Annotated in this window: 59 protein-coding genes (1 of these 59 running past the window's edge); 10 read left to right on the top strand and 49 right to left on the bottom strand. The window is 47.4% G+C overall.

What is annotated here, in order from left to right:
* From CVV54_03875 to CVV54_03715, 33 genes are all read right to left on the bottom strand, one after another.
* Positions 1-598, bottom strand: the 5' portion of a protein-coding gene (locus CVV54_03875) for a rod shape-determining protein (GenBank protein ID PKL04633.1). Its footprint begins 458 nt before the window's first position; 598 of the gene's 1,056 nt are visible here — the first part of the coding sequence; the start codon lies at positions 596-598; the stop codon falls past the left edge of the window.
* A 77-nt stretch (positions 599-675) separates the two neighbouring features.
* Positions 676-1,326: a hypothetical protein gene (locus CVV54_03870; protein PKL04632.1), complete on the bottom strand. Its 651-nt coding sequence runs from the start codon at positions 1,324-1,326 to the stop codon at positions 676-678.
* Between the two features lie 6 nt (positions 1,327-1,332).
* Entirely contained in the window at positions 1,333-1,962 is a 630-nt protein-coding gene (locus CVV54_03865; GenBank protein PKL04631.1) for an MBL fold metallo-hydrolase, read from the bottom strand.
* A 7-nt stretch (positions 1,963-1,969) separates the two neighbouring features.
* Positions 1,970-2,413 carry a D-tyrosyl-tRNA(Tyr) deacylase gene (locus CVV54_03860; GenBank protein PKL04630.1) on the bottom strand — a complete coding sequence of 148 codons (444 nt, stop codon included), beginning with the start codon at positions 2,411-2,413 and terminating at the stop codon, positions 1,970-1,972.
* Positions 2,414-2,419: 6 nt separating this feature from the next.
* Complete coding sequence (locus tag CVV54_03855; protein PKL04629.1) at positions 2,420-4,732, bottom strand: (p)ppGpp synthetase; 2,313 nt, start codon at positions 4,730-4,732, stop codon at positions 2,420-2,422.
* A gap of 32 nt (positions 4,733-4,764) precedes the next feature.
* Positions 4,765-6,423: a recombinase RecJ gene (locus CVV54_03850; protein PKL04628.1), complete on the bottom strand. Its 1,659-nt coding sequence runs from the start codon at positions 6,421-6,423 to the stop codon at positions 4,765-4,767.
* Between the two features lie 2 nt (positions 6,424-6,425).
* A complete protein-coding gene (locus CVV54_03845; protein ID PKL04627.1) occupies positions 6,426-6,797 on the bottom strand; it encodes a DUF1049 domain-containing protein in 372 nt (123 codons plus the stop codon).
* Between the two features lie 129 nt (positions 6,798-6,926).
* Positions 6,927-7,808 (bottom strand): protein translocase subunit SecF, encoded by an 882-nt coding sequence (gene secF / locus CVV54_03840; GenBank protein PKL04626.1) that lies wholly within the window; start codon positions 7,806-7,808, stop codon positions 6,927-6,929.
* A gap of 15 nt (positions 7,809-7,823) precedes the next feature.
* Positions 7,824-9,206 carry a protein translocase subunit SecD gene (gene secD / locus CVV54_03835; protein ID PKL04625.1) on the bottom strand — a complete coding sequence of 461 codons (1,383 nt, stop codon included), beginning with the start codon at positions 9,204-9,206 and terminating at the stop codon, positions 7,824-7,826.
* Between the two features lie 92 nt (positions 9,207-9,298).
* Positions 9,299-9,715 carry a preprotein translocase subunit YajC gene (gene yajC, locus CVV54_03830; protein ID PKL04624.1) on the bottom strand — a complete coding sequence of 139 codons (417 nt, stop codon included), beginning with the start codon at positions 9,713-9,715 and terminating at the stop codon, positions 9,299-9,301.
* 118 nt (positions 9,716-9,833) lie between these two features.
* Positions 9,834-10,466 (bottom strand): redox-sensing transcriptional repressor Rex, encoded by a 633-nt coding sequence (locus CVV54_03825; GenBank protein ID PKL04623.1) that lies wholly within the window; start codon positions 10,464-10,466, stop codon positions 9,834-9,836.
* Positions 10,467-10,565: 99 nt separating this feature from the next.
* Complete coding sequence (locus tag CVV54_03820) at positions 10,566-11,849, bottom strand: phosphopyruvate hydratase (protein ID PKL04622.1); 1,284 nt, start codon at positions 11,847-11,849, stop codon at positions 10,566-10,568.
* 26 nt (positions 11,850-11,875) lie between these two features.
* Positions 11,876-12,148, bottom strand: coding sequence for an RNA-binding protein (locus tag CVV54_03815; GenBank protein ID PKL04621.1), 273 nt, complete (start codon positions 12,146-12,148; stop codon positions 11,876-11,878).
* A gap of 207 nt (positions 12,149-12,355) precedes the next feature.
* Complete coding sequence (locus CVV54_03810) at positions 12,356-13,429, bottom strand: RNA polymerase sigma factor RpoD (GenBank protein ID PKL04869.1); 1,074 nt, start codon at positions 13,427-13,429, stop codon at positions 12,356-12,358.
* A gap of 317 nt (positions 13,430-13,746) precedes the next feature.
* Entirely contained in the window at positions 13,747-15,501 is a 1,755-nt protein-coding gene (locus CVV54_03805) for a DNA primase (protein ID PKL04620.1), read from the bottom strand.
* Positions 15,502-15,597: 96 nt separating this feature from the next.
* Positions 15,598-17,556, bottom strand: coding sequence for a sodium-translocating pyrophosphatase (locus CVV54_03800; protein ID PKL04619.1), 1,959 nt, complete (start codon positions 17,554-17,556; stop codon positions 15,598-15,600).
* Between the two features lie 199 nt (positions 17,557-17,755).
* On the bottom strand, positions 17,756-18,403 hold the full coding sequence (locus CVV54_03795) for a molybdopterin-guanine dinucleotide biosynthesis protein MobB (GenBank protein ID PKL04618.1): 648 nt from the start codon (positions 18,401-18,403) through the stop codon (positions 17,756-17,758).
* 27 nt (positions 18,404-18,430) lie between these two features.
* A complete protein-coding gene (locus tag CVV54_03790) occupies positions 18,431-19,561 on the bottom strand; it encodes an AI-2E family transporter (protein ID PKL04617.1) in 1,131 nt (376 codons plus the stop codon).
* Between the two features lie 73 nt (positions 19,562-19,634).
* Positions 19,635-20,315, bottom strand: coding sequence for a 1-(5-phosphoribosyl)-5-amino-4-imidazole-carboxylate carboxylase (locus tag CVV54_03785; GenBank protein PKL04616.1), 681 nt, complete (start codon positions 20,313-20,315; stop codon positions 19,635-19,637).
* Between the two features lie 21 nt (positions 20,316-20,336).
* Positions 20,337-21,881: a GMP synthase (glutamine-hydrolyzing) gene (gene guaA, locus CVV54_03780; GenBank protein PKL04615.1), complete on the bottom strand. Its 1,545-nt coding sequence runs from the start codon at positions 21,879-21,881 to the stop codon at positions 20,337-20,339.
* A gap of 157 nt (positions 21,882-22,038) precedes the next feature.
* A complete protein-coding gene (groL, locus tag CVV54_03775; protein ID PKL04614.1) occupies positions 22,039-23,682 on the bottom strand; it encodes a chaperonin GroEL in 1,644 nt (547 codons plus the stop codon).
* Positions 23,683-23,721: 39 nt separating this feature from the next.
* The gene (locus CVV54_03770; protein PKL04613.1) at positions 23,722-24,012 is read right to left on the bottom strand and encodes a co-chaperone GroES; all 291 of its coding nucleotides are present in this window, start codon (positions 24,010-24,012) and stop codon (positions 23,722-23,724) included.
* Between the two features lie 347 nt (positions 24,013-24,359).
* Positions 24,360-25,388, bottom strand: a complete 1,029-nt coding sequence (tsaD, locus tag CVV54_03765; GenBank protein ID PKL04612.1) for a tRNA (adenosine(37)-N6)-threonylcarbamoyltransferase complex transferase subunit TsaD — start codon at positions 25,386-25,388, stop codon at positions 24,360-24,362.
* A gap of 176 nt (positions 25,389-25,564) precedes the next feature.
* The gene (locus CVV54_03760; GenBank protein ID PKL04611.1) at positions 25,565-26,113 is read right to left on the bottom strand and encodes a hypothetical protein; all 549 of its coding nucleotides are present in this window, start codon (positions 26,111-26,113) and stop codon (positions 25,565-25,567) included.
* A gap of 81 nt (positions 26,114-26,194) precedes the next feature.
* Entirely contained in the window at positions 26,195-27,712 is a 1,518-nt protein-coding gene (mviN, locus tag CVV54_03755) for a murein biosynthesis integral membrane protein MurJ (GenBank protein ID PKL04868.1), read from the bottom strand.
* A gap of 58 nt (positions 27,713-27,770) precedes the next feature.
* Positions 27,771-28,517 (bottom strand): LPS export ABC transporter ATP-binding protein, encoded by a 747-nt coding sequence (lptB, locus tag CVV54_03750; protein PKL04610.1) that lies wholly within the window; start codon positions 28,515-28,517, stop codon positions 27,771-27,773.
* A gap of 3 nt (positions 28,518-28,520) precedes the next feature.
* A complete protein-coding gene (locus CVV54_03745) occupies positions 28,521-29,411 on the bottom strand; it encodes a hypothetical protein (protein ID PKL04609.1) in 891 nt (296 codons plus the stop codon).
* A gap of 82 nt (positions 29,412-29,493) precedes the next feature.
* A complete protein-coding gene (locus CVV54_03740) occupies positions 29,494-30,327 on the bottom strand; it encodes a hypothetical protein (protein PKL04608.1) in 834 nt (277 codons plus the stop codon).
* Positions 30,327-30,929 carry an orotate phosphoribosyltransferase gene (locus CVV54_03735; protein ID PKL04607.1) on the bottom strand — a complete coding sequence of 201 codons (603 nt, stop codon included), beginning with the start codon at positions 30,927-30,929 and terminating at the stop codon, positions 30,327-30,329. Before CVV54_03735 ends, CVV54_03740 begins: the two co-directional genes overlap by 1 nt.
* On the bottom strand, positions 30,929-31,633 hold the full coding sequence (locus tag CVV54_03730; protein ID PKL04606.1) for an orotidine-5'-phosphate decarboxylase: 705 nt from the start codon (positions 31,631-31,633) through the stop codon (positions 30,929-30,931). Before CVV54_03730 ends, CVV54_03735 begins: the two co-directional genes overlap by 1 nt.
* Positions 31,634-31,826: 193 nt before the next feature.
* Positions 31,827-33,131 (bottom strand): dihydroorotase, encoded by a 1,305-nt coding sequence (locus CVV54_03725; GenBank protein PKL04605.1) that lies wholly within the window; start codon positions 33,129-33,131, stop codon positions 31,827-31,829.
* The gene (gene pyrB / locus CVV54_03720; protein ID PKL04866.1) at positions 33,131-34,078 is read right to left on the bottom strand and encodes an aspartate carbamoyltransferase catalytic subunit; all 948 of its coding nucleotides are present in this window, start codon (positions 34,076-34,078) and stop codon (positions 33,131-33,133) included. The genes CVV54_03725 and pyrB overlap by 1 nt, the downstream gene beginning before the upstream one ends.
* Positions 34,068-34,592, bottom strand: a complete 525-nt coding sequence (locus CVV54_03715; protein PKL04867.1) for a bifunctional pyr operon transcriptional regulator/uracil phosphoribosyltransferase PyrR — start codon at positions 34,590-34,592, stop codon at positions 34,068-34,070. The genes pyrB and CVV54_03715 overlap by 11 nt, the downstream gene beginning before the upstream one ends.
* Positions 34,593-34,839: 247 nt before the next feature.
* Here CVV54_03715 and CVV54_03710 point away from each other — a divergent pair, with 247 nt between their 5' ends.
* Entirely contained in the window at positions 34,840-35,058 is a 219-nt protein-coding gene (locus CVV54_03710; protein ID PKL04604.1) for a hypothetical protein, read from the top strand.
* Positions 35,059-35,135: 77 nt separating this feature from the next.
* On the opposite strand, the gene rnc is transcribed toward CVV54_03710, so the two are convergent.
* From rnc to CVV54_03650, 12 genes are all read right to left on the bottom strand, one after another.
* Positions 35,136-35,852: a ribonuclease III gene (gene rnc, locus CVV54_03705; protein ID PKL04603.1), complete on the bottom strand. Its 717-nt coding sequence runs from the start codon at positions 35,850-35,852 to the stop codon at positions 35,136-35,138.
* A 1-nt stretch (position 35,853) separates the two neighbouring features.
* Entirely contained in the window at positions 35,854-37,092 is a 1,239-nt protein-coding gene (fabF, locus tag CVV54_03700; protein PKL04602.1) for a beta-ketoacyl-[acyl-carrier-protein] synthase II, read from the bottom strand.
* Positions 37,093-37,162: 70 nt separating this feature from the next.
* Positions 37,163-37,414, bottom strand: coding sequence for an acyl carrier protein (locus tag CVV54_03695; GenBank protein PKL04601.1), 252 nt, complete (start codon positions 37,412-37,414; stop codon positions 37,163-37,165).
* Positions 37,415-37,480: 66 nt separating this feature from the next.
* Entirely contained in the window at positions 37,481-38,221 is a 741-nt protein-coding gene (fabG, locus tag CVV54_03690; protein PKL04600.1) for a 3-oxoacyl-[acyl-carrier-protein] reductase, read from the bottom strand.
* Positions 38,221-39,168, bottom strand: a complete 948-nt coding sequence (gene fabD / locus CVV54_03685) for a [acyl-carrier-protein] S-malonyltransferase (protein PKL04599.1) — start codon at positions 39,166-39,168, stop codon at positions 38,221-38,223. Before fabD ends, fabG begins: the two co-directional genes overlap by 1 nt.
* Positions 39,168-40,115, bottom strand: coding sequence for an enoyl-[acyl-carrier-protein] reductase FabK (locus CVV54_03680; protein ID PKL04598.1), 948 nt, complete (start codon positions 40,113-40,115; stop codon positions 39,168-39,170). The genes fabD and CVV54_03680 overlap by 1 nt, the downstream gene beginning before the upstream one ends.
* A gap of 13 nt (positions 40,116-40,128) precedes the next feature.
* On the bottom strand, positions 40,129-41,094 hold the full coding sequence (locus CVV54_03675) for a 3-oxoacyl-ACP synthase (protein PKL04597.1): 966 nt from the start codon (positions 41,092-41,094) through the stop codon (positions 40,129-40,131).
* Positions 41,091-42,095: a phosphate acyltransferase PlsX gene (locus CVV54_03670; protein PKL04596.1), complete on the bottom strand. Its 1,005-nt coding sequence runs from the start codon at positions 42,093-42,095 to the stop codon at positions 41,091-41,093. Before CVV54_03670 ends, CVV54_03675 begins: the two co-directional genes overlap by 4 nt.
* 14 nt (positions 42,096-42,109) lie before the next feature.
* A complete protein-coding gene (locus CVV54_03665) occupies positions 42,110-42,679 on the bottom strand; it encodes a transcription factor FapR (protein ID PKL04595.1) in 570 nt (189 codons plus the stop codon).
* A 224-nt stretch (positions 42,680-42,903) separates the two neighbouring features.
* A complete protein-coding gene (locus CVV54_03660; protein PKL04594.1) occupies positions 42,904-43,110 on the bottom strand; it encodes a 50S ribosomal protein L32 in 207 nt (68 codons plus the stop codon).
* Positions 43,111-43,184: 74 nt separating this feature from the next.
* A complete protein-coding gene (locus CVV54_03655; protein PKL04593.1) occupies positions 43,185-43,838 on the bottom strand; it encodes a hypothetical protein in 654 nt (217 codons plus the stop codon).
* Positions 43,783-44,982 (bottom strand): acetate kinase, encoded by a 1,200-nt coding sequence (locus tag CVV54_03650; protein ID PKL04592.1) that lies wholly within the window; start codon positions 44,980-44,982, stop codon positions 43,783-43,785. Before CVV54_03650 ends, CVV54_03655 begins: the two co-directional genes overlap by 56 nt.
* A gap of 81 nt (positions 44,983-45,063) precedes the next feature.
* Between CVV54_03650 and CVV54_03645 the strand changes: the two genes are divergently transcribed.
* Together CVV54_03645 and CVV54_03640 are read left to right on the top strand one after the other, a co-directional pair.
* Complete coding sequence (locus CVV54_03645; protein PKL04591.1) at positions 45,064-46,281, top strand: nucleotidyltransferase; 1,218 nt, start codon at positions 45,064-45,066, stop codon at positions 46,279-46,281.
* A 3-nt stretch (positions 46,282-46,284) separates the two neighbouring features.
* Positions 46,285-46,710: a GNAT family N-acetyltransferase gene (locus tag CVV54_03640; GenBank protein ID PKL04590.1), complete on the top strand. Its 426-nt coding sequence runs from the start codon at positions 46,285-46,287 to the stop codon at positions 46,708-46,710.
* A 67-nt stretch (positions 46,711-46,777) separates the two neighbouring features.
* On the opposite strand, the gene CVV54_03635 is transcribed toward CVV54_03640, so the two are convergent.
* On the bottom strand, positions 46,778-47,266 hold the full coding sequence (locus CVV54_03635) for a pantetheine-phosphate adenylyltransferase (GenBank protein ID PKL04589.1): 489 nt from the start codon (positions 47,264-47,266) through the stop codon (positions 46,778-46,780).
* Entirely contained in the window at positions 47,263-47,751 is a 489-nt protein-coding gene (locus CVV54_03630; protein PKL04588.1) for a hypothetical protein, read from the bottom strand. The genes CVV54_03635 and CVV54_03630 overlap by 4 nt, the downstream gene beginning before the upstream one ends.
* A gap of 87 nt (positions 47,752-47,838) precedes the next feature.
* Between CVV54_03630 and CVV54_03625 the strand changes: the two genes are divergently transcribed.
* Entirely contained in the window at positions 47,839-49,047 is a 1,209-nt protein-coding gene (locus tag CVV54_03625; GenBank protein ID PKL04587.1) for a hypothetical protein, read from the top strand.
* 10 nt (positions 49,048-49,057) lie between these two features.
* On the opposite strand, the gene trmB is transcribed toward CVV54_03625, so the two are convergent.
* Both trmB and rsmA read right to left on the bottom strand, forming a co-directional pair.
* Positions 49,058-50,011 carry a tRNA (guanosine(46)-N7)-methyltransferase TrmB gene (trmB, locus tag CVV54_03620; GenBank protein PKL04586.1) on the bottom strand — a complete coding sequence of 318 codons (954 nt, stop codon included), beginning with the start codon at positions 50,009-50,011 and terminating at the stop codon, positions 49,058-49,060.
* Entirely contained in the window at positions 50,008-50,856 is an 849-nt protein-coding gene (gene rsmA, locus CVV54_03615; GenBank protein PKL04585.1) for a ribosomal RNA small subunit methyltransferase A, read from the bottom strand. The genes trmB and rsmA overlap by 4 nt, the downstream gene beginning before the upstream one ends.
* A gap of 783 nt (positions 50,857-51,639) precedes the next feature.
* Between rsmA and CVV54_03610 the strand changes: the two genes are divergently transcribed.
* The 6 genes from CVV54_03610 to CVV54_03585 all read left to right on the top strand — a co-directional run.
* Positions 51,640-52,947, top strand: a complete 1,308-nt coding sequence (locus CVV54_03610; GenBank protein PKL04584.1) for a betaine reductase — start codon at positions 51,640-51,642, stop codon at positions 52,945-52,947.
* A 19-nt stretch (positions 52,948-52,966) separates the two neighbouring features.
* Positions 52,967-54,277, top strand: coding sequence for a glycine/betaine/sarcosine/D-proline family reductase selenoprotein B (locus CVV54_03605; GenBank protein PKL04583.1), 1,311 nt, complete (start codon positions 52,967-52,969; stop codon positions 54,275-54,277).
* Between the two features lie 83 nt (positions 54,278-54,360).
* Complete coding sequence (locus CVV54_03600; GenBank protein ID PKL04582.1) at positions 54,361-55,878, top strand: BCCT family transporter; 1,518 nt, start codon at positions 54,361-54,363, stop codon at positions 55,876-55,878.
* A 4-nt stretch (positions 55,879-55,882) separates the two neighbouring features.
* Positions 55,883-56,875 (top strand): hypothetical protein, encoded by a 993-nt coding sequence (locus CVV54_03595; protein ID PKL04581.1) that lies wholly within the window; start codon positions 55,883-55,885, stop codon positions 56,873-56,875.
* Positions 56,876-56,918: 43 nt separating this feature from the next.
* Complete coding sequence (locus CVV54_03590) at positions 56,919-57,242, top strand: thiol reductase thioredoxin (GenBank protein ID PKL04580.1); 324 nt, start codon at positions 56,919-56,921, stop codon at positions 57,240-57,242.
* Positions 57,243-57,302: 60 nt separating this feature from the next.
* Positions 57,303-57,671 (top strand): glycine/sarcosine/betaine reductase complex selenoprotein A (locus tag CVV54_03585; GenBank protein ID PKL04579.1); only part of this gene is annotated, 369 nt, incomplete at its 3' end.

The following is a 57,671-nucleotide window of genomic DNA, read 5'->3' as shown; positions in this document are numbered from 1 at the left end:
ATATTATCGCTTCATCCAGCGAATTCCCTGCGACCCTCACAGCATGGTTCACAACTATCCCGCCAAGTGATATGACCGCCACTTCGCAAGTTCCGCCGCCCATGTTGACCACAACATTACCCTGAGGCTCGTTTATAGCTATACCTATCCCCACTGCGGCTGCAAGAGGTTCTTCAACAACTATGGCTTCCTTCGCCCCTGCAGCAAGAGTCACTTCAACAACAGCCCTCTTTTCGACTTCGGTGACACATGCCGGCACACACACCGCGACCTTGGGATAGGAGAAAAAATTACCCGCCCCTGTAAGGTTCTTCATATAATGCCTTATCATGTGCTCCGTCATCTCGAAGTCAGCTATAACTCCGTTAGCAAGTGGTCTTATAGTTTTGATGCCTATGGGGGTACGTCCGATCATTTTTTTTGCATCTGTACCGAAGGCTATTATCTCTTTCTGGCCTTTCCTGTCCAGATTCCTTACCGCAACAACTGACGGTTCGTTGACTACGATCCCTTTGGATTTCAAAAAAATGACCGTATTGACTGTACCTATGTCTATCCCAATTTCATAATTAAACAAGTTCGGTCTGAACTTAAACACCTTGCCACCCGCTTTCAAAAATTTCCCCGAAACCAATATGTACCTTTATATTATCTCATTTTTGGGCTGAGTATGCATCATTGAACTTGTGTAAGCTGTCCTCCTGCGGCAATATAGTGTCCCAGAAGCTCCACACCCAGAAAATCAAGTCCTTTTTTAACATGATCCGTTATCGCAACATCTTCCCTGCTTGCCGAGCAACTCCCATCCGGATGGTTATGAACAAGCACAACACCGTATGCGTTCATACGCACGGCCTTTCTGTAAAAGACCGGTATATCAAGATAGGCTCCGCTCTGCCCTCCGTATGAGATCTTCTCTTCCTCAATAACTTTTCCGCCTGCGTCCAGGAATAACGCATATATCAACTCCCTGTCGCAAAAACGGGTATCTTTCGCTATCTTTTCCAGTCTGACCTGCCATTGGTCACGATCCTTGACTCCAAGGGCGGCTATCCGGCTTCCCAGTTCTATAACAGCGGCAAGCGTCGCCACCTTGGCGGAGTTGAGCCCCTTTTCTCCCATCAGTTCCTGCGTGTCTGCACGACAAAGACCTTCGAGACCTCCCCAATCATTCAGAAGAGAGGCCGAAAACTCCAGGACGTCCTCTCCCCTTCTTCCTGTCCTCAGAAGTATAGCAAGCAATTCTACAACTGAAAGAGAATGAGCTCCATGGGTCAGAAGTTTTTCTCGCGGTCTCTCTTCTGCAGGAAGGTCCTTTATCTTCATACCGGACTATCTCGGCCAATAGGGGTTGTAAATTTTTTCAGCGCCTATCGTTGTCTCAGGTCCATGTCCGGGAAGTACCCTCAGTTTATCCGGAAGGTCAGTCAATTTTTTCAGGGATCTGACCAGAACATCTTCATCTCCGCCCGGAAGATCGCTTCTTCCTATGGAGCGGGCAAAAAGAGTGTCTCCTGATACCAGCACTTCCTCATCGCCCTCAGTGATATGGAGACATATGCCTCCCAATGTGTGTCCGGGCGTATGGATAACGTTTATGTTCATACTCCCGACTTTGAGCGTGTCACCTTCGTTAAGTTTTTTATCCGCAGAAGGAAGCTCTACCGAGGTCCCCATGAAGGCAGAAAGGTTTCTGTTCGCATCTAAAAGACAGTCCGCATCCTCTGTGTGTATTGCAATGCCGTTTTCAGAGAGGTTCCTCAGTTCCGGGACACCTCCTATGTGATCGCCGTGTCCGTGCGTGAGGATTATCCAGTGCAGCCTGATATCATTGTCCCGTATGTACTCCTCGACCTCTGCTGCAGGACCTCCCGGATCAATGACGATCCCTTCGCTGCCGGAATCGCTGATCACATAACAGTTCGTCCACAGTGCGCCAAGCGCAAATCTTTTGATCTTCATGCTTTACTCACTCCCTGGTGTCTATCATAAGAGTCACGGGGCCGTCATTGCATATTTCAACCTTCATATAAGCCTGAAAAACTCCCGTTGCTGTTCTGACTCCCCTTACTTCAATCTCTTTGACGAATTTTTCATACATGCTGTTTGCAAAAGATGGTTCAGCTGCATTTGTCCATGAGGGTCTTCGCCCTTTTTTGCAGTCGCCGCACAATGTAAACTGCGAAACAACAAGTATCTCTCCCTTTTCGTCTATGACAGATCTGTTCATTTTACCTGATCCGTCTTCAAATATTCTGAGATTAACTATTTTATCTGCAAGCCATGTAATATCCTTTTCTGTATCTTCGTGGACTACACCAAGAAAAACGCAAAGGCCTTTCCCTATCTCACCTGTGAGCTTTCCTTCCACCGAGACACCGGCCTTATCGACCCGCTGCAGAAGTGCCTTCATTGTACATCACCCCCTGGTTATCTCAATGACCCCGGAAATGGTATTGAGCCTTGCTATTATTCTGTAAAGATGTTCTATATCCTTTATCTGGACATCGGCAGCTACCCTTGTCCGTGAGTTGTTTACAACGTTTGCCCTTACTCCGACAAGGACCCCGTCCATCGCAGTAATTGCCTGGACTATTTCTCCGAAGAGAGTAGGCTTGTCGACCCCCTCAACTTTGATCCTCGCAGTATATCGATGATCCTTCAGCCTCCCCCAGGAAACATTTATCATCTTGCCCGGGTCGGCCTTGTCTATGTTAGCACAATCTTTGCGATGTACTGTAATACCCCTGCTCTGTGTGACACAGCCTACTATCTGATCTCCGGGGACCGGACGGCAGCACTGGGCAAGGGATACAAGCACACCCGAGGCTCCTTCTACCACTATTTCGGAGTCAGCTTCGCTTCTTTGCGGAGGAGCCTGCGCCGGTATCGGTTCCGGTGCCTGCTTCGTATCCGATGCCATCCTTCCAAAGATGCTTGCTGCAGTATGATTGCCGGTCCCAACCGACACTATCAGCTCTTCAGTGTTCAGATATCCCATTTCCCTTGCTACATGGCTAAGTTTAGGAGAGATCGCTTCAAGCGGATTTTCTGTTCCCGGGTTTCTTCTCAGGGCCTCTTTTTCAAGAAGCTCTCTGCCCCTGTTTATCTTTTCTTCCCGCTCCTGCCTGTCCTGTTGACGGAACCAGCTCTTTATCTTGCTTCTTGTGCGGGTGGATCTTGCTATCTTTAGCCAGTCCCTGGAGGGTTTTCCCTGAGGCGATGTCAGTATGCGGACTATATCTCCGTTCTGCAGCTCCTGGTCCATCGGGGCAATTCGGCCGTTGACCATTGCTCCGACACACTTATGTCCTATTTCTGTATGAATGGCGTATGCAAAATCTATGGGTGTCGATCCATTTGGAACAGAGATCACATTACCTTTAGGTGTGAAAACAAAGACCTCCGAAGAAAGGACGTCGGTCTTCAGGTTATCCATAAATTGTGAGCTGACTCCTTCATCTTCCTGTCCTTCGGGCACTACTTCAAGGGCTTTTCGTATCCAGGTGAGGCCCTCGTCAAGATGATTGACCCTCTTCCCGCCCTCTTTATAGTTCCAGTGGGCAGCTATTCCGTATTCGGCAAGAGAATGCATTTCCCGGGTCCTTATCTGGACCTCAAGCGGTTCTCCTGCAGGGCCTACTACCGTAGTGTGCAGGGATTGATAGAGGTTGCTTTTGGGATTTGCAATATAGTCATCAAACTGCCCGGGTATAGGCTTCCATATCGTATGTACTATTCCAAGGACCTGATAGCAGTCAGCAAGATTTTTCACTATCACCCTGAGAGCCAGGAGATCGTAGAGCTGATCCAAAGATAGGTTTTTCCTTCTCATTTTTTCGTAGATGCTGTAAAAATGCTTGGGGCGGCCTTTTATTGAAGCTTCTAGTCCGTCTTCCTCGATTTTCTGAGAGAGGATGTCCATAGCATCTTTTATTATCATTTCGCGTTCGGGCAGCTTTTTCCTGACTCTGCGCTTTATGTCATAGTACATTTCGGGATCGAGCATACGGAAAGAAAGGTCTTCAAGCTCTCTTTTTACCTGATATATACCGAGACGATGTGCCAGGGGAGCGTATATCTCAAGGGTTTCACGAGCTATGGTCAACTGTTTTTCCCTTTTGTGGGATGATATGGTCCTCATGTTGTGAAGACGGTCTGCGAGCTTGATGAGGACGACTCTGATATCCTTGGCCATGACCACGAACATCTTCCTGAGGTTCTCAGCCTGATAGTCCTCAAAAGTCTTAAATGGAAGTTTCCCCAGTTTGGTAACTCCGTCAACCAGGGTAACGACTCCTGCTCCAAATTTTTCTGAAAGATCCTCAGCTGTTATCTGTGTATCTTCAAGAACATCATGCAGAAGTGAGGCTATAATAGTTTCGCGGTCTATTTCCATACCGGCCAGAATGGCTGCAACAGAGACCGTATGTACAACATACGGGTCGCCGCTGTACCTCATCTGCCCTCCATGTGATTCGGCAGCGAATACAAATGCCTCTCCTATACTTGTCATATCGTCTTTTGAAAGATATTTTGAGATCTTTGACCAGAGATCCTGCCATGCCAGCCTGAGGGTCGAGACACGCTGAGCCTCAGGTATACGCCCCCAATAACCTTCCATCAGGGATCTGCAGCCCTTTTCGCTCAATCCGCCATCATCTTTCCTGTTTATTCCGGACAGGTGGGCAGATCGCACATTCAAAGTACCTGCCTTGTTCTCTTCGCTCATTTATGCACCACCGAGCCGTTCGTTAAAGATCGCTAGACTGTTACCATTTTTTCCAGGACAAGCTGAAGGGAGGTCACGTTCCGCCATGTGTCCAAACGAGGTCTGTATACCCAGCCCATCAGGCTTTCTCTGTCCTTAACGATCTCAGCCGCTCCGAAACCTAGGAGCGTTGATTCGCCCAGATCTATCTTCACATGCTTTCCGTTCTTCCCCAGAGGCAGTATCTTAATATTGCCATTGTAAGGGGAATATAACTTAGGAGATGGATTGTCCATGCCGAAAGGTCCAAGTTTTTCAGCTTCATACCATGCATTGAGGTCAAGTTCAGAGGGCGACCAGTACAAAAGATCTTCTTTGTCGCTTGATACTTTTACCCTTGAGAGCATCTTTTCCATTTCATCTCTGACTTCCTGCCAGTTGTCAAATTTCACGCTGAAACCTGCAGCAAGGCGATGTCCGCCCCACGTGTTCAACTTCGGAGCGAGGGCCTTCAATATGCCGACTGCATCTCCACCCGCGGGCATTCTCAGTGTACCCCTCATAATATCTCCTACTGAGGCCACAAGGGCTACAGGAGCGTTTCTCTGGCTGCATATCCTGCTGGCAACACTGCTAAGTACCCCTACAGACCAATCCTTGTCTGTCAGGACATACTGGTATGGTTCTGCCTGTTCACCATCCACCTGCTCAAGGATCTTAGAAGAGAGCTCTCTTCTTTTTTTGTTTAGATCTATAATTTGATCGACCTTCTCATGAAGATCGTCAGCATTAAATAGAATTTTTACTGCAAGGTCTGCGAAATATAGTCTTCCTGCTGCGTTGAGGCAGGGAATTATCTTCATTGCAAGGTCTTCCGGATCTAGAACTGAGGAGTTTATTCCAAGTTTTTCCATAAGTATGGCAAGACCTGACCTCGGAGTTCTCCTTAGCACGTCCAGACCTCTCTGAACAAGTACTCTGTTCAGGGGCGAGGCAAGGGAAACACAGTCAGCAATAGTTGCCAATGCAACAAGGTCAAGGAGTTTTTGCAGCTTTTCCCTGGGAAGAAGCTGATTCTGCCATGCCCAGCACCATATCACCCCAGCAGCACAAAGCCTTTTGGCAGTGATGTCACCGCCGATCTGGGGGTTTACCATGGTGTCTGAGATTGCAAGTTCGCCTTCAGCGAGGTGGTGGTCAATAATAACGACCGGAATACCGCTCTCCTTTATGAGTTTCACTGATCCGACATCCTGAGTTCCGCAGTCAACGACCACGACAAGATCACACTTCCGTTTGGCAATGCTTGTCGCTACATCCGAGTGCAGTCCATATCCCTGGTTGAAACGGTGAGGGATGAAATACCTCACGCTTGCCTTCTTGTGGAGGACCATTTCAACTGCAAGGGCTGTTGCTGATATTCCGTCGACATCATAGTCGCCGTACACGACCACGTCAGATTCTTCGTCCAGTGCCCTGAATATGTCAACAGCAAGCGAATTGGTCTCACCAAGAGCCAGTGAGCCCAGCATGCTCTCCATATCAGGAGATATCCAGCTTTTTATCACTGAATCACTGGTCTCCGAGGTCACTCCCCTCATCTCCAGCAGCGCGGCCTGAAATAGAGAGCAGTCCAGGCGGGCAGCAATTTCAACCGCTGTATTCCCGGGTCTGTAAATGTTTAGTTCATCTTTTGAGCAAATTACTACCAAAACTACTCGACCGTTCCGCCAGGTGTATTTACCTCTGTGTAGTGTGTCTGGCCGGGTTCTTCGTTTGTGGGGAAAGGATTTCTGGCTGCTGCGACTGATTCGAGTATCGTCTTTTTTTCTCTCTCTACGGCAGCGATCTTTTCATCCTTTGTTTTCAGTTCTTTTTTATACTTGCCTCTAACCTCAAACATGGAAAAAATAGAGAATATCCACATTATCGCTGCGCCGGCACAGAAGACAAGAACTTCCCATACTCCCTGCGGAAGGACCCATTCAAATACAAGAAACCTGACTGTAACATCCCCTATGTTCTGAAAAGCAAAAAGCGCAGACAGAAACATGGTAACGGTTATAGCGAGAATATAGCTCTTCATAAAACCCCTCCTCATAGGCAAGCAATCAAAAATGCTTTACTGATTGAACATCTATAATACAACAAAATGATGATAAAGAGACAAAAAAAAAGAGAGGCACAATGCCTCTCTTTTAAATAAAAATTGTTTTTAGAATTTCGGATAGCGAAGATACCACTCAGCCACAATTGAGCTTGCTATGTATATTGAGCTGTAAGTACCAACTATTATGCCTACAAGGAAAGCAAAAGCAAAATTGCTTATAACTTCTCCACCGAATATAAACATTGCAATTACCGGCAGCAAAGTCGTTAAGGATGTATTTATTGTTCTGGCAAGTGTCTGATTGATAGACATATCGACAAGTTCGACGACTCCCTTTGTCCTTACTGCTGTCCAGTTTTCACGTACACGGTCAAGGACAACGATGGTGTCATTGAGTGAGTAACCTACTACAGTAAGTATCGCAGCTATAAAAGCCACTGAGACTTCCTTGCCAGTAAGGCTATATACGCCGAGCATTATTATGGAGTCATGCATCAGGGCAAGGACGGCAGCAACACCAAACCTGAACTTGAAACGGAATGCCATGTAGAGAAGGATTCCGACCAGGGCAAGACTTAGAGCTATAAAAGCCTGAGTGCGAAGCTCCTGCCCTACCACTGGACCTACTTTGTCTATCTTGAGAATTTTCAGCCCGCCGAAATCCTTTTTCAGGGTTTCTAGTACCTCTCTCCTTACCTCTTCATCCTGCGCCTGGAAACGTATCAGCACTTCATTGTTGTCATAAGCTTGGATTATTGCCTGTCCTTGTCCGATCTCGCTAAGACTGGCACGTATATCTGAGACCTGCACCGGAGAAGAGAATTCGACCTGCAACACGAGGCCCCCGGTGAAGTCAACGCTCAGGTTCAGTCCTTTCGTAGCTATCAGACCGAGAGAAGCAGCCACTAGAACGAGGCTTATCACAATGGCGTAAAGTCTGTATTTCATGAATGGTAAATTCAGTTTTGATGCATTAAAAGCAACCATTAACAGCGCCTCCTTCTATAGCGTTTTCATTTTACGGTTTGAAAGCATTACGCCGAGCAGCGATCTTGTGACGACCACATTGCAGAAAACTGCGGAAATAACACCTATACTAAGTGTCACAGCAAAACCTCTGATGGGGCCGCTTCCGAAATAGAACAATACTGCCGCGGCGATCAGTGTGGTTATGTTCGAGTCAAGTATGACAACAAGAGCCTTTCTGAAACCTGCGTCCAGTGCTGCCATCTGTGTCTTCCCTGACATCAGCTCTTCCTTCATGCGCTCGTAAATGAGAATGTTGCCGTCGACAGCCATTCCTATTGTGAGTATTATTCCCCCGATACCCGGAAGAGTTAGGGTTGATTTAAGGAATATCAGACTCGCCATTACAAGGAGCATTGCCACGCAAAGTGCCAGGTTTGCCGCTATACCTAGGAAGCCGTAGTATATAAGCATGAATACCACAACTAACGCCGCTCCTATAAGACCGGAGCGTATGCCCTGCTTGATAGAATCTGCGCCAAGCGTCGGGCCAACAGACCTGTTTTCGAGTATCTCGACCGCTACGGGAAGTGCACCTGCCCTGAGCATTATAGCAAGTCTGTTTGCCTCAGGAGTGGAAAATTTACCCGTTATCTGTGCCTCTCCTCCTGAAATGCGCTGCTGGACCACAGGGGCGGAAATAACCATTCCATCAAGAAGGATCGCGATCTGTTTGCCTACATTAGCTGCTGTAGCCTCATCAAAAAGCTTAGCGCCTTCTGTGTTGAACTTCAGAGACACCGCAGCTTTACCAAACTGATCAAAGGTAGTGTCGGCCTTGGTAAGATCTTTACCTGTGACATATGCCTTACCCAGTAGATAAGCCGCACCGTCTTCACCTTTACCTACAACGATATCGGGGTTTGCCTTTACAGCATCTTCCATCTGCCTGACATATTCATTGACCTCGTTTTTGGCCTGCTGCCAGCGGTCCTGAGCCGCCTTGAACTGTTCATCGCTGTCATAGTTTGAACGTACCGGCTCAGCAGGTACCCTTGGTGATTCTCCAAGCACCTGTCGGAACTCCAGTACCGCGGTCCTTCCAATGAGGTCAAGTGCCGCTTCAGGGTCTTCGATACCGGGGAGATCCACTGCAATTCGGTCCTCACCCTGTCTCTGAATGACCGGCTCTGCGATCCCGTACTGGTCGATGCGGCTCCTCAGCACAGCAAGGAGTCTTTCTATACTGTCTGATGTGACAGGATTTTCAGGGGTCCCTTTTGCCTGCAGGACTATGTGTACACCGCCCATCAGGTCAAGTCCCAAACGAACCTTGCCCTGTATCGGGAAAACTATGAATGCAGCTATAAGAATCACGGCCAGAATAAAGACCAACCGCCATTTGTCTCTTTTTACCATAAAGAAAGCGCCTCCTTGCAAAGAAAACGGAGTGGACAATGTAGTTGTCCTCTCCGTATAAATACACAACTTACTTCAATTTAAACTAAGATCTAGACCTCTTCCTTTACTGTATCGTCTGCTTCTTCAATTTCAGCTTCAACGACTTCAGCTTCCTTCACAGACTCTTCAGCTGTTTCCGCCGGTGTTTCCGACTTCTTAAGCTTCTTTTTCTTCGGTTTTGTATCCATTCCGCCGTCGGTTTTTTTCATTGAGACAGAACTTTTGAGTATCCTTGCCTTTATGCCTTCGTCAAGCTCAATGATGTAGCTGTCATCAAGGACCTCTCTTACTATTCCAAAGAAACCGCCAGCTGTAATTATCGTAGAACCTCTGCTGATACTTGCAAGCATTTCCTCATGTGCCTTCTGCTTTTTCTTCTGCGGGCGAATGATCATAAAATAGAAGATCGCCGCAAACATAGCGAGAGGAAGCATCATGCCTACAAGTCCGCCCTGCTGTCCACCCAAATTAATTCCTCCTTAACGTATATAATATATTTTTTATAAAAACCAAATTTTAATTTTGGTCAAAAGTAACGCTGGTTATTTTATCATGACTTAGGCTCTTTGTGTAATAAAATTAATGTTAGTGCTTTCCTTCTCTCTCTTTAAGGAAAAACAGGAGTTTCTCAAGCTCTACGAATATGTCCACCCTGTAAAAAAGTATCTTTTCAGGAACAACTACAGTAGCTGGAGTAAAAGCAAGAATGCCTTTCAGCGAGGGAGAGTGAACTGCCTTGTCAACACAGTTCTGCGCCGCTGAAGCAGGAACAGCGAGAATAAGCACTTCAATGTCCCGTTCCTCCATGACTTTTGCAATTTCATCAACATGCCAGCATTTGACCCCCATTATCTCCTGTCCGACTTTTTCAGGGTCAACGTCAAAGAGAGCATCAACGTCAAACTTGTAACTCTGGAATGCGGCATGTCCCATAAGGGCTGTACCAAGGTTGCCCACTCCGGCGAGAGCCACCTTCCATACCTTGGGAGAGGCGAGTATATTCTCAATATGCAGGCAGAGGCGGTTCACGTGGTATCCCACACCTCTTTTACCAATCTCTCCAAAATATGAAAGGTCCTTGCGCACCTGGCTTGCCTTTATTCCAAGGATCTCTCCTATCTGAAGCGATGATACGACCTTGCGTTCCTCTTCCTTCATCTGGATCAGCAGCCGATAATACTGGATCAGCCTCTCGACGGTCGGTTCTGCCACCTTCATACAACGCACCTCCTGGTATTAGCTGAATAAAAATTTATTGGGCTCTCAAAATATTAGCGATCCTTATCTTCTGCTCTTTTGCTTTCCTCAGGAACAATATCACTTCCGGCTTATGGTCATGTCCGGACCGGCAAAATGTGAGCGTCCCTGAAGGGATTCTTCTATAAGTATCAGGCGGTTATATTTCCTGAGACGTTCGATCCCTCTCGGCGCTCCTGCTTTGATCTGCCCGGCACCTGTTGCTACAGCCAGGTCTGCGATAAAACAGTCAGCAGTCTCTCCTGAGCGGTGAGAAATGATTGTCCTGTAGCCTCCGCGTCTAGCCATCTCAACAAGCTTGAGAGTCTCAGTTAATGTCCCTATCTGGTTTGGCTTAACAAGGACCGCGTTCGCCGCTCCCCTGTCCATTCCAATCTGAAGCCTGTCAGTGTGAGTAACAAAAATATCGTCACCTATAAGCTGGATTTTGTGCGACAATCTTTTTGTCATGTCTATCCAGCCCTGCCAGTCATCCTCTGCAAGCCCGTCCTCTATCGAGATGATGGGATATTTTTCACACATAAGTTCATATATATCTATAAGTTCACTCGCGGTATATTTGTAGTCACTGCCGTGGAACTGGTATGCTCCTTTGCAGTAAAACTGGTTTGCCGCTATATCCAGACCAATGGATATATCCCTGCCAGGCTGATAGCCGGCGCTGCGGATAGCCATAAGCATAAAATCAAGCACCTCTTCCTGGTCTCTGAAATCAGAGGCAAAACCGCCTTCATCTCCGGTACCTGTCGATTTGTTGTACTTTGTAAGGATACGGCTCAGCGCATGGTATGTCTCAGCCCCCATACGCAGAGCTTCTGTAAAAGAGGGAGCTCCATGGGGTATGATGAGGAATTCCTGGATGTTAAGATTGTTGTTTGCGTGAGTGCCTCCGTTTATTATGTTCATAAGCGGGATAGGCATAAGGTTGGCATTGAGTCCGCCCAGATATCTCCAGAGCGGGATATTTTTTGAGTAAGCCGCTGTCCTGGCAGCAGCTAGAGATACTCCCAGTATTGCATTAGCTCCCAGTTTCTTTTTGTGAAGAGTTCCGTCAAGCTGTATCAGCACGGTGTCTATCTGATCCTGCTCAAGGGGGTCCATTCCTCTTAGGGCAGGGGAGATTATCTCATTAATATTTTGTACTGCTTTAAGTACTCCTTTGCCCATATACCTTCCGCTGTCACAGTCTCTAAGTTCGTGGGCCTCATATGTTCCGGTAGAGGAACCGGACGGGACGCTGGCTTTTCCAATGATACCCGAGTCGAGAGTCACCTCCACCTCAACAGTCGGAAAGCCTCTTGAATCGAGTACTTCTCTGCCATGGACATTAGTAATGTATGACAATTGAGCCTACCCCCTTCTTAGGTAATTCACCAGGGACGTTCTTCCCTGTCAACTCTCTTTTCTTCGAGCAACTCATACGGAACTGCGTTTCTTTTAAGCTGAGTTTCGTCGGATGTCAGCACACTAACTCTCACTATTCTGCCAGGGTAGGCAACTTCGATCGTGTCGCCGGTCCTTACTTCCGCAGCAGATTTGCAGGTTTTACCATTGATCCTAACTGCGCCTATCTCAACCATATCCTGTGCCAGAGTCCTGCGTTTGATCAGTCTCGAAAGTTTCAGGTACTTATCAAGTCTCAAAAGATGATCACCATCCCAGCAATGCCAAAGAAAGTATAATCCATATCGACCGCTCGTGCAATAATTATCAAACTTTCACAATAGCAAAACACACAGCCATAATTTATCAACATAAAACGTTTAATGACAAATTTACGCAAAATAAATAAGTATTATTAATATTTTCTTAACAAACAGACTTGTGATGTCTTTTCACAAACTATTTATCTATTCCAGGAAATCTTTTAATTTTTTGCTTCTGCTTGGATGACGAAGCTTTCGCAACGCCTTGGCTTCTATCTGGCGGATCCTTTCCCTTGTAACACCAAAACGCCTGCCAACCTCTTCCAGAGTGTGTGCGTGTCCATCTTCAAGGCCGAACCTCAGCCTAAGGACTTCACGTTCACGGTCTGTAAGGTCATCAAGCATTTCATCAAGCTGCTCTCTCAATATCTGGCTTGCCGCGGCTTCTTCAGGGCTTGGGAGATCCTTGTCTTCAAGAAAATCACCAAGCTGGCTGTCTTCTTCCTCACCGATGGGAGTTTCAAGTGAGACAGGTTCCTGTGCTATCCTCTGTATCTCCTCAACACGGTCAGACGCTATCTCCATTTCAGCTGCTATCTCTTCAGCGGCCGGTTCTCTCCCCAGCCTTTGGACAAGCTGTCTTGAGACTCTGATCAGCTTGTTTATCGTCTCTACCATGTGGACAGGTATTCTTATCGTCCTTGCCTGGTCCGCTATCGCTCTTGTTATAGCCTGCCTTATCCACCATGTGGCATAAGTGCTGAACTTGTAACCCTTTCGGTAATCGAACTTCTCAACAGCGCGGATAAGGCCGAGGTTTCCCTCCTGGATCAGGTCAAGGAAGAGCATCCCCCTGCCTATATATTTTTTTGCAATGCTGACGACCAGCCTCAGGTTCGCCTCAACAAGCTTGTCTTTCGAGGTCATGTCCCCTGCCTCTACTCCCTTTGCAAGCGAAACTTCGTCTTCCGATGTCAGGAGAGGTATTTTGCCTATCTCCCTCAGATACATGCGGACAGGATCCGACAGGGGAAGATCTTCAAGATCTCCCATCTCTTCGTTATTGGCGTTAGTTGGGAGGATATGCTCACCCTCAGATGGGTCTACTTTTGTCTTCGGTTCATCAACTACGTCTACACCAAGCTCCATAAGGTTCATGTAAAGGCTGTCAAGAATATCCGCTGTGAGGAAATCCTTAGGCATGTGCTTCTCTATGTCCTCATAGGTCACAAAGCCCTTCTCTCTGCCCTCATGCAGCAGATCCCTTACGTTGTCGATGTAGGCGGTGTAATCTGCAGGATCACCATCTTCACTGCTATCCCCTTTTACTGCCTCGACCTCGGAGATACTCTCATCCTCCTCTGCGCAGATGACCTTAATATCTTCGTCCAGATCAGTACTGTCATGAGTTTCAAGTAACTCATCCTCTATGTTGGCAGGACCGCATATATCGCCCTTTTCCGGATCTGAAAAATCGTTCAGGTCAAGTAAGATATCTTCGGTTATTTCCTCTATGGTTTCATCGATGAGTTTCGGCGCGCTATCCGATGCTGCAGATGTGGCAGCATTAGTTTTTTTAGTCGACCTTGTCTTTTTCATGCCCCGAATTTCCCTCCTTTTAGAATTCTTGTCAGCTTTAAATGTTCCTGGACTTCAGTTTCTGTGGCTGTTCCCTTTTTGAGTTTTGTATTAAGAGATCCAACTCTTTCCTCAACACACCTTCTTCTGATCGTATCAGCAATACTTTCTGCCTTATCAGCATCAATGCCTTCTCTCGCAATTATTCCATTACCCCTTGCGATCAATTCGAAAGATCTTCTGTCACCAAGCTGCCTCCACCTATCCTCCAGATGAAGCGGAGTTTCACCGGATAAAAGAGCGGAGACCATATTTTGCAGTATTTCATCTTTTACAAAAGGCACCACGTACTCCGGAGAGAATCTTGATCTCAGTTCTTCACTTCCCCAGAGCATACTGCAAAATATACATTCCAGGTCATCAGGTTCTAAGCAGGAATCCTTATCGGGAATAGCAACGGCTTCGATAAAATCATCTTCCGGCATCCTTTTTGATCCCGCATCACTTTGACTTATTCGCCTGGTTTCTATTTCTCTCTTCAGTTCATGGGGGTATACACCCATTTGCTGCGATATCTTCTCAATATGCGGAGCTATGTCGAACGCCGACAGTGATGCAAGCCCTTCCAAAAGGTCATTCCTTGCTGCAAAAGATTTCTCAGGTATCTCCATATCAGCCTTTCTGAGCATGGCATGATATATGGGAAGCGGGATAGCAGATCCTATAGCTGATCCAAACATCTGCAAACCACCATTTTGCAGCAGGACCTCATCTGGGTCCTTGCCTCCTGTCAGTCTAACTATTTTAACTGAAACTCCCTGTTTCTGTAGCGTATACATTCCTCTAAGCGCAGCTTCCTGACCTGCACTGTCCGAATCATAGCAGATATAACAAAGACCTGTCATTCTTTTGATCAAAACGGCCTGGGCATCTGTAAGTGAAGTTCCCAATGAAGCAACTGTATTTGTATATCCCGAAAGATGGCACCTTATTGCATCCATGTAACCTTCTACGAGGATCGCGTGTCCTTTTTCCCTTATCTGCATCTTAGCTTTGTTCATCAGGTAGAGATTGTTGCGTTTGTTGAAAAGTGTGCTTTCAGGGCTATTCAGATATTTTGCTCCGTCACCATCAAGTATCCGCCCTCCGAACCCTATGATCCTGTCTGTTGCGCTGTATATTGGAAACATCACACGTCCGCGGAATCTGTCATAAGCATTTCTTGTGCCTTGCGCAGCAAGTCCGCTTTCAATTATCTGTCCCTCTGTAAAGCCCATATCTGTGAGATGCCTGAAGAGCGAATCCCATGAAGGCGGCGCCCAGCCCAGCTCAAATCTTTTCATGTCCTCTTTTGTAATGCTGCGCCTTGTAAGATATGCCCTTGCCGCTTCTCCTGAAGCATTGTCGAGAGACCTTATGAAGAAGTCCAGCGCATGCCTTAAAATGTTCCCTCTGGAAAGAGTGCTTCCACGGCTGCTCACCGCAAATCCCTGGAGCTTCACTCCTGCCCTCTCTGCAAGCCTTTCCAAAGCTTCCTTGAAATCCAGGTTTTCAATTTCCATTATGAATGTATATACATCTCCGCCCTTGCCGCAGCCAAAACAGTGAAAGGTCTGCCTTTCGGGAGAGACGCTAAAGGAGGGGGTTTTCTCGTTATGGAAGGGACATTTGCCCCAGTAAGTCTGACCGCTTTTCCGCAGGACTACATAGTCACCGATAACCTCGGTAATATCAAGTCTGGATTTGACTTCTCTGACATCATCGCTGGCCATGGCACACCTCCGGTATACAGAAAACTAGAGGGAGAGTAATACTCTCCCTCAAAATAATTATCTCATGTTCAGTCTGAATGATTCAAGTTTGGTCGATCAAATGAGCAGCGGAGCCAATACTGTAGCAACGACCGACATGAGCTTTATGAGAATGTTAAGACTGGGTCCTGCTGTATCCTTGAAGGGGTCGCCCACGGTATCTCCGACTACTGCTGCTGCATGCGGCGCAGTTCCTTTACCGCCGTGATGGCCGGATTCAATGTATTTCTTGGCATTGTCCCATGCACCACCGGCATTGGACATAAAGATCGCCATCATAACGCCTGTAACTATCGATCCGCCGAGAAGTCCACCAAGCGCCTGGGCTCCAAGTCCGAATCCGACGGCTACCGGAGCAAGCACTGCCATAAGACCTGGGAGGATCATCTCACGAAGTGCTGCCGCAGTGGAAATATCAACACAGCGCTCATATTCGGGACGGCCCGTTCCTTCCATAATTCCCGGGATCTCTCTGAACTGCCTGCGAACTTCTTCGATCATTTTTTCAGCAGCCCTGCTGACAGCCTGTATCGAAAGAGCGCTGAAGATAAAGGGCAGAAGACCGCCTATAAAAAGTCCCACCATTACCCTAGGGTCTTTAAGGTCGATGACGTCTAGGTTAGTCGCCTGTGCATACGCAACAAAGAGAGCAAGTGCTGTAAGAGCAGCAGATCCGATAGCAAGACCTTTGCCTACCGCTGCTGTGGTGTTGCCAACTGCGTCAAGCCTGTCTGTGATCTGCCTGACTTCTTCCGGCAGGTTTGCCATTTCAGCTATACCGCCTGCATTGTCTGCTATGGGTCCGTATGCGTCTACAGAAAGAGCCATGCCTGTGATGGCAAGCATACCGACTGCAGCGCAGGCTATCCCGTAGAGTCCGCCGAATTGTACCCCTGCAAGGATGGCAACACAGACAAGGATGACCGGAACGGCTGTTGATTTCATACCGACTCCAAGACCGGCAAGTATGTTAGTTGCAGCTCCTGTCTCAGAGGCTGCAGCTATTTCCTTTACGCTGGCATAGTCGCCTGATGTATAGAATTCTGTCGCCGCTCCGATAAGGATGCCGGAAACAACTCCTGACACGACCGCATAGAACAGGGTCAGATCTCCCGCAAATACCCAGCGGGTGAGGAAGAATGTCCCCACTATCATAAAGAGTCCTGTTGAACCCAGACCGTAACGAAGAGCCTTTGCAGGGTCTCCGCCTTCTTTTACCTTTACAAAGAATGTCCCGAGTATGGAGGCAATTATGCCAACAGCTGCAAGAAGAAGAGGATACATCACGCCGGCCATGCCTGCGAACAGAGCTCCGATGACCATTGCGGCGATGATGGAGTTAACGTATGATTCAAAGAGGTCTGCACCCATACCTGCAATGTCGCCGACGTTGTCGCCGACATTGTCCGCTATGACTGCCGGGTTGCGGGGGTCATCTTCGGGGATGCCTGCCTCTACTTTACCGACAAGGTCAGCGCCTACGTCAGCAGCTTTGGTATAGATACCGCCGCCTACACGGGCAAATAGCGCGATGGAGCTGGCACCAAAACCGAAGGCAGTGATGATGCTGGGATCTCCGAAGAGAACGAACATCACAACTACTCCAAGAAGACCTACTCCAACTACTGCCATTCCCATAACGCTTCCGCCTGTGAATGCTATCGTAAGAGCACCGTTCATGCCTTTCATCGCCGCAAAGGCCGTCTTGCCGTTCGCTTTCGTCGCAACTTTCATCCCGATGTATCCTGTAAGTGCGCTGCAGAGAGCCCCTGCGACAAAACATATCGCACTTGGAACGTTTATCTTCCACGCCAGAAGCGCTGCTACCAATATGACAAAAGGAACCAGTGCCTTGTACTCCCTGTATAGAAAGGTCATAGCACCGCTCTGTATAATGCCGGAAAGTTCATTGATCCTATCATGATCAACTTTAAATGCATTGATCTTACCCGAAGCATAGCCTGCGTAGAGAAGTGCTACTACTGCTATGCCTCCTATAACGCCTAAAATTTCCATTGGAAAAGAGACCCCCTTGAAGGTTGTGGTTTAATCAGCATTTTAGCTGACCCAATTTGTTATTATATCTACTTTTAAATTAACTTACAACCTTTTAATATGCTTTTACTCAACATTTGATCGCTGGGTCTATTTTCGATTTTCTTTCTGAAAAATCAACGATCATCATAAAAGTTTGTTTATGTTCAAGACAGCTGCGTTATTTTTTGCCCTCTGTGCTGCTGTCGAGATAGATCCTTATGGTTTTATCAGTTTTGCTGCCGCCCTTAAGTGAGGCCAGCATTCCCATGATACTGCCTCTTACGAAGTCTGCGATAAAATCCTTCATGGGCAAAGGCCGGTCCCCGAAATATATCTTTGCGCTTCTGTATGCCTTTCCTCTCACCAGTGAGGCAAGGCGTACTGCCATTTCCTTCTCTTCTCCGCCACTGTAAACAAGCCCGCTGTCTTTGTTTCCGCAACGGTCATATATCATGAATATCCCGGGATATTGAGGCTGTTCTTCACCTTCTGTCCTGACCCATATCTTTGGAAGAGCAAGGTCCTTGCCGCCCTCAAGTATTACAAGTTCAGAGTCCGGGAAGTAGATGGAAGCAATAAAGGACGGGGTGGTCTCTTGAGATGCCGCAAGTTCGTTCCTCAGACCGTCCCTGCCCCAGAGAACGGCACCTATACACATCTCAGAGACTGACCCTGTGTCTGTGCCCTTCTCTGAAAGGACCTCATCTGATGTTCTTTTTATGTATCCGACCCTTATGCCCAAAACTTCCAACTCGCTAAGGAGTTTCCTGCAAAGCGTCGTCTTGCCGCTGTTTTTATTTCCTGAAACAGCTACTATCGTGATCATGGCATAACCTCCAAAGATTTGGAACCGTCAGTTCTCTTTGAATTTTTCCGAAACTATGGCTCTATATAGATCAAGAAGGAAAATTCCTATAGAAAGGATGAGAGGTCCTATAAAAAGGCCAAGGAAGCCCCAGTTGAAAAGACCTCCGAATATCCCTACAAATATTACAAGCATATGGATCTTACTCTCTCCGGAGATGAAAACTGGCCTGACAAAATTGTCAACCATGCTGACTGCTCCTATTCCCCATCCAAGAAGGATAAGGCCTCCGGTATAATCTCCGTTAATAAAGAGACTCAAAACGCCAGGCACCCATATCACCGGAGTGCCGACAAAAGGTATCATTCCAGTGATAAACATAAAGAAACCGAAAAGGACCGGATGTCCAAGACCCACAAACCACCATCCCAGTCCACCCAGACTTCCCTGGATCGCTGCTGTTACAACTATACCGTATACGACCGCTCTGAGCATCTTGGCAGATCTGTCAACTATGTTCTCCCGCTCAGACTCGGTAAGAGGCATGATGTCCTTCACGTATTGAAGTATGAGGTGACCATCTCTGACTATAAAGAAAGAGGATACCGTCACGACTGCCAGCAGATAGAAAACTTTGAAAGCGTTGCCCAGTATCTCCCTGGATAGTATACGTACAAACCCCGTTATCCAGTTCACGCTGCTGCCGATGATCGATTCAAATACGGGGAATCCGCTGACGAAATCAAGTTTGTAAAGTAATTTGCCAAGCAGCGGAACATTGTGGAGTTTTTGAAGTATCTCCGTGTATGAACCTGAAAGCACCCCGCTCTGCATTACAGCTTCATATACCTTCAAAAATTCCTTTATCAAAAAGAGTCCGAAGAAGAGCATGGGGATCGCCATGAATACTACTATGGCAAGTGTTGTTATTCCGGCTGCGATATTGGTAAGTCTTCCTGAAAAAAAATTGTTGTGAAGGTTTTTGTAAAGAGGGTATGCAAAGTAAGAGAGTACGACAGACCACAGCAGCGGGCGGCCCAGTGGTGAGACTATAAGCCATGAAAGAAAAAGGAAAAGCACCAGAAGCGCTGCAAAAGGTACCACGCTCTCCCTGATCTTCTTCGACATCTTGAGGTAACGCTCGTCATGCAATGCCCCTGCCCCCGATCCTGTAAACATGCATCTTTAAACAGCCTGTGTAAGATAAATATTCTCGTTTCAAGATATTAACTGACTAAGGGCAATTATACTATCATTCGTCCAACAGGTTAAATTGACCGGGTTCGGAACACTTTATTTTAGAAGCCGCAAGCGCAGAAAGCGCCGCGCCGACTCCGTTGTCTATGTTGACCACGACCAGACCCGGACTGCATGAACACAGCATTGACCTCAAAGCTGTGTTTCCTTTTTCTGCAATGCCATATCCCACTGAGGTCGGAAGGCCTATCACAAGTGATGATACCAACCCTGAGACTACGCTTGGCAGAGCGCCGTCCATCCCTGCCGCTACGATAACCACATCCGCTTTCCTTATATCAGGCAAAACGTTAAAAAGGCGGTGTATACCGGCGACTCCGACATCATAAAACCTATCCGCTTTTGAACCGAAAAACTCTATTATCTGAGCAGCCTCTTCAGCTGTCGGCACATCCGTGCTTCCTGCAGAAACGACAGCTATGAGGGCTCCGTTTTTATTTATCTCACCAAAATGAGTATGTCCGACACGCGAAAGAGGATCATATCTGAAATCCTCTATTACAGAAACAACTGTCCTGAACTGATCCTCAGCCATCCTGCTGAAGGCAGTGTCCAGTCTTTGGGCTTTTATCTTTTCTGCAATGTCAAGAAGCTGTTTTTCAGACTTTCCTTCGCAGAAAATGACCTCTGAAAAACCCTTTCTTCTGCTTCTGTCAGCGTCAAGCCTTACTTCCATCTCGAAGTTCCCACGTCGTCGCTATTCCCACTCTATAGTTGCGGGCGGCTTTCCCGTTACATCAAGCACGACCCTGTTGATAGCGGGCACTTCGTTGCATATCCTTCTGCTTACTGTGTCCAGAAGTTCGTAGGGGAGATGGACCCACTCTGCTGTCATTGCGTCGAGTGATGAAACCGCCCTCAGCACCGCTGTCTCCCCGTATGTCCTTACATCCCCCACGACCCCGACGCTCCGTACAGGAAGAAGGGCACAGAATGCCTGCCATATTTCCTTGTACAGTCCAAACTTCCTTATCTCTTCTATAAAGATCGCGTCAGCCTCCCTAAGTACATCAAGACGCTCTTTCTTTAACTCTCCGAGACATCTTACTGCGAGGCCCGGGCCGGGAAAAGGATGTCTCTCAAGGAAATGCGGCTCTATACCAAGGGCTTTTCCAACTGCCCTGACTTCATCTTTAAAGAGGTCGCGCAGGGGCTCCAGGAGCTTCATTTTCATGTCATCCGGCAGCCCGCCAACATTGTGATGGCTCTTTATAACGTTTCCTCCGCCATGTCCGCTTTCTACTACGTCAGGATATATTGTGCCCTGTAACAGCCAGTCTGAACCACCGATTCGCCGGGCCTCTTCTTCAAAAACACGAATAAAAAGTGCTCCGATTATCTTTCTCTTTTTCTCCGGATCAGTGACACCTGCAAGTGCAGAGAGGAACCTCTCCTCGGCATCGACCCTGTGTACGTTGAGACTGAGAGTTCGATAAGTCTCCATTACCTGGTCGGCTTCGTTCTTTCGTAGGAGTCCGTGGTCTACAAAAATACAGTGAAGATTTTCGCCAACGGCTTTGGATGTGATGACTGCGGAGACCGTTGAGTCGACTCCGCCGGAAAGACCGCATATCACCCTTCCTGTCCCAACCTTTTCCCTGATCTTGTCTATTTCTCTCTCGACCCAATCGATCCCTAGGTTCCAGTCAGCAGTGCAGCCGCATATATCAAATATAAATGCCGAGAGGATCTCCCTTCCCTTCGGTGTGTGGACCACTTCCGGGTGAAACTGGAGCGCGCTTATCCTTCCGTCTGATGATTGAAAAGCGGCAAGGGCGCCGTTCTCGCTCCATGCCGTAGCAGAAAAGTTCTGCGGAAGCTCTGTTACCTGATCCCAGTGGCTCATCCATACTTCGAGTTCTTTTTCCTCTCCAATTCCTCCGAAGACACGGCCACCGGCGGAGAACTTTACTTTTGCTCTCCCGTACTCCGCAGCTTCACCTCGTTTGACTTTCCCACCAAACTGATGTGCTATCAGCTGCATCCCGTAGCAAATACCGAGGACCGGTATGTCGGATCCGAGTATATGCATCGGTATGGACGGAGCATCGCTGTCAAGGACGCTCCTGGGACCGCCTGAAATGATTATGCCTGAGGGAGAAGATGCTTCGATCTTTTCTGCAGGAGAATCCCAGAAGAGTATTTCGCTGAAAACTCCGAGTTCTCTTACTCTCCTTGCAATAAGCTGTGTGTACTGGGAGCCGCAGTCTAATATCAGGATCTTGTTCTCTCTGTTTTTCATCTAAAAAACCTGCCCTTTCACTAACATACACTTTGCGCGTTAGTAAGTATGACATAAAGAAGCCGCGATTTCCACTCTATAATTTTTATTGCAGGACAAAAAACAGGCGGGGGCAACCCCCGCCTGTTCGAAATACTGCTATCTGATCTTGTGGATATTAGTAATCCATACCGCCCATTCCGCCCATGCCGCCCATACCTGCCATGTCGCCGAGAGTATCCTTCTTTTCCGGCTTGTCAGCTACGAGAGCATCTGTGGTGAGTACCATAGCTGCGATGGAGGAAGCGTTCTGAACTGCTGTACGTGTTACCTTAACGGGGTCGATTATACCGGCTTTGATCATGTCAACATACTCGCCTGTCGTTGCATCAAGTCCCTGTCCGGTTTTCAGCGTCTTCACCTTCTCGATGATGACATCACCCTGGAGACCTGCGTTTGAAGAGATCAGGTGGAGGGGCTCAGTCAGAGACTTGCGGACTATCATTGCTCCGGTCCTGATGTCTCCCTCAAGTTTTGCGATCTGCTTGTCAAGTTCCTTTGTGCATTCTACAAGTGCAACTCCGCCGCCTGCTACGATGCCTTCCTGAACTGCCGCGCGGGTCGAGTTGAGTGCGTCTTCAATGCGGTGTTTGAGTTCTTTCTGCTCGGTCTCTGTCGCAGCACCGACCTGGATGACCGCAACTCCGCCGACTATCTTGGCAAGGCGCTCCTGAAGCTTCTCTTTGTCATACTCTGATGTTGAATCAGCAAGCTCTTTCTTTATCTGGGATGCGCGATCCTTGATGTTCTTGGAATCGCCTTTCCCTTCGACTATCGTTGTGTCTTCTTTGGTAACCTTGATCTTTTTGGCTCCGCCGAGGACTGTCGTGTCTGCATTCTCAAGCTTCATGCCGACTTCTTCGCTAATGACTGTAGCGCCTGTAACAACAGCTATATCCTGGAGCATTGCCTTCCTTCTGTCGCCGAATCCGGGAGCTTTGACAGCAACAACCTGGAGGATGCCGCGGAGTTTGTTGACTACAAGTGTAGCAAGGGCTTCGCCTTCAATATCCTCTGCGATGATGAGGAGAGGTTTGCCAAGCTGTACGATCTTCTCGAGGACGGGGAGCATGTCTTTGACATTGCTGATCTTGCCGTCAACGATGAGTATATTGGAGTCTTCAAGCACTGCTTCCATACGATCAGGATTCGTGATCATGTAGGGGCTGATGTATCCCTTGTCGAACTGGAGGCCTTCCACTGTCTCGAGTGATGTTCCAAAGCTCTTGCTGTCCTCAACTGTGATTACGCCTTCTTCTCCGACCTTGCCCATAGCCTCAGCGATAAGTTCGCCGATCGCCTTGTCGTTTGCTGAGATCGAAGCGACCTGTGCGATCATGCTGTGCTCTTTTACGCGGACTGCCTGCTTCTTGAGCTGCTCTACAACTGTCTCAGTCGCGCTTTCGATACCCTTGCGGATGAGCATTCCGTTAGCTCCTGCGGCAACGTTTTTAATGCCTTCGCGGACCATAGCACGGGCAAGGACTGTAGCTGTTGTCGTACCGTCTCCTGCTACATCGTTGGTTTTTGAAGCTACTTCTTTGATAAGCTGTGCTCCCATATTTTCAAACGGATCTTCGAGTTCAAATTCCTTTGCGATCGTCACGCCGTCGTTAGTGATGGTGGGTGAACCATATTTCTTGTCAAGGACTACGTTGCGGCCTTTGGGGCCAAGTGTGATTCCGACTGTGTCTGCAACTTTATTCATTCCGCGCTCCATAGCACGGCGGGCTTCTTCTTTAAAAAGCAATATCTTTGCCATGATCATATTCCTCCCAGAATAATAATTATTTTATATTTCTTACTTCGTTACTACTGCCAGTACGTCTCTTTCGCTCAGGATGAGGAAATCCTCACCATCAAGCTTGACTTCAGTACCTGAGTATTTGCTGTATATGATCCTGTCGTCAGGTTTGACATCCATGGGCTGACGTTTGCCGTTCTCAAGTACTTTTCCCTCTCCTACAGCAACAACGATTCCTTCGACTGGCTTCTCTTTCACTGTTTCAGGAAGAACGAGTCCGCCTTTTGTCTTTTCTTCGTGAGGTGCGGCTTTAACAACTATTCTGTCTCCAAGTGGCTTAAGTTTCATAAAATGACCCCTCCTGTTAATATTTTGTTATTTGATGTTAGCACTCACGTCAATCGAGTGCTAACTTCTTTTCGACTGAAGTTTAATAAGAGAGAAGGTTTTTCTCAAATGCGACTAGAGTCAAATATGTGATGTATATGCCTTTTATGTCTGCATATTTACTCATTCCTTCTATTTTTAAACATGCTTTGAATTTTGCTTATCTTACGTAATTTGTGCAGAGAATGTGCGCGCTGATGTCCTTTTTTCAAAAATCATCAGAACCGGGGTGTTTTTACACCAAGGCTTACTAGGAGGGTATCAGGGCAGGAAAATATTGAGAGTAAGGATGCGGGCAAGAAAAGTAATTACCAAATCTCCCATGAAGGGTCTGGAGAGAGCGAAAGGTCTGACCTGTTGCCCCTGAGGAAAGAGTCCGTTCCGGCAGATGCGATCATAACAGCATTATCAGTACACATATTTTTCGGAGGAAGGAATAACTCCCAATCCTCTTCTTCTGCCATCTCATTAAGCCTGCTGCGAAGACCGGAATTTGCTGCAACGCCTCCTGAAAGCGTCAGTCTTTTTACCCCTGTCATGTCTGCAGCGAGTTTTATTTTGCATGTAAGAGATCCTATTACCGCTTTCTGGAAAGATGCGCAGATATCTTCCTTTTTTAAGGAGGTGCCTGTTTTTTCCGAGTTTCTTATTATATTGGCCGCAGCAGTTTTTAATCCGCTGAAACTGAATTCGACCTTGCCTGACGAGGAAAGCGGCATTGGCAGCGCATAGCTTTCCGGGTCGCCTCGCGATGCCAGACTGTCTATGACCGGACCTCCAGGATAGCCAAGCCCCATCATTTTCGCAATCTTATCATAGGCTTCGCCAGCTGCATCATCTCTTGTTGAACCCAGAAGTTCATATTCTCCAAAATTCTTCACCCATACGATCTCAGTATGCCCCCCCGATACTATAGCTGAAATAAAAGGCGGAGCGAGGTCTCTGTTCGCGGCGACGTTTGCAAATATGTGTCCCTCCAGGTGGTTGACTCCAATGATAGGTGTCCTCCACGCCTGTGAGAGCGCCTTGGCAGTCATGACACCGACAAGAAGCGAACCCATCAGTCCCGGCCCGGCAGTAACGGCAATAAGGTCGATCTCTTTTGCTGGATCATTTATGCATGTTTCTTCAAGCACTTCTTCCAGAAGGGGGATGATCATTTCCTGGTGCATCCTCGATGCGAGTTCGGGAACAACTCCTCCGTATTCGGAATGCGATTCTATCTGACTGGATATCACCGAGGACAATACGATATTTCTGCCCTTCATGACAGCAAGTGCAGTGTCATCACAGCTTGTCTCTATTCCAAGGGTGATGAGTTCTTTGGGCTCAGCCATCATCCGCATTGACCGGCACAGGATGAACAATTGCCGCCCTTGCAGCTGCAAGAGCTGTTTTTCTTTGGTTCTCCCTCTTTATGTATCAGTATCCTTGAGCCGCACTCCGGGCATTTTTCAGCAAAATTTTCTGAAGTAAAAATATGTCCGCACGAAGCGCATTTGTACTTGTGCATTTATTTCGGCACCTTCCATTTTATTAGATCGTCACCATAACCCACCATGATCTCTGTCCCCGGCTTGACTTTGTCCTGCGGTACAACGAAGGCAAACTGCCAGCTGGTACCAGCGTCTACTGTCCCGAAAGGATTCTTCCAGCTTGAGGATATAACATCCGTTTTTGTTAAATGATAGCCTCCGACACTGATCTTTTCCTCTTCGACAGTCCATAGTTTGTTTGCCTCAAGATTAACTATGAAGAGGACTTTTTTTCTGGTCTCAGGTGACCCGTAATATTGATTCAGATCGTCGACCCATGGCGCAAGACCCTGCTCAGTTGATATCGCCTTTGATAATTTTGCGTCAAGATATATGAACTGTATCGTTCCCCTTGAACCCAGAATGAGTTCCCCTAATCGCTCTCCTTCCACCCAACAGTCTGTCTGTCTTTCTTCCAGCAAACTATTAATGTCGTTTTGATTCGCCTCGGCACGGAAAGAAAGCGGATATGCAATTATGGTGAATGTAAGCAAAAGCATCGAAAAAAATAAAAATTTTCTTTTCACTGTTACGCCCCCTTGGAATATCCTGAATAGAAGCAGACCGATCTATACGTCAGATCCTATGTAAATGATAACATCGATCAATTAATTATTTTTCTTTTTCAGCGCATCTTTTATCCATTGCCACTCAGAGCAGCGGAGAAGGATCGTAGAGAGGGAATATACTGCTATCCCCGCAAGCACCATGCCGGACAGCCAGATCGCCCTGAGTCCCAACGAAGCAGAAACCGGATATGGCAGAGTCATTTTGACTGCATAGAGAGTAATGAACATCAGTATAGTAGAAGAAAGTATCTTCGCCAGCCATCTGGGATCAAAGACGCCTAGAGGTTCTTTAAGGTTCCTTGAAAGAGCCCATGCTCCGTACAGGCTTGAACATGTGAATGCTGCGGCTGTGGCTCCTGCAAGACCCGCGTATTTGAAAAGCGGCATCAGCAATAGACAAGCAGCCAAATTGACTGCCACAGTCACCCCGGTTACCCCAACAGCACCCTTTGGCATCCTTCTGGCATACATCGCCCTCAGTATGACGGTACTGCTTGCCATCCCCGGAAGGCCAAGACCGTATATCGCAAGGGCAGTGCCTGTTGCATGCCAGGCCCATTCGGTAAAAGCACCTCTGAAAAATAGTATATGCACGGTCTCCTGGGAAAGAACGAAGAGTCCTACAGATACAGGCAGAATTACAAAAAGGTTAAACCTGAGTGCATCTCTTATAAAATCCCTGAACCCTGCCCTGTCATTTGGATCCTGTCTGGAGAGCATGGGAAGGACCGCCTGTGAAATAGCTATGACAAAAAGCCCAAGCGGGAGCTGAAGGATCCTGTCCGCATAAGTAAGGACAGAGATCGAACCTCCTGTTAGAAAAGAACCGAACATCCTGCTTATCACAGGGTTTACCTGATTTAATGAGAGTCCGGCAGCATATGGAAAAAAGAGGTACATCATGTTTTTGAGTTCTGCATTGTCCTTTTTCGGAACGGCTGGCGTCAGCATCACTCCCATCCTGCTGCACCAGTACCACTGAAGGAGCATATGGCAGATACCTCCGATGAGGACCGCTGATGAGAGGTTCCATATAGTCAGGTTTTTCATAGTAGCTATCAAAAAGAGTATGTAAGCCAGGTTGCTGAGCGCCGGAGCTACTGCCGGAACAAAAAATGAGCCCATACTGTTCAGCACGCCCATAGCAAGAGCTCCCACCGAGACAAAGAGAAGGAAGGGGAACATTATCCTGGTGAGGGATATCGCCAGAGCTCTCTCTTCCGCGGCAAATCCTGGAGCCATTATCCCTACGAACACCGGAGCGAAAATTATACCGACAGTTACGACAAAAGCGCCTCCCAGCAAGAGTACTGAGAGGGCCTGCCTTGCAAGATTTTGTGCCGAGTCTTTTCCTTTGTTTTCAAGAGTCCTTGAAAACACCGGGACAAAAGAAGCGGAAAGAGCTCCTTCCGCCAAAAGCTGACGTGAAAGATTTGCCAGTGTGTATGCCACATAAAACGCGTCAAGCTGGCGGGTCGCTCCAAACAAGGCCGCGGTAAGCATTTCCCTTACAAGACCAAGTATCCTGCTTGCAAGAGTGCCGACCATCATCCTCATCGCATGTCTTACCATGCCCGGAAGGTTGTCGTTGCGGCTCATTTGGGAAAGTATGCCCTTACCAGCAAAAATCTGCGCCGAGGTAGAATTTTCTCGCCTCTTCGTTAGCTGCTATCTCTCCGGGGAGGCCTTCCAAAAACACCTTACCCTGATGGATGAGGTACGCTCTGTCAGTAATTGAAAGTGTCTCTCTGACGTTGTGGTCTGTAAGAAGTATTCCGTAACCTTTGTCTTTCAGCTGTCTTATGATCGCCTGCAGATCGGCCACTGCTATTGGATCTATTCCACTGAATGGCTCATCCAGAAGAATGAATGAAGGATCAAGAGCCAGGCATCTGGCTATTTCAACGCGTCGTCTCTCTCCGCCTGAAAGAGAGACCCCAAGGATATTTTCGATCTGTTTCAGACCATAACCCTCAAGCAGGGTCTCTATTTTTGCATCACGTTCTTCCTTGAGGATACCGGCCTCTTCAAGGACCAGTTCGAGGTTCTGTCTCACTGTAAGTTTCCTGAATACTGAAGCTTCCTGAGGAAGGTAGCCAAGCCCCGTCCTGGCTCTCTCATACATAGGGAGTGCCGTAATATCTTTTTCTCCGTTAAATACTCTTCCTGACTCCGGCATTATCCTTCCTATCATCATGTAAAAAGTGGTGCTTTTGCCCGCTCCGTTGGGCCCCAAAAGCCCGACTATTTCACCCTTTTTTATTTCGATAGATACATTGTCGACTACTCTTCTTTTATTATAAGATTTAACGAGGTGTTCTGCCTTGAGCACCTCAAACTCTGATCTTGTGGTAATTGCCATTGCTCATTCCCCGCTTTTCGGCTTCTCTTCTTTATTGTCCTTTTTCTCGTTAGTAATGAATGTTATCTTCGAGTTACCTATTGCCTCAATATCGTTGGAGTCCTCGTGCACTATTATCGAATCCGCCAAAACAGTTTTCCCATCGCTGCGGACAGCCTTTGCATTTCCTGATATCACAAAGGTGGCTTTTGATTTGGAATATACCCCTTTTTCACCTGTTACCTTGCTTTTGAGGCCTTCCTTGTCCACAAAATCCATTACTACGTTCCCTACTGCGACCAGTTCGTTTATCTCTTCATTTACCCTGGTCCCGTTAACAGTATCAGCTCTTACAACAAGCTTTTGCTTAATATCCTCATATCTTTTAACTTTTTTGCCCCAGAATTTATCTTTGCTCTGTCCGGCTTCATCGGCTATAAGGATGTTATTTTCAGTTTTTGCGTCTACATTGCCTTTTGCTGTGTAATTTTTTGTACCAAGTTCCCAAAGCACATAATCCGCATCTATCTTCTCATTCGCTCCCCGTGTCAGATGGACCTTGCCTACGGCCTCAGCAATACCATCATTTTCAGAGTTTTTCGAACCTTTCCACTTGACACTGTCTGCTGTCAGGTCAGTCTTCTCCGCAGGAAAAGTTCCCTTAACGTTTCCCTGAAGCGTAAACTCGGAAGTTTCCATATTGCCTTCCCCTTTATCGCCCCAGAGTATGGCTCCCTCTCTTTTTATTATTACATTTCCTACAGCTGATATTTTTTTTGTATTTACATTGTAATTTATTGTATCCGCCGACATCGTTCCCTCAACAGGAGCTGCTGACAGAGTGGTCTGAAAGGGCAAAAACAGGAAAAATGCAGCAGCCGGAAGCAACCTTAGATAATATTTTATGCCTGACATGGTTAGACCTCATTCCTTGAAGAAAGTATCGTTAGACAGTAATGCTACTATGCATTACTGTCATATTTTACAGCCAATAATATCATTTAGTCTTCACGTTTTTAGTTTTATTCCATATTGCAAGAAAAATATCATGGAGAAAGACGAAATAGTCCTGGTCTTTGGATGGAGGAGGCAGAGTCAGCCTGTATTCATAGCCAACAGCCGCAGATCTTATGATCTCCGGGGTCCATGGATCGAGCAGTATTAGCCAGTTGCGTCTGGCGGCTTCATCAAGTGCGGCTTTCATTGCTTTAGTGTCGCCTGCCTTCCACCCCTCCCATACTGCTGCAGGGGGCCTGACAGCACCTGAGATCGAGGAACGGATCCATGTCCCTTCGGCTCCGGTAACATCAAGCATTTTTGTATCTCCTAAAAGGTGCCTTCCGATGTCTATCGTACTTTCTATCTTTGACTGGAACTCAGCAAGCCTCCTCTGAAAATATGTGTACCTGCCTTTGTCCTCTTCCGACATTATTTTCATTGCGCTCTGCGCGAGAAAAGGAAGCATTGCAGGATCAAAGAAAGCGCTCTGCAGCTGCTCTTTTGTCATAGGCATATCATCGTAGAGAAGCCTGAGGTACTTGTTGTTTTTCTTTATCCTGAAGTTTTCTGCATCTTTTAAATCTATGGCGATAATTATCTCGCCAGACCTTGGGGAAGATGTTTTTATCACGTTTCCGGAGGAGTCCCAATTGGAAAGGTAGCGGACATTTTTAGTATCACCCGCAATAAAAGAGGCGATGAAACCGATCCAGGGTGAAGTCACAGCAAAATTTCCCGCACTCACAGCTGCCGGATGGAAAAGCAACATCAGCAGCGCAAAAGCAGTTAATAAGACTTTATTCAGACTTCTCCGCAAAGTGCGGGCAGGCATCAGCCCGGACGGCTCCCCGGCTTTACAAGTGGCAGGCCCTCTTTGCACAGAGGACAGCTCTGCTCTTCATAAAGAGGAAAACTTAGTTTCCAGAGGGAAACAAGGTCCCAGTCCTTATAAGTATCATTTGCACGCCTGTCGATTATTGAAGCGGAAGAGACCCATTCCGCTCCTCCTTCGGCAAGTATCTGCGCTGTTTCCCGTGATGACTTGCCTGTGGTAACCACATCTTCGATGAGCGCGAAACGCACTTTGCCCGGGTGGGGAAACCTTCTGAGCCTCATCACCCCCTCCTGCCTTTCGCAGAAGATAAAGGGCACTCCAAGCGCACTGGCAACTTCGTGGCCTATGATGAGTCCGCCCAACGCAGGAGAAAGGATGATATCGGGTTTTTTGTGCGCTATCCGCTCTGCGATCATTTCTCCCGCGTATGCTGCAAACTCAGGGAAACGGAGCATAAGGGCACACTGTATGTAATGACCGCTGTGAAGTCCGGAGGTCAGTTTGAAATGTCCTTCGAGGTGGGCCCCGCTCTCTTTCATCATTTCCATGATCCTGGCGGCCACTTCCTTGTCATCTGTTTTTACAAAGTCTTTCCTCATCACTGCACCTCCGATATTTCCTTAAGTATACTTCTGACTTCACTGATAGGATCAGCTGCTTCAAGTATCGGCCTTCCAACAACGACATATGAAGCCCCTGCTGCAGCTGCTTCCTTTGCAGTTGCCACCCTTGTCTGATCCTCTGTCGATGCTCTTATTCTCCTGATACCAGGGACAACTCTTGCAAGTTTTTCAGCTTTTCCGCTTAGAAGCGAAAGATCCAGCGGCGAACAGACTATGCCGTCAAGTCCTGCACTTGCGGCTGCAAGCGCTCTTGCTTCAAGTGATCGGTCAAGGTCAGATCCCGGGTGCACTTCGCTCCAAAGGTCTCCTCCGAGGCTTGTCAGAACCGTGATCCCAAAGATGTTCATCCTGCTTCCTGTCTTATCCCTCATTGCGACGGACCGAGACATCATTTCACGTCCGCCTGACGTGTGGATGGTCAAAGCCCACAGTCCCATCTCAGAAAGAGGTTCAACTGCTGATGCTACAGTGTTGGGTATGTCATGCAGTTTAAGGTCAAGAAAAAGGCTGTATCCTTTTTTAACTATTTCACCGATGAACGGAGCTCCCCCCATTGCGTAAAGTCTGGGTCCTATCTTTACATAAGGGGTCGCTTTATCGAGCTTCTCAAGAAACTCCCTGGCTGCGTCCAGAGTCGGCAGATCCACCGCTGCGATCAATTCACATTTTTTATTATTCAAACCTACACCTCCAGATTATATCTACTGCTTTATGCACATACATCCGCAAAAGAGCCCTATTGCGCCCGGCATTAAGGATACACCAAAACAGGGGCCGCACTAAAGATGTCAAGACCTGATCCTCTGATTACCTGACAAACTTTAACACGCCCCTGCGATTGTCCTGCAAGATGCTCTTTGGTAGGGTCAGTTTCTAAAGATCTTCGTTATCCTGCCAAATCTTCCTGCCTTCTAGAAAAGTAATTACAGGCCAGCCGGTCAGGGCAATTCCTTCCCATGGGCAGCATCTTGCCTTGCTGAACCATTCAGAGCAGTCAACGATCCTGGTCCTTTCCATATCTATGACCGTTATGTCCGCGATGGCCCCTTCTTCTATCCTGCCCAATGACTGCCACTTTTCAGGAAGGAGGGATGCCGGGGAGCTCGTCATTTGTTTCAGGATCAGCTCAAGCGGTACATCAGGGTAGTTCTTGTTCTTAAAGTCTATCAGTACAGCGGCAGCGCATTCAAGTGACGCTATCCCAAACGGTGCATCCTGGAATGGCTCATCTTTCTCATCCATGTGCCATGGAGCGTGGTCTGTCACTATGGCATCTATCGTTCCGTCTAGCATCCCCTCCCACAGAGCAGCCTGGTCTCCTATGCTCCTAAGCGGAGGATTCACTTTGTATCTTGAGTTATAACCGCTGTTGATAACTGCGTTTTCATTAAGGGTCAAATGGTGGAAGGTGGTATCACATGTGACATCCAACCCTTCCTTCTTGGCCTGCCTTATAAGTCCCAAGGCTCCCGCACTGCTCAGGTGTGTAAAGTGGACTCTTCCCCCGGTCTCCCTGGCAAGAGCTATTCCCCTTGCCACATCTATCTCCTCTGATGCTGCGGGGATACCCTTGAGGCCGCTCAGCGCACTGACCTTTCCCTCATGCACCTGACCGCCCTTGAAAAGGCTGATCTCTTCCGGATGCTCCATTATTCTAGGCTGATCTTTTCCTGTGTACATCAATGCGAGGCGGAAAAGGGAACTTGTGGCTATAGGGGCTCCGTCATCTGTGAAAAAGACAGCTCCTGCCTCAGCCATCTTGAGAAGTTCTGCCATCTCCTTGCCTTCCCTGTTTTTACTGACACATCCGGATGGAAGTATCCTTGACGCACCGGCTGCTTTCCCGTGGCTCAGCACATATTCTACAAGAGAAGGCTCTGAAATTGCAGGTTTGGTATTGGGCATGGCAATAAGTGTCGTAAATCCACCGGCTGCTCCCGCCCTGGCTCCGGAACCAATATCCTCGTTCCACTCACCGCCCGGATCCCTGAAATGGGCATGAAGGTCAACAAAGCCAGGTGAGAGGATCTTTCCGTAACCATCGATAACCTCTGCGTCACTGCTGTCAAGATCTTTGCCAACTTTCGAGATCTTTCCGTCCTCGACCAGCACTTTCCTGCCCTCAATAAATTCTGTGCCGTTAAATATTTTAAAGTCCGTGAACAATATCTTTCCCATTATCTTGCGCCTCCTCCACAGAGATAGAGAAGAGCCATGCGTATCGCGACTCCTGAACGCACCTGCTCCAGTATTACGCTCTGATGTCCGTCTGCAACTTCGGAGGCAATTTCCACGCCCCTGTTGATCGGTCCCGGATGCATCGCAAGAGCTCCGGGTTTCGCATACTTCATCAAATCATCGTCGGCGCCCCACCAGCGGTGGTATTCGTCTACAGACGGGAAGAGTCCATCCTGCTGTCTCTCTTTCTGTATCCTGAGAAGGTATACCATGTCAGCATTCTCAACAGCTTTTTTGGGATCTTTCTCATACCGGCAGCCCAGTGAGTTTATCTCTCTCGGCATCATTGTAGGGGGCCCTGAGAGGACCACATCGCACCCTATAGTTTTAAACGCTATTATGTCGCTTCTTGCTACACGGCTGTGGAGGACGTCACCTACAAGGGCGATTTTTTTGCCTTCCAGATTACCCAGGTGTTTCCATGCAGTGTAAAGGTCAAGCAGGGCCTGTGTGGGATGGGCGTGGGTCCCGTCTCCCGCGTTCAGAACTATTGCCCTTTTCAGCTTTGAAGCCAGATACTGTGCAGATCCTACAGCTCCGTGCCGCATTACTACTATATCCGCTCCCATTGCTTCAAGGGTCCAGGCTGTGTCCCTCATTGTCTCGCCCTTAGCGTGGCTTGAGCCTGAAACAGACCAGTTGACCACATCTGCAGAAAGCATCTTCTCTGCAAGCTCAAATGAGACCCTTGTCCTTGTTGAATTTTCAAAGAAAAGATTGACAGCCATCTTACCGCGCAGGACCGGGACCTTTTTGATCGGTCTGTCCATTACGTTCTCCATATGGCGCGCCTGATCGAGCAGGAAGTATAGTTCCTCCCTTGTAAAACAGTCTACATCTATCACATTTCTGTGACGCCAAACTATCTGTCCGACCTCACTGGGCATCGCGTTCACAGATCACCACCTCATCCTTTCCGTCAAGCTCTGTGACTTTCACTTCGATAACTTCATTTTTGGATGTCGGCACATTCTTGCCGCACATATCCGCGTGTATTGGAAGTTCCCTGTGGCCTCTGTCGATTATTACAGCCAGCTTCACTGATGAGGGACGCCCGAGGTCTACAAGGGCCTCAAGGGCAGCACGCACAGTTCTTCCTGTGTAAAGAACGTCATCTACAAGATAAATATTCTTACCGGAGATGTCCTGGGGCATCCTCGTGCTGTGGACCATCGGCTGTTCGAAAAGCATGGTCAGATCATCTCTGTACAAGGTGATATCAAGCTCACCGCATGGGACCTTAGTACCCTCGACCTCTTCGATGATCTTCTGCAGGCGGCGTGCAAGGTAGACGCCCCTTCTGTGAATGCCTACAAGGATCATGTTTTCGGTACCCTTGTTCTGCTCGACCATTTCATGTGCGATCCTCTTGATCACCCTGTTGAGGTCATCGGAACTCATAAGCTTTGCCTTTTCTCTTAAAACTGTCAATTTATACCCCTCCTTTTTATAATAAAAAAAGGACCGCCCATTCAGGCGATCTTAAAAATGACCCTTTGAAACGGAGGATCAATATCTCCGAGGTAAGAACGAAGTGACATGAGTGACTCTCTCTTTGATATCATCTGTTTCCCCCCGTAAGTTGAACTTCGGGTATTATATATCACTTTTAAAATTTATGCAATCGGTTGCAAGGAATTTTATGTCGTTGAAATTTGTGCTCAATGTATTTAACGAACTTATTAATGTGATAATTTTATTGGTCCTGATGCCGAAGGATCAGAAATTTTTGTCAACCTCAATACTTTTGTCAGAACTGTTGATCAAGGGGATGTTTATAAATGGATCAAGAAAAGATAAGAGTGCTCCAAAGATACTGAACGGTAAATCTATAGACAAGTTTGTTTCAACGGGTTTCAAAAGCTAGATGCCTTATGACTTCTCAACAATCCTCAGGTTTGCATTGAAGATAAAGTTTTTAAAACATAAAAGCAGGAGTGATCTCTATCGCAACCGGCGATAACTGTCGGAGCTTTCCGTCTTTTCCAGTGCTGTCTTCGCGGCGTTGAATTCTGCTTCTTTAATGGATTTGCCCCATGCTTCGGCAAGTATTTTTTCGTCTATCGTCACCTGTACTTTAAATAGCAAAGAATGATCAGGGCCTGATCGTTCAATGGTCTTGTAGTAAGGAACTCCCATTCCCATCGCCTGCAAAGTTTCCTGTAGCATGGTCTTTGTGTCAAGCCTGTCAGGTGAAAGCTCCGCCTGATGGAATTCGACATAACTCTTCGCCAGCGACAGGACATGAGTATATCCTCCATCGAGGAATACGGCTCCAAAGAGCGATTCAGCAGCGTCAGCCGTTACTGCTACTGTCGGGCCTTTCTTAATTAGGCTCTTTCCGAGCTTTATTGATTCCTGAAGCCCGAGCATGAGGCCCCACTTGTATAGTTTTTTTTCACATACGATCTGCGAACGTATTCTGGTAAGCTGTCCTTCATCGAGATCTTTGTATTTATTGTAAAGATGCTCCGAAACGGTGAGTTCAAGTACAGCATCACCGAGAAACTCCAGTCTCTCATTATGTGAAGATGACCCTGACTCATTTGCGTACGATGAATGGGTCAGGGCTTGTTTGAGAAGATCTTTGTTCTTAAATCTGTAGCCTATCTTTTTCTGAAGATCTTCTGCCAGCCTCTCACTATCAGCTGTGCTCTTCATATCAGTCTTTGAAGCGTTCGATCGCAAGAACTCCGTTGTGGCCTCCAAAGCCAAAATTGTTTATCAGGACTTTGTTTACTTCAGCACTGACAGCTTTGTTTGGAACAGTATTGAGGTCACACTCGGGATCCGGATCAAACTGGTTTATAGTCGGATGAACTATGCCTTCCTCTATCGCCAAAAGCGCTGCTATAGTTTCAACAGCTCCTGCGGCACCGAGAAGGTGTCCAACCATGGATTTTGTTGACTGGACCATAACTGTACAGCCATGGTCACCAAGGAGCCTCTTTATTGCAGCGGTCTCCATCTTGTCGTTCAAAGGAGTCGAAGTCCCGTGGGCATTTATAAGGTCAACATCTTCAGGAGTCCATCCTGCATTTTTCATTGCCATGGCCATAGAGCGGTAAGCACCGTCGCCAGTAGGATCAGGCGCTGTTATGTGGTATGCGTCACATGTATTGCCGTAACCTGTTATCTCTGCGTAGATGTGAGCACCTCGTTTTTTTGCGTGTTCGAGCTCCTCAAGGATAAGTATCCCGGAACCTTCGCCCATTACGAAACCGTCGCGGCCTAAGTCGAAGGGACGTGAGGCATGTTCGGGGTCATCGTTCCTCGTAGAGAGGGCTTTGAGGGATGTAAAACCTGCGGTGGCTATCGATGTGATAGCAGCCTCTGCTCCTCCGGAGATCATTATGTCTGCATCTCCGCGCTGTATACAGTAATAAGCTTCTCCTATACTGTTTATAGAAGAAGCGCAGGCAGTTACTACTGCCATATTGGGGCCTATTGCTCCATACCTTATTGCGGCATAGGCTGCAGGCATATTTGCTATCATCATCGGCACCATGAAGGGGCTCACCCTGCTTGGTCCTTTCTCAAAAAGAGCGGTAAAGTTGTCATCTATGGTTCCGATCCCTCCGACACCGCTTCCTATATAGACGCCGAACTTTTCCTTATCCAAAGATCCAAGATCAAGACCGGCGTCTTTTACAGCCAGGTCAGTCGCAGCTGTAGAGAGGTGCAGTATTCTGTCTGTACGCCGTGCCTCTTTTTTGTCAAGCCACTGTTCAGGATCAAAATCTTTTACCTCTGCGCCTATTTTTACGCTGTGCTTAGAAGTATCAAAAAGGGTAATAAGGCCAACACCGCTTTTGCCTTCTTCAAGAGACTTCCAGAATTCCTCTTTGCCGATCCCTATGGGCGTTACTGCACCCGCTCCTGTGATCACTACTCTTCTCATAGACTTTCCTCCGTGAAGATAGGAGGGACCGGTTTAATGCAGCCCCTCCTAAAAAGTTTCATTTCGTGATTTAGCCTTCTACTCCCAATTTGGCCTTTACGTAACTCATTGCCTCGCCAACTGTGGTGAGTTTCTCTGCATCTTCATCCGGGATCTCAATGTCAAATTCCTCTTCGATTCCCATGATAAGCTCAACGATGTCAAGGGAGTCAGCGCCAAGATCTTCAACAAATGATGCTTCGGGCTTGATCTGCTCCTCTTCCGCGTTAAGGCGATCCATTACGATCTCCTTAAGTTTTGCCTGTACTTCTTCCAATTTCATACAGTTCACCTCCTTCCAATTTTACTCTTCTTATCCGGATATGCTTTTGTTTTACAGGTTTTTGCTCTACATAGTCATGCCGCCGTCAACGGCTATTACCTGACCCTGTATGTATTCTGAATCGTCTGAAGCCAGAAATGCAACGGCTTTCGCAACGTCTGAAGGAGTTCCTGTCCTTCCTGACGGAATGTTCTTCAGCATCGCTTCCTTGATTTCCGCAGGCAGTTCCGAGGTCATGTCTGTTTCTATGTAACCCGGAGCTACTGCATTGGCAGTGATACCCCTTGAACCTACTTCCCTTGCAAGACTTTTTATGAACCCTGTCATCCCTGCTTTAGCAGCAGCATAGTTGCACTGTCCGGGATTTCCTATTAGGCCTGTGATTGAGCTTATGGCTATTATTCTTCCCCATCTTGCCTTCAGCATAGGTCTCAAGGCTTCTTTGGCGCAATAAAAAAGCGATGAAAGGTCTGCCGAGATAACATCGTTCCACTCCTCGGCCTTCATCCTCATAAGAAGATTGTCTCTGGTGATGCCTGCATTGCACACAAGTATTTCTACAGTTCCAAGCTTTGACGCAACAAATGCGAACATCTCTTTCACTTCAGCTGCGGATGATACGTCCGCCTTGACAGTCAGGGCCTTACGGCCCATTGCTTCTATCTCAGCAGCGGCCTCCTCAGCCGCTTTTTCCGACCTGCTGTAGTTAAGGGCAACCGAACACCCTCTGCGGGCCAGTTCAAGTGCTATCTCTCTCCCTATGCCTCTGCCGCCGCCTGTTACAAGAGCTATCCTTTCCTTCTGCATCAAATTCCCCCTCTCAAAAACTCAAGGGCTGCTTCCAGCTCTTCTGGTCCTGAGACCGGATATGGTCTCTTACTCTTTGATATCTTTCTGATCAGGCCTGAAAGGACGCTCCCGGGACCAAGCTCTATATACCCTTCCGTGCCTTTCCTCTCCATTTCAAGCACACTCTGCATCCAGAGCACAGGTGAAAATGTCTGCATGTAAAGTGCTTCTTTGAGAGTTCCTACATCCTGCACCGCTTTTGCTGCGGCATTGGTCACGATAGGACAGGAGGGCTCGTTCCAGCTGATATTCTCAAATTCATCCCTCAGCTTAACGCCTACGGGGCGCATGAGTTCGCAATGGAAAGGAGCGCTTACTCTCAGTGGGAGTACTTTCGCCCTTCCGGTCGCTTCTATTGCTGCCGAAGCCCTGTCGACTGCTCCCTTATGCCCTGATATGACTATCTGTTCCTGTGAATTGATGTTGGCCGCTTCACAAACCTCACCATGGGCCTCTTCTTTACAGAATTCGACTACTTCCTCCATGTTCATTCCTACTATCGCAGACATAGCGCCTATTCCGACAGGGACAGCCTCCTGCATCAGTGTGCCTCTCAGATGAACGAGTCTGACTCCGTCAGCAAGGCTTACCGCACCCGCAGCAACAAGTGAAGTGTATTCTCCAAGGCTATGGCCTGCAGCCAGAAATGGTTCAAGCTTTTTTCCGTAAGCGCTCTCAAGGCCTCTTAAAGCAGCTATGCTTACAGTCAGGATCGCAGGCTGCGTTATGGCCGTCTTCATAAGATCTTCTTTTGTTCCGTTAAAGATAATGTCACTTAACTTAAATCCAAGGGCATCGTCTGCCTCTTCAAAGACACTTTTAGAGACATCGAACTTATCATAAAGGTCCTTGCCCATGCCGGGCCTTTGAGCGCCCTGTCCGGGGAAAATAAGAGAATATTTCATCAGTCAGCAAACCTCTTCAGTCTTTCGATCTCCGCTGCAGCGCCATTGACAATGTCCATGATTATCGCTGACGCGGGCTCAATTCTTTTAACAAGTCCGGCAGACTGCCCTGCCATTAGCGAACCCCACATTGTGTCTCCGTCAACAACTGCCAGTCTCAGCTTGCCCGTTCCAAGTTTCTCAAGTTCTTCTGTTGAAGCACCTTTTTTTTCAAGTTCCTCAAACTCCCTGGAGAGCTTGTTCTTAATGCCTCTTACAGGATGTCCTGTAGACCTTCCTGTGACAACAGTGGCCCTGTCGTTTGCCTCAATTATTTTTTCTTTGTAGTTGAAATGCACGTTTGATTCTGCAGCACAAACAAAGCGTGTACCTACCTGTACTCCTTCAGCTCCCAGAGCAAAAGCAGCTGCCATGCCTCTTCCGTCTGCCACTCCGCCTGCCGCTATTACAGGTATTGAGACTACATCTACGACCTGTGGAACAAGATTCATGGTAGTTATCTCGCCTATGTGTCCGCCTGCCTCATTGCCCTCGGCGACGACAGCGTCAGCACCCTGCTTTGACACTCTCTCTGCATGTGCCGTTGAAGCTATGACGGGAATAACTATCGTTCCCAGCGGTTTGAGCCTCTCAAGGACTTTGCCCGGCATTCCTGCCCCGGTCGTCACTACAGGGACTTTGTACTGAGCTGCTATTTCCAGCGCATCATCAGATGTTGGGGAAAGGAGCATTATATTCATCCCGAAAGGCTTGTCAGTCAATTTCCTGATTTTTACTATCTGCTCTTCCAGAAGTTCAGGGGGCATACTTGCAGCTGCTATTACACCCAGACCGCCGGCGTTGCTTACTGCGGCTGCCAGGTCAGCGTCTGCTACCCATGCCATACCTCCCTGAATTACAGGATATTTTATCTTCAGAAGTTTGGTAACTCGATTGTTTTCGAACATATTGATTTTCTCCCTAAGCCTCGTAGAGGAGGACTCCCAGTGTCATTCCCGCTCCGAATGCCACAAAGCATACCTTGTCTCCGCTTTTGATCCTGCCGGCCTCCATCGCCTCGTGGAGTGTTATCATAAGCGATGCCGCCGATGTATTGCCATACTCGGGAAGGTTGATCAGCGTTTTTTCCTGCGAAATGTGCAGTCTTTTGAATACCCCGTCTATTATTCTCGTATTAGCCTGATGGAATATCCAAAAATCTATGTCTTCCGGAGTCACTCCTGATTCTTCGCAGAATCCCTTTATGAATTTCGGCATTACTGTATTTACAAACTTGAAGACCTCATTGCCCTTCATCTTCACGATCGGCATGATGTGATCCTCACCGCTCTCAAGTCTTATCATTTCGTGGCCTGTGCCATCTGCAAGGAGACGGGTCGAAGTAAATCCTCCCTCTGAATCGGAGACTCCTATTACGCAGGCCCCTGCGCCATCACCGAAGAGGATGCAGGTACCCCTGTCAGTCCAGTCGATAATGTCCCTGAAAACTTCAGCTCCTATTACAAGGACCTTGTCCCAGATCCCGCTGGATATTCCGGAGGCTGCAACTGTGAGTGCAGTCAAACTTCCTGTACATCCTGCCTGGATATCTATCGCTCCCGCGTTGACAGCGCCAAGCCTTCCCTGGACTTTGCATGAAACGCTTGGAAAGACTGTATCCGGTGAATTGGTCCCCACCAGGATCATGTCGATCTGATCAGCATTCAGCCCTGAATCTTCGAGGGCCAGAAGCGCTGCCCTGTAAGCAAGATCGCTGCATTTCTCACCATCAAGGGCAAAATGTCTCTTGCGTATACCAGTCCTCTCAACGATCCATTGGTCGTTGGTCTCTACGATTTTTTCAAAATCCTTATTTGTCATTATCTTTTCCGGGATATATTTACTGGTTCCCAGAATTTTTGCCGACCTGCCAATGTATTTGATCATTGCGCACCACCTCTGGCTATTTCTTCTCTGATCCTTCCGACTCCGTTGTGCTCTACAAAATTTGCTGCTCCAAGTATCGCGTATGATATTGCCTTACTTTTTGAGCGCCCATGTACTTTGATCACAGTCCCGTTTACTCCAAGGACCGGAGATCCTCCTGCTTTTTCCCAGTCAAACCTTCCAAGTACCCTCTTCATTGCAGGCCACATAAATAAAAGTCCCACCTTGGGCAGCAAATGGTTGGCATATTCTTCCTTAAACTGGTCTTTCAGCAGTTCTCCCAGGCCTTCTCCGAATTTGATAACGACATTCCCGGTAAAACCGTCGCAGATTATTACGTCTGATATGCCGTTTGGTATGTCGTTCGCTTCAGCATATCCCTGATAATTCAGATCGCTGTTTTCTATCAGCTGTCTTGCGGCAGATATAACTTCGTCCCCCTTTGTCAGTTCCTCGCCCATATTCAGAAGACGAACCGAGGGGTTTTCAACATTCCTGAAGAGCTTCATGTATATGGATCCCATCTGGGCAAACTGGAAAAGGTTTATAGGTTTGCACCTGACTGTGCCCCCTACATCCATCAACAGGGTAGGCCTGTTCAGGACCGGAAGCATTGCTCCCAGACCCGGTCTGTCTATTCCCGGGATACGCCCCAGGAGGATAACTCCTCCTGCTGCGATCGCCCCTGTGTTGCCGGATGATACGATACCCGCGGCTTCACCTGAGCGAACCATTTCGAAACCTATGACCAGGCTCGAATTCTTTTTTCTCCTTATGGAGATCGAAGGAGAGTCTCCTCCGTTTATCACTTCGTTCGCGGGAACTATATTCAGCCTCGAACGGACATTTTTTTCTGCTTTTTCAATTATCGGTTTAATTTTTTCGCTGTCACCGATCAGCGCAACGGAAAGATGCGGCTGCTCGCGACAGGCAAGAATGGCAGCGTTGCACGGCTCCAGCGGAGCGTGGTCCCCTCCCATTGCATCAAGTGCTATCAGCATATTTTCGCCTCCATTTAAGCTAGCTCCTCTGAATTCTTGGCGACTACAACAAATCTTCCGACAAATACTTCCCTGTCGCCGACCCGTGTATGCACACTGACGACATATTTGTCTCCCTTGTAAGTCCCCACTTTGGATCTTGCAAGTATCCTTTCTCCGACGAAAGCCGCTCGGCGATACCTCAGCCTTGCGGATCCTACTACTACCATTTCCCTGTCGATCGTCGCTATTGCCAGAGTAGCAGCCTGGGCGTATATATAATAATCACCAACAAGATTCGTATGTCTGAATGCCATGTCCCTGGTCGTGTTCAACACAGAAAGAGCCCATCCGTCAGGCTCGAGTTCAAGAAGTTCGCCGACCACTTCTTCTGCCCTTAAAGACTTGAGCCTGCTGGTCGCCTGCTCGGCCATTGTCCGCATTCTTTCCCTCAGCTCAGGTATAGAGAGAAGACCACGATCAAGACGCACCGTACTCATGCTCACTCCAAGGGAAGCGGCTATCTCTTCGTCCGTCATGAGAGGGTTAGTGGATATCAGCTCTATAAGCTGTCTGTGCCTTTGCTTTTTCAGCTCTGAACGCAAAATGGCATCTCCCGTAAAAAGTAATTGTTAGCAGGTCATAACACCAGACAAGATATTACAGAATTTAAAAGTTGTCAATGGCATATTACAGGCCGTCTAAAATTTTTATGAAGGCTCGATAAATCTGTTCCATTGAGCTGCTCCGAATTATGTCTACGTGCCCATAATATAAGATCCGGAGCAAGGGGATAACCCTTTGCTCCGGATCTTCGTAAGGCATATCACTAGTCTTTAGCAGCTGTAGAGGCTTCTGAAACCTTTATTACCTGACGTCCTTTGTAGTAACCGCATGCAGGGCAGGCTTTGTATGTCTCTATCATCTCACCGCAGTGGGTGCAGGCCGTAAGACTGGGTCCTGAAAGAGCACCAAGCCACTGTGCTTTACGGTTGTGTGTACGGGAGTGGGATACTCGCCTTTTTGGAGTTGCCATAATTTGTTCCCCCCTTAAATCTTCGGCGAAAATGTCGCCTGTGCAATTCTATCACTTTTTTGCTTTTTATGCAGTCAGCTATTTTCCTGTTCTTTCTGCACTAAAGATTTCAGGACTTCAAAACGCGGATCTCCCTCTTCATCAGTACATGTACATGATGAAGTGTTCAGATCAGCGCCGCATTTTGGACAAAGTCCCCTGCACTCTTCAGAACAGAGAGGCGCAGTTGGAAGAAGTGTTATCATTACCTCCCACACCAATGGCCCTAGGTCGATCTCATCCTCCCATGAATCAAGGATCATGAGTTCTTCGTCTCCATCTGTTTCATAATCAGGTTCGGCTTTTTTATCCTCTTCTTTGTCCAGAGAGAAAAGATACCTTAATTCTCCCTCAATTGCAACCCCTGCCGGTCCAAGACATCTTGAGCATGACACAGTGACGCTTCCGGATACTGATATTGCGGCAATTATCCTGCCCTCTGCCCTGTAAGCCTCTACTTCAACCTGAAGCGGAGCTGCAAGAGAATAAAGCTGTCCCCAATAGTTGATCTTCCGGTCAGCTGTCAGTGAAAAGCTTTCGGTATATGGCGTACCATCCTTTGGTATTGCCGGAATAATAAGCCTGTGATGCCAACTTTTGGGCGCAGCTTTGATAAATTCAGACATTATTCTCCTATTTTTTTGCCTCGCAGCAGCGCTTTGTGTCCCTGGCAATGACCATTTCTTCATCTGTCGGAACAACCATTACAGCAACTCTTGAATCGGGTGTGCTGAAAATGACCTCTTTGCCGCGGACCTTGTTCTTCTCCGGATCGATCTTTATACCCATGAATTCCAGCCCTTTACAGACTTCTTCACGGAAGGATACTCCGTTCTCCCCTATACCTGCTGTGAAGACCAGGACGTCGATGCCGCCCATTGCCGCAGCGTAAGAGCCAATATATTTTTTTACGTGGTAAATAAGCATTTCCTGCGCCAGCTTGGCACGGGCATTTCCTTTTTCCGCAGCCTCTTCGACGTCGCGAAGATCGCTGGAAATTCCTGAAATACCCTGAAGACCGCTCTTTTTCTGAACTTCTTCATTAACCGATTTTGGATCTTTCAGTTTTTCCATAAGGAATACCATTACTGAAGGGTCAAGATTTCCGCTGCGCGTACCCATAATAATACCTTCTGCCGTACCATAACCAAGGCTAGTATCAACTGATTTTCCATCGTCTACAGCCGTGATTGAGCTTCCGTTACCAAGATGGCAGGTAACTATTTTAAGAGATTCGATCGGCTTGCCCAGAATCTCAGCCGCTCTGTTTGCGACATAGAAATGGCTTGTACCATGGAAACCATAACGGCGGACCCTGTCTTCTTCATAGTATTTATACGGAATGCCGTACATGTATGCTTTCGGTGGCATTGTCTGATGGAATGCCGTATCGAATACAACTACATTCGGCGTGTTAGGGAGAACCTCCATAAGAGCACGGACGCCCTGGAGGTTAGCCGGATTGTGGAGGGGTGCCAGAGGTATAACTTCTTCTATTGCACTGATAACTTCAGGAGTTACAAGAACTGAAGATGTAAACTTCTCTCCGCCGTGGACTATTCTGTGTCCCGCTGCGGAAAGTTCACTGAGATCCTTTAGGACTCCGTATTCAGAGTCAACAAGCATGTCAAGAACATACTTGATGGCGACTGTGTGGTTCGGGAAATCAACTACACGCGAGACCGGATCTTTTCCTGTCTTGGTATGCTTGATCTTTGAGCCGTCTATACCAATGCGCTCAACAAGTCCCTTGGCGAGGACTACTTCCCCGTCCATGTCGATAAGCTGATACTTAAAAGAAGAACTTCCGCAGTTAAGAACTAGAATTTTCATTAGAATCAGATTGCCTCCCTTATTCTGATTATCTCCGTGTCTTTGTGGTATTCTTACCATAAGAGGACGGTGATCGAATTTATGCATACTCCCATCACAGGGATAGTTGCCGAGTATAACCCGCTTCATCTTGGACACCGCCACCACATGAAAGAAGCCCGTTCACTCTCAGGTGCTGAGGGCATCATAGTAGTGCTCTCCTCAAACTTTGTCCAAAGAGGAGAACCTGCCTTAATATCAAAGTGGGAGAGGACAAAGGCCGCGCTAAAATGCGGTGCCGATCTGGTCCTTGAACTTCCTCTCGTCTTTTCATCTCATAATGCAGGGGTATTCGCAAATGCCGCTGTTGATATCCTAGCTATGACAGGAATCGTAACACACATTTCCTTCGGGCTGGAATCCCCTGACTGGCAAATGGACAAAATCTTAGATATTTTAATCGAAGAACCCGAACCTTTCAAGTTTTGTTTAAAAGAAGAGCTTGACAAAGGCTGTTCTTTCGTCGAATCGAGGGCTGCTGCCCTTGACCGTATGGTACCCGGAACAGCTGAGAAGCTGAAAGGTTCGAACAATTCTCTTGCACTGTCATATATGCTCAGGATAAAGAAAAAAAACTGGAAGATAGATGCTGTGCCGGTCAAGAGGCTTGGATCCGGATATCATGAAAACGAGCTTGCCGAATTTTCGAGCGCGACCGCTGTAAGAAAAGCTCTTTCAAAAGGAAAAGTCTCAGAAGCGCTCTCCCGGCTCCCTGATTTTTCAGCCGAGATATTAAAAGAGGCCATAGAAAAGGGGCGTGCCTGCACTGATGAAGGAAGGCTCTGGAATATCCTCCGGTCCAGGCTCATCTCAATGGATCCCGGCGATATCTCAAAGTACGCAGAGATCGGGGAGGGGATAGAGTACCTGCTGAGGGAAAAAGCGATCAGAAGCTCTTCATTCACCGAATGGGGAAAGGCGTGCACAAGCAGGAGATACCCGCTTGGAAGAGTACAGAGGCACGGGATACACATTCTGATAGGACTTGAACACTGGACAAACAGAGCATTCCAAAGGATAGGACCTCCGTACATAAGAGTACTCGGAATGAACGAAAACGGAAGAAAAATGCTGCGGCGCATGAGAAAAACAGCATCTTTGCCCGTTATTACAAGGTGCGGCGCAGCTTCTTCAATATCTGAAATTGCGGAAAAAGCCATGAGATATGAACTCATAGGATCAGAGATATGGCAACAGCTCTTACCTGAGGGAGAATTCGGAAGGGAACATTCCAGAAAGATCATAATAAGCGGGGAATAAATTATGGACATCGTCTACAATTGCGGAATTGGATCAATGGATTTTGAAAGGGTAACAGAAATGCTCTCACAGTCATATTGGAGCCCCGGAATAAAGATAGATGAAATGAAAAAAGCGGCTGTCAATTCCGCCCTGGTCATCGGAGCTTTTTCTGATGATGGCAGGCAGATAGCTTATGGCCGTGTGATCTCAGACAAGACAAGATTTGCCTATCTGACGGACTTTTATGTTGACATGGAATTTAGGAAAAAAGGCATCTGCCATAAAATGGTAGAACTTGTGCTGGCCCATCCTGACCTTGTCGACGTCTACCAATGGCTTCTTGTAACAGGAGACGCACACGGACTTTACGAAAAATGCGGATTTAAAGTCATTGCCCGTCCGCTGGACTTTATGGAGATCCGAAGACCCAGGCCGAAGGACAGATGACGTGCTTCCGCCGTATGACAGGAAAAGCACGTCAACGAAGAATGATCGATTTTATTTGAGATAAAGGCTATACGTTGCGTGGGGGGATACGTTCCCTAAGGCGCCTGAACACCCCGGGCGGGACCATGTCTTTTATTGCGCCTCCGAACTGGAAGGCATCCTTGATGCCCCTGCTTGAAAGATATGAGTACTTCGCGTCTGTAACTATAAAAAAAGTCTCTATCTCCGGAGCCAGCTGCCTGTTCATCTGCGCAAGCTGGAATTCATATTCGAAGTCAGAAAGTGCGCGAAGGCCTCTTATTATTATCCTGCTCTGTTCCTGTCTCATAAAGTCTACCAGCAGGCCTTCAAAAAATTTGACCTTTACGTTGGGAAGGTGGACAAGAGCCTCCCTGGCCATTATCTGCCTCTCCTCCTCGCTGAAGGTCGATCTCTTTTCAGGGTTTACGAGGACTGCTACGACCAGCTCGTCAAATAGGGCAGCGCCTCTTTCTGCTATATAAATATGCCCGTTGGTTATCGGGTCGAAAGATCCGGGATATACGGCCCTTATCATTGATCAACACTCCTTTTGTAGAATGTGAGAACTGTTCCTCCGTAAGTTCTCTCTTCCCTCTCCCATCCCGGAATATCATCTGCATCTTCTTTTTCAGAGTGTTCGAAGATCAGCGTTCCGTTCGGGGAAAGGACTTCGCTGTGTTTAAAAATCAGCTGCGGGAGTTCGGCTCCCCAACTCAGTCCATATGGCGGGTCGGCAAAAATAACATCAAATGACTCTCCGTCTTTTGCAAATCTTGACAAAGCCCTCCTGACATCCATGCAAAGACATTTTACATCCTCAGGCATGGTTTTAACTATATCCCCAAAACGCTTTCTCTCTGATTCAACAAGAGAAACCCGATCAGCACCTCTTTTGTACGCATTGAGGGCTATCTGGCCGCTGCCAGAAAAAAGGTCAAGAAAGCTTTTGCCCTCCAGCGATCCCAAAATATTGAAAAGTGCCTGCATTACCTTGCCCATGGTGGGACGCATTTCTTTCATACAAATTTCACCCTGTTTCAACTAAATGAGATGTAAAAAGAGTATAATATCGCACATCTAAAGTGTATACAATACAGGAGGCCCCAAATGCCGCAAACACCAGAAAAACAGACAAAAACACATGAGGAACAAAGCGACAGAAGGAGTCTTTTCGGATTTTCCTTTCTGCATTTCATGAACGACATGCACTCAACAGCCTTACCTACAATTATACCAATGCTTGTTAATTCCATATCGATATCTTTGAGTCAGGCCGGACTTTTGAATGCTATTTTCGGACTGACGAACCTGTTGGGCCAGCCGGTAGCAGGATATTTTGCAGACAGACAGAAAAGGCCCTGGCTTGCCGTCTGGGCACCGATGCTGAGCATTGCAGGTGCATGCCTGCTGCCACTGGCTCCTAATTACTCTCTGGCCTTTCTGCTAGTAGGATTGATGAGCATGGGCACAGCATCATTCCACCCACAGGGACTCGGGCGTACAGGATCTTCAGCAGGAAGCAAAGACCTGGCCTTTTTCATCTCTCTTTTTGCTGCATGCGGAAGTTTTGGAAGTGCGGTGGGTCCCGTATATGTAGTATTTATAATCTCGCTTATCGGAAAAGAGATGTTTCCGATAGTTCTGATACCAGGCTTCATCATATGTCTTTACATCTGGAAAAAAATAGTCTCGGATCAGAAAGCTGAGAACATAACAAAGGAAAAAGCTGAATTCAGGGGATTTTTTACAAATATTAAAGATATTATGAAAAAGATCCTCTCGCTCGTGGTGGTTGCAACAGTAAGAGACGCGACCCTTCAGGGGATAAGAATATTCCTTCCGATGCTGGTAGTCCTAAAGGGGGGTAGCATCGTCAAAGGCGGGGTGATCCTCTTCGCTATAACCCTGGCATGCACTATCGGTGGAATAATCGGAGGTAAGCTGGCTGATTCCAAAGGCGATGAAAAAGTACTGCTCTGGACGCTTGGAATCTCTCCGATATTTATTATCGCCGGCCTTAACACGACCGGCTTTTTATCGATAGCCAGCCTCATTATAGGGTTCGCCTTCCTTCAGGCAAGCAATCCAGTGACCACAGCGATTGCACAAAAAAAGTGCCCTATGTCCAGGAGTACTGTAAGTTCGCTGGCAATGGGCGTCTCATGGGGGATCGCAAATCTCCTGACTACACCTGTAGGTTTTTCGGCAGATATCTTTGGTCTTGAAAAAACACTGAGGGTAGTAGCCTTTCTCCCTTGGACAGTTACTGTATGGTACGCCGCAACAATGATCTTTTCTGCCAAAGTAAAAAGATAAAGAACCATGTTCAGATCATGCTTTCTTCCTTTGCACCAGATGCAGCAAGCGCGTAGTGCAGTGCAGCACGCATAGCAGGAGTCCTGTATGGATGCCCCACAGAATCAACCTTTATCTTAAATCCATTCCGGCCGGGGATCACCTTAAGGTAGAAGTGCTGTTCAAACCCGTCATCAGTTGTTATGACAAGGACAAGACCAACTCCCGAATCCGAAACGAATGTCTCCCTGAAGACCCAGTGCCCTCTACCGCCGACACCTTTGCCCTCCGCGTCTTTGATCTTTGAAAGGACATCCTCAAGTTTCATTAAGCTTTCACACTCCATTTCCATCTGCCAGTCATTGTCTTCCATGATAGGATCATTATATTTGCCCGTTTTATGCAGGACCAGGTGCCATGTGCTTTTTCCCATGGCTCTCCACTTTCTTTCGTACTTTGTGATATATGGCCTCTTTGGGTCGACCTCTATCGGATCTGCCTGAAAAACACCCGGAACTGATATGGTTTCAGCTGCTTCCTCTGCGTACCAGTCTACATCTGTGGCAAGTTCAAATGATCCTCCGCGAACGATGAGGTATGACAGAAGGTCAGCAAAGTGCGGTACTGTAACGCGCCTTGAAGCGTGCCTTGTCTTTGGCCAGGGACATGGGAAGTTCATGTAGACCCTCTCGACCGACTCGGGAGAGAAACAATGACGAAGCAGGAAACGGGCATCACCGTGCATTATTCGCACGTTGCCGAGTCCGGCGGCAAGCGCTCTCCTTGCTCCCTTGGCAACGCACCACTGTGAGACCTCAATGCCCACGATCAGGACTTCGGGAAATGTTTGTGCAAGGTATTCCAGAAACTCGCCGTTCCCGAACCCGATTTCAACAAAGACCCTTCCTGACGGAGAAAGCGAGCCCCAGTCAAGGGGCAGATCGACATTCTCATCTACTATTATCCTGCGTAGATCCCAGGTCATATTTCTGACTCCTTCTCGTCTTTTGGTTTGAGGTAAAATTCGGGCTCCTGAGAAAGCCGGCGCCAGGTATCTAGGCTAAGTTCTTCTGCCCTGGCAGTGGGTTTCAGTTCGTTTATTTCAAGTATTTCCAGTGCTTTATCGCGATCAATGTCAGCGTAACCTGATATCCAGTTGTTTATAAGTGTCTTCCTCCGTTGGGCGAAAGATCTAGCCAGCAGACCCCTCCATGTCCTGTCACATGCAAGTGTCCTGTTATTCTCGATCTTTACCTCGATAATGCATGAATTGACCCTTGGCTGAGGCCTGAAGGCAGACGGAGGAACGTTCCTAAGAATTGCTGATGTTCCCATTGCTTCAACTGTTATGCCAAGCGGGGAGCGTTCACGATGTCCGCAGGGTGATGTGATCCTCTGAGCGGATTCAAGCTGCACCATCAGAAGCATGTATTCAAGTCCATGCGGAGCAAGCTTTTCAAGGAAGGTCCAAAGAAGAGGCGTGGTGATATGGTATGGCAGGTTGGCAATTATCCTGTTGGGCATCCATGGAAGTTTGCTTTCGTAATCGAACTGCACTGCATCTCCCCATAAAGGGTGAAGCCTGCTGTCTTTTATGGCCAGCATATCTATCGTGTGCTTGAGTCTCGTATCGAGTTCCACAGTACATACTCCCGAGCATTCGGTCGAAAGGAGCCCCTCTGTGAGTATACCCTCACCGGGCCCTATCTCAAGGACTTTGTCCTCAGCCGTCAGCTTTGCCCTCCCGATCATAAAGTCCACGATAGAATGATCGATGAGGAAATTCTGCCCTATATCTGTGTTGTGAATAAAATTCGGTATTCTGGCCATATCATTTTCCCTTTTTTATTAGATTTTTCTTTCAGTTACAGCATTTATCAGATATCAGCAAAGAATTTGACAAGTATTCAGTTAACTGGCGATCGTCACCATATGAGGAAAGCTTTTACCGACTAGGCGCAAATATCCTCTACGCTGCATATCAAATGAAACTGCGATTATACTGTATCATGCCGATAGCAGTCTACTATATTTTTGTTATTGCACTACTCATGAGATCATAGCCTTATTGGGATTTGAAATAAAGTATTGAATAAACACATTGAGAGATGGCGGTTGGCTTAAAACGGACATTTTTCCTTTTATAACCTTTTATAGGATAACACCGTAAATCATCTGATTTCCTAGCTTTCAGCGTTTCGCCTTATACTTTCGTAACCGCTATACTGTGTTTTTTAAAGGGTTGTTGTGTATCACAGACGCCATGCTTTTACCCTCTCCATTTCAAAATCCTCAAACCCGTTCACCTGCCAGTATCAAGAAAAGCGTTACCAAGTAAACGAACTTTCAGGTATATTCTTAACAACGATTTCATTGCCTTGGACACTACCCCCAATGTTATGTTGAATGCAGGACTCAACCATTCATCTTATGTGTAGTAAAAAACGTTACATTGATACACACTTTTTCATTATTGAACTTTAGTCCACTATAGAGTAACTTCAAAATGCGTTAAAAACGTGCTGCATATTTGATATTCATATTCAGATTCTAAACACGCAAATTGAATACGTTTTCAGCACGTACAACTAAAATGAAGGAGGAATAGACAGAATGAGACTCGAAATCGGCTGTTTCAAAGTCAAAGACATCGTCTTTGCTGACAAGACACAACTCTTAAACGGCGTGCTCTATGTCAACAAGGAAGAAGCTTTGAATGTTGTCCGCGAAGACAGCCACATCACAGATGCGGATCTCGTAATCGTCCATCCAGGCGATATGGTGCGTCTCTGCCCTGTAAAGGAATCTGTAGAATTCAGATGCAAGGTCAGCGGCGGTCAGGGAGCATTTCCGGGAGTCACTTCTCCGCTAGGACAGGCAGGAATGGGACGGACTCATGTACTTGAAGACGTAACGCTTCTTGCTGTCGGCAAGCATTGGGGTGGTTTTCAGGACGGACTCATTGACATCGGAGGCCCCTTCCAGCACCATACCATCTGGGGAAACATGGTCAACCTTGTTCTTGTCGCTGACACGGACGAACTGTTCGAACAGAGAGAACAGCAGAAAAAGAATCACGCTATCCGCTGGGGCGCAATGCGTCTCGCTGAGCATATAGCAGAGTGTGTGCGCAGTCTTGAACCAGACAGGATAGACGTTTACGATCTCCCCCCAATTGCAGAACGCGATGAAAAAACGAAGGCCCTTCCCAGTGTTGTGTATGTGCTTCAGCCTCAGACACAGATGGAAGCACTTGGCTACAATACTATGATCTACGGCTGGGACGGCAACAGAATGCTGCCCACGCTTATGCATCCCAATGAGCTCCTTGACGGCTGCATGGTTTCAGGTAGCTTCATGCCATCTTCGTCAAAGATCTCAACATATGAGTTCTCAACAAACCCGATGATCAAGCGTCTCTACGCCGCTCACGGCAAAACTATCAACTTCCTTGGTGTTATAATATCAACCCTCAATCCAAAGATGGAAGAAAAAGTACGCTGTGTACAGATTGCAGGGCAGATAGCAGTAAACATCGGTGCGCAGGCCGCGGTTATCGCAGAGGAAGGATACGGCAATCCTGACGTTGACTACACAGCTATGCTGGTTGAATTTGAGCGCCTCGGTATTAAAACGATAGGGCTTTCCGACGAATCAACAGGACGCGACGGAGCATCTCAGCCACTGGTCTCCATGAATCCCGCATCAGATGCGCTTGTCAGTACAGGCAACGTTTCACAGTATTATGAGATGCCTCCGATGAAGATCATCGGAGAGCTTGAAGCTCTTGCCCGTGACGGAAATTCCGGCGGATGGGAAGGCTGCATCAATCCCGACGGTTCATGCGTAATGGAAAACAACGGGATGTTCTGTGCTAACCACATCAGTGGGTATTCGAAGAGAACCTGTGCAGATTTTTAAAAATCAGGAGCTGAAAAATATGAAAGCTATTCATTACATCAACCAATTCTTCGGACAGGTCGGCGGTGAAGACGCAGCAGACTGCAAGCCAATTTTTCACGATAAACTGATTGGCTGTTCCATGATGCTGAACAATATTATGCCGAATATAGAAGTTACCAATACATTTGTTGTCGGAGACAACTACGTTACCAATCATACAGAGGATGCGCTGAAAGAGATATTTGCATGGCTTGACGGCAAGAAATTCGATATTTTCTTTGCTGGTCCGGCTTTTATGGCAGGACGCTATGGAGTCGGATGCGGACTTGTCTGCAAGGCTGTCGCAGAACGCTACAACGTTCCCGTCATTACATCAATGAACGAAGAAAACCCTGGTGTTGAAGAGTATAAGAGTTTTTGTTACATCTTCAGAGGCGGCAGGAAAGCAACGTTTATGAAGGATAACCTGACCGCAATGGCCATTTTTGCCGAAAAGATCGCAAAAGGCGAACAGCTTCTTCCCGCATCTGAGGAAGGCTATTTCCCGCGCGGTATCCGCAGTGAAATCCCGGCACCAAATGCTACCATGGCAGCAGACCGCGTTATGGATATGCTCCTCAAAAAGATAGCAGGAGAGCCATTCCAGACAGAGCTCGTAATACCTAAAACAGACAGGATTCCACCGGCACCAGCAGTCAAGGACCTCAGCAAATGCACAATAGCAATTGTAACATCAAGCGGAGTCGTTCCATTTGACAACCCCGACAGGATACAGAGTGCATCGGCACAGAAATGGGGCAAATACAATATCACAGGCAAAGATTGTCTCCCGGAAGGCGAATATAAGACGATACACGCCGGATTTGATCCTGAAGCAATGTGTAAGGTACCCGACAGAGGAGTTCCTCTTGACGCGATGCGCGCCTATGAAAAAGAAGGCAAATTCGCTAAGCTGCATGACTACTTCTATACCACAGTCGGAACTGGTACAACACAGAACTTCGCTGCAAAGTTTGGACGCGAGATCGCCGCAGAGCTGAAACAAGCAAAAGTTGATGCCGTGGTTCTAACCTCCACCTGAGGAACTTGTACACGTTGCGGTGCAACGATGGCAAAAGAAATTGAACGTGCAGGATTCCCGGTTGTTGTTATGTGCAACCTTATCGATGTAGCAAAAACAGTCGGATCAAACAGAATGGTCCCGACAGTTTCAGTACCATACCCTCTTGGCGATCCACAGCTTTCAAAAGAAGCAGAATGGGCTCTCCGTTACCATCGTGTAGGAGTTGCTTTGGATTCGCTGGCCACTGAGATCACAGAACCAACAGTGTTCAAGGTTAAGATCTAAGGACCGTTTTACTGTACTGGACGGAACTGCATCACACACAGTTCCGTCCTCTGTGTAATTTTATCAGAGGGGGCATTTGAGATATGATCGAAACAAAGAAAAAAAAAGCCAATTCCGTTTACCTCACCTCCATTGCTATAACAATAATGATTGTCCTTTGGGGGCTTATCTCGCCTGATACTTTCGGCAGCTTTGCAAAAACAGTAAATGGTGTGCTCACAAAGTATTTCGGATGGGGCTATATGCTTACAATGAACATATTTGTGGCATTTGTCATATTTGTCGGACTGAGCCGCTTTGGAAAGGTCCGTTTAGGAGCACCGGATTCCAGACCTGAATACAGTAATTTGTCCTGGTTTGCAATGCTCTTTTCAGCAGGCATGGGAGTAGGGCTTGTATTTTACGGTGCTGCCGAGCCTCTGTATCACTTCGGTTCGGTCCCGTTCGGTGCCGAACCGGGTTCCGTGCAGGCAGCCCGCGACGCTATGCAGATTTCTTTCATGCACTGGGGACTGCATCCATGGGCAGGCTACGCTGTTATTGCGATGCCGCTTGCATATTACCAGTTCAGACATAACACACCCGGGCTTATCAGTTCCATATTCATTCCGCTAGTCGGAGAAAAGGCAGTCCGAGGAAAATTCGGTAAAACTGTTGACATATTTGCCGTATTCGCAACTCTTGGCGGGATAACAACCTCGCTCGGTCTCGGGACTCTGCAGATCAACAGCGGCCTCAGCGTGTTATTCGGCATACCTAAGACCACATTGATACAGATTTTAATTATCGCTGGACTTGCCATTCTTTACACAGGCTCAGCGGTACTTGGTATAGAAAAGGGCATAAAAAAGGTTGCTGACTTTAATCTATATATATGCCTATTTCTGATGTCGGCACTCTTTCTTGTCGGACCAAGCATATCAATACTAGGATCCTTCATGACCGGCATAGGAGATTATCTCAGTGGCGTAATAAAAGAAAGCTTCATGATGGCACCTTATGGCGGGGAGTATGAGGCATTCCTCCATGGATGGACGATATATTACTGGGCCTGGTGGATTTCATGGGCACCCTTTGTAGGTTCGTTTATAGCAAGGATCTCACGGGGACGCACGATACGCGAATTTGTCTGCGGCGTACTGATTGTACCTGCACTCGGCAGTTTCATGTGGTTTGCTATTTTCGGCACATCGGCCCTTTACCTTGAAGTTGTGAAGCAAATCAATATCTCGTCTGAAGTTCTTAAAGATATCTCAGTGGGTATATTTGAGATGTACAAGCATTATCCGATGGGCATGATAATGTCAGTCGTTATGCTGGTGCTTATCACGACATTCTTTGTTACATCCGCAAATTCAGGAACCTTTGTTCTGTCGATGTTTTCTGAAGAAGGGAATCTTAACCCAACTAAGGGCAAAATGGGGATATGGGGCATACTCATGGCAGCCCTTGCTGTAGTGCTTCTCCTGACTGGCGGACTTCAGAATCTGCAGACAATATCTATTGCTGCAGCAGCTCCTTTCAGTATCATCATGCTTTTCTCATGCGTCTCATTCTGGAAGGCTCTGACGACAGACGAACAGAAAACAAAGGAAGAATAAAAACATGACAAATGCAGATTTAAGAAGGGGCCTTCTGCTTTTTGAACCTGATTTTCCATGTTGGGATGAAGAGACTGTCAGCCTTGCCGGCGAAAACAAGTATACACTCCGAAATCTTTGCGACAGCGGCTATGCCTCCGCTTTTGGAGGAGGGATCATCCTCACAGACCTCGGCATAAAAACGCGCACGGAGATTGCAGCCGAATACGGAATAAAAACAGAGCCTCTTAAAAGCTTTGATCCCGAATTATCGCTGTGGAACAACCGTCTCTATCTGCTTATGGAAAAGGCATTTCGCGGACAGTACAGTGTAAAGGAATATTCATTGAACGAGCAACTGCCCGTAGTGCCCGATCTCGCAGCAAACGAACTCTATAGGAGAGAGAATGGACATGTCATATATACATGGCAGAAACATCCTCTGATCCTCTCTTTTATGGAGGCCTTCCCGAACTGGGGAGTACGGACCAGGGGACAGATCCCTCCGGGAGAAGCCGCACTTGACAAATGGATCAGTAAGTACGGTGCAGCTTGCGGTTCTATCAGAACAAACCTCCTGCTCAGGAGCAGGTACGATTTTGAGCTTTACAGAAAAGAACCTCCGTATGAATGGGATATTTGCAGACTCAAAGACACAGACAGATACTTCTTTTTCAGAGTGAATGAGAATAATTTATCTAAATTCTATGAGGACCTTGGAAAACTGCATATTTTTCTGCTGGGGCAGAAAAGAGTGCATATCCCTGGATATGCGGACTTTGACAGTCAGGATCAAGAGGCTTGGACAATATGTGTAACTGTGACAGAGACAGAGCGTGAACTCAGAACAGTTGCAAAAGAACTCTCTATGGATGCAGACGCACTTATTGAACCGTCAAAACCTCTTTTTATCATCGGCACAAGCATTGAGCGCCTTAGAAACCAGAAAGTATCGGAAGATACTGCATATGACTGGTTTTGTGACAGAACACTCCATATAGCGAGGCCCGATGCATAAATATATGATCAAAAATTTTTTATATTAGCGGAGGTGAAAAACAATGATCGATCTTACAAAAGAAAATTGTGACACAGAGGTACGTGAAGAGAAGGAACTTCCAGTGGTTGTGGATTTCTGGGGGCCGCAGTGTGTTCCCTGCATGACGCTGAAGCCGCTCTACCATGACATGGAAAAGAATTTCGAAGGCAAAGTCAAATTCACAGCTGTAGACTGCTCAACCAACAAGAGGGTCGCAATGGGCTTCCGCGTGATGGGACTTCCGACATTCCTATTCTGGAAAGACGGCGTTGAAGTTAAGCGCCTTTCAAAAGATGAGTGCACCATCGAAGCAATAAGGGCAGAGATAGAGAATCTCACAAAGTAAGGCAGTATCGTCCGGTAAGGAGTTACAGCAAAAATAAATTATCTAGGGAGGTGTTCAGTCATGGGCAAACTGGCAGGTAAGAAGCTTCTCCTTATGGGAGAAAGGGACGGCGTCCCTGGACCAGCCATGGAGGCATGTCTGAAAGAAAGCGGGGCCGAGATAGTATTCTCTGCCACCGAGTGCTTTGTCTGAACCGCGGCAGGAGCAATGGACCTGCAGAACCAGCAGCGCATCGTTGATGCGGCTGAAAAGCATGGAGCCGAGAACTGTGTAGTGATACTGGGTTCTTCCGATGCGGAAGGCGCAGAGATCTACGCCGAAACCGTAACAAACGGCGATCCTACTTTTGCAGGACCACTTGCAGGAGTCCCGTTGGGACTCGCGGTATACCACGTGTTTGATGAAGAGATCCGTTCTGAATGCAATGAA

It is taken from the genome of Synergistetes bacterium HGW-Synergistetes-1 (genome assembly GCA_002839185.1).
Classification (GTDB): Bacteria; Synergistota; Synergistia; order Synergistales; family Synergistaceae; genus Caenicola.
The sequence above is the reverse complement of the archived record's forward strand: the minus strand, read 5'-3'. Positions and strand labels throughout refer to the sequence as shown.

Excerpts from the sequence above, each read along its gene's own strand:
- CVV54_03870 (PKL04632.1), bottom strand. The coding sequence starts at position 1,326 with ATGAAGATAAAGGACCTTCCTGCAGAAGAGAGACCGCGAGAAAAACTT.
- CVV54_03865 (PKL04631.1), bottom strand. The coding sequence starts at position 1,962 with ATGAAGATCAAAAGATTTGCGCTTGGCGCACTGTGGACGAACTGTTAT.
- CVV54_03860 (PKL04630.1), bottom strand. The coding sequence starts at position 2,413 with ATGAAGGCACTTCTGCAGCGGGTCGATAAGGCCGGTGTCTCGGTGGAA.
- CVV54_03855 (PKL04629.1), bottom strand. The coding sequence starts at position 4,732 with ATGAGCGAAGAGAACAAGGCAGGTACTTTGAATGTGCGATCTGCCCAC.
- CVV54_03845 (PKL04627.1), bottom strand. The coding sequence starts at position 6,797 with ATGAAGAGCTATATTCTCGCTATAACCGTTACCATGTTTCTGTCTGCG.
- secF (PKL04626.1), bottom strand. The coding sequence starts at position 7,808 with ATGGTTGCTTTTAATGCATCAAAACTGAATTTACCATTCATGAAATAC.
- secD (PKL04625.1), bottom strand. The coding sequence starts at position 9,206 with ATGGTAAAAAGAGACAAATGGCGGTTGGTCTTTATTCTGGCCGTGATT.
- CVV54_03825 (PKL04623.1), bottom strand. The coding sequence starts at position 10,466 with ATGAAGGTGGCAGAACCGACCGTCGAGAGGCTGATCCAGTATTATCGG.
- CVV54_03805 (PKL04620.1), bottom strand. The coding sequence starts at position 15,501 with ATGGCCAGCGATGATGTCAGAGAAGTCAAATCCAGACTTGATATTACC.
- CVV54_03800 (PKL04619.1), bottom strand. The coding sequence starts at position 17,556 with ATGGAAATTTTAGGCGTTATAGGAGGCATAGCAGTAGTAGCACTTCTC.
- CVV54_03795 (PKL04618.1), bottom strand. The coding sequence starts at position 18,403 with ATGATCACGATAGTAGCTGTTTCAGGAAATAAAAACAGCGGCAAGACG.
- CVV54_03790 (PKL04617.1), bottom strand. The coding sequence starts at position 19,561 with ATGTTTACAGGATCGGGGGCAGGGGCATTGCATGACGAGCGTTACCTC.
- CVV54_03785 (PKL04616.1), bottom strand. The coding sequence starts at position 20,315 with ATGGAAGTAAGGCTTGACGCTGACAGAAGCAGAAGAAAGGGTTTTTCA.
- guaA (PKL04615.1), bottom strand. The coding sequence starts at position 21,881 with ATGAAAAACAGAGAGAACAAGATCCTGATATTAGACTGCGGCTCCCAG.
- groL (PKL04614.1), bottom strand. The coding sequence starts at position 23,682 with ATGGCAAAGATATTGCTTTTTAAAGAAGAAGCCCGCCGTGCTATGGAG.
- CVV54_03770 (PKL04613.1), bottom strand. The coding sequence starts at position 24,012 with ATGAAACTTAAGCCACTTGGAGACAGAATAGTTGTTAAAGCCGCACCT.
- tsaD (PKL04612.1), bottom strand. The coding sequence starts at position 25,388 with ATGGCTGAGCCCAAAGAACTCATCACCCTTGGAATAGAGACAAGCTGT.
- mviN (PKL04868.1), bottom strand. The coding sequence starts at position 27,712 with ATGAGGATGATGGTCGGCACTCTTGCAAGCAGGATACTTGGTCTTGTA.
- lptB (PKL04610.1), bottom strand. The coding sequence starts at position 28,517 with ATGGCAATTACCACAAGATCAGAGTTTGAGGTGCTCAAGGCAGAACAC.
- CVV54_03745 (PKL04609.1), bottom strand. The coding sequence starts at position 29,411 with ATGTCAGGCATAAAATATTATCTAAGGTTGCTTCCGGCTGCTGCATTT.
- CVV54_03740 (PKL04608.1), bottom strand. The coding sequence starts at position 30,327 with ATGCCTGCCCGCACTTTGCGGAGAAGTCTGAATAAAGTCTTATTAACT.
- CVV54_03735 (PKL04607.1), bottom strand. The coding sequence starts at position 30,929 with ATGAGGAAAGACTTTGTAAAAACAGATGACAAGGAAGTGGCCGCCAGG.
- CVV54_03725 (PKL04605.1), bottom strand. The coding sequence starts at position 33,131 with ATGGGAAAGATATTGTTCACGGACTTTAAAATATTTAACGGCACAGAA.
- pyrB (PKL04866.1), bottom strand. The coding sequence starts at position 34,078 with ATGCCCAGTGAGGTCGGACAGATAGTTTGGCGTCACAGAAATGTGATA.
- CVV54_03715 (PKL04867.1), bottom strand. The coding sequence starts at position 34,592 with ATGAGTTCCGATGACCTCAACAGGGTGATCAAGAGGATCGCACATGAA.
- rnc (PKL04603.1), bottom strand. The coding sequence starts at position 35,852 with ATGAAGAGCACAGCTGATAGTGAGAGGCTGGCAGAAGATCTTCAGAAA.
- fabF (PKL04602.1), bottom strand. The coding sequence starts at position 37,092 with ATGAGAAGAGTAGTGATCACAGGAGCGGGTGCAGTAACGCCCATAGGG.
- CVV54_03695 (PKL04601.1), bottom strand. The coding sequence starts at position 37,414 with ATGAAATTGGAAGAAGTACAGGCAAAACTTAAGGAGATCGTAATGGAT.
- fabG (PKL04600.1), bottom strand. The coding sequence starts at position 38,221 with ATGCAGAAGGAAAGGATAGCTCTTGTAACAGGCGGCGGCAGAGGCATA.
- fabD (PKL04599.1), bottom strand. The coding sequence starts at position 39,168 with ATGAAATATTCTCTTATTTTCCCCGGACAGGGCGCTCAAAGGCCCGGC.
- CVV54_03680 (PKL04598.1), bottom strand. The coding sequence starts at position 40,115 with ATGTTCGAAAACAATCGAGTTACCAAACTTCTGAAGATAAAATATCCT.
- CVV54_03675 (PKL04597.1), bottom strand. The coding sequence starts at position 41,094 with ATGATCAAATACATTGGCAGGTCGGCAAAAATTCTGGGAACCAGTAAA.
- CVV54_03670 (PKL04596.1), bottom strand. The coding sequence starts at position 42,095 with ATGCTGATAGCACTTGATGCAATGGGAGGGGACCACGCTCCGCTGGAG.
- CVV54_03660 (PKL04594.1), bottom strand. The coding sequence starts at position 43,110 with ATGGCAACTCCAAAAAGGCGAGTATCCCACTCCCGTACACACAACCGT.
- CVV54_03655 (PKL04593.1), bottom strand. The coding sequence starts at position 43,838 with ATGAAGAAATGGTCATTGCCAGGGACACAAAGCGCTGCTGCGAGGCAA.
- CVV54_03650 (PKL04592.1), bottom strand. The coding sequence starts at position 44,982 with ATGAAAATTCTAGTTCTTAACTGCGGAAGTTCTTCTTTTAAGTATCAG.
- CVV54_03645 (PKL04591.1), top strand. The coding sequence starts at position 45,064 with ATGCATACTCCCATCACAGGGATAGTTGCCGAGTATAACCCGCTTCAT.
- CVV54_03640 (PKL04590.1), top strand. The coding sequence starts at position 46,285 with ATGGACATCGTCTACAATTGCGGAATTGGATCAATGGATTTTGAAAGG.
- CVV54_03635 (PKL04589.1), bottom strand. The coding sequence starts at position 47,266 with ATGATAAGGGCCGTATATCCCGGATCTTTCGACCCGATAACCAACGGG.
- CVV54_03630 (PKL04588.1), bottom strand. The coding sequence starts at position 47,751 with ATGAAAGAAATGCGTCCCACCATGGGCAAGGTAATGCAGGCACTTTTC.
- CVV54_03625 (PKL04587.1), top strand. The coding sequence starts at position 47,839 with ATGCCGCAAACACCAGAAAAACAGACAAAAACACATGAGGAACAAAGC.
- trmB (PKL04586.1), bottom strand. The coding sequence starts at position 50,011 with ATGACCTGGGATCTACGCAGGATAATAGTAGATGAGAATGTCGATCTG.
- rsmA (PKL04585.1), bottom strand. The coding sequence starts at position 50,856 with ATGGCCAGAATACCGAATTTTATTCACAACACAGATATAGGGCAGAAT.
- CVV54_03610 (PKL04584.1), top strand. The coding sequence starts at position 51,640 with ATGAGACTCGAAATCGGCTGTTTCAAAGTCAAAGACATCGTCTTTGCT.
- CVV54_03600 (PKL04582.1), top strand. The coding sequence starts at position 54,361 with ATGATCGAAACAAAGAAAAAAAAAGCCAATTCCGTTTACCTCACCTCC.
- CVV54_03595 (PKL04581.1), top strand. The coding sequence starts at position 55,883 with ATGACAAATGCAGATTTAAGAAGGGGCCTTCTGCTTTTTGAACCTGAT.
- CVV54_03590 (PKL04580.1), top strand. The coding sequence starts at position 56,919 with ATGATCGATCTTACAAAAGAAAATTGTGACACAGAGGTACGTGAAGAG.